General features: G+C 72.5%; 53 protein-coding genes, 2 pseudogenes and 1 riboswitch (2 of these 56 cut by a window edge). Of the genes and pseudogenes, 29 read left to right on the forward strand and 26 right to left on the reverse strand.

Annotated features, from left to right (window positions below):
* The 9 genes from IE225_RS05645 to IE225_RS05685 all read left to right on the forward strand — a co-directional run.
* Positions 1 to 411 carry the 3' portion of an alpha/beta hydrolase family protein gene (locus tag IE225_RS05645; RefSeq protein WP_190056215.1) on the forward strand. It extends 216 nt beyond the left edge of the window, so 411 of the gene's 627 nt are visible here — the last part of the coding sequence; the start codon falls outside the window, past its left edge; the stop codon is at positions 409 to 411.
* Positions 412 to 811: 400 nt separating this feature from the next.
* The gene (gene sigR, locus IE225_RS05650; RefSeq protein ID WP_190056216.1) at positions 812 to 1,507 is read left to right on the forward strand and encodes an RNA polymerase sigma factor SigR; all 696 of its coding nucleotides are present in this window, start codon (positions 812 to 814) and stop codon (positions 1,505 to 1,507) included.
* A complete protein-coding gene (gene rsrA, locus IE225_RS05655; RefSeq protein WP_190056217.1) occupies positions 1,504 to 1,812 on the forward strand; it encodes a mycothiol system anti-sigma-R factor in 309 nt (102 codons plus the stop codon). Before sigR ends, rsrA begins: the two co-directional genes overlap by 4 nt.
* 349 nt (positions 1,813 to 2,161) lie before the next feature.
* Complete coding sequence (locus IE225_RS05660; protein WP_190056218.1) at positions 2,162 to 3,535, forward strand: HD-GYP domain-containing protein; 1,374 nt, start codon at positions 2,162 to 2,164, stop codon at positions 3,533 to 3,535.
* Positions 3,536 to 3,612: 77 nt separating this feature from the next.
* Positions 3,613 to 4,845 (forward strand): HD-GYP domain-containing protein, encoded by a 1,233-nt coding sequence (locus IE225_RS05665; RefSeq protein WP_229879293.1) that lies wholly within the window; start codon positions 3,613 to 3,615, stop codon positions 4,843 to 4,845.
* A 102-nt stretch (positions 4,846 to 4,947) separates the two neighbouring features.
* Positions 4,948 to 5,931, forward strand: coding sequence for a tetratricopeptide repeat protein (locus tag IE225_RS05670; RefSeq protein WP_190056220.1), 984 nt, complete (start codon positions 4,948 to 4,950; stop codon positions 5,929 to 5,931).
* A gap of 130 nt (positions 5,932 to 6,061) precedes the next feature.
* Positions 6,062 to 6,712, forward strand: a complete 651-nt coding sequence (def, locus tag IE225_RS05675) for a peptide deformylase (protein WP_190056221.1) — start codon at positions 6,062 to 6,064, stop codon at positions 6,710 to 6,712.
* 409 nt (positions 6,713 to 7,121) lie between these two features.
* The gene (gene cyc1, locus IE225_RS05680; protein WP_190056222.1) at positions 7,122 to 8,201 is read left to right on the forward strand and encodes an epi-isozizaene synthase; all 1,080 of its coding nucleotides are present in this window, start codon (positions 7,122 to 7,124) and stop codon (positions 8,199 to 8,201) included.
* The gene (locus IE225_RS05685) at positions 8,198 to 9,574 is read left to right on the forward strand and encodes a bifunctional albaflavenone monooxygenase/terpene synthase (RefSeq protein ID WP_190056223.1); all 1,377 of its coding nucleotides are present in this window, start codon (positions 8,198 to 8,200) and stop codon (positions 9,572 to 9,574) included. The genes cyc1 and IE225_RS05685 overlap by 4 nt, the downstream gene beginning before the upstream one ends.
* Before the next feature lie 15 nt (positions 9,575 to 9,589).
* On the opposite strand, the gene IE225_RS05690 is transcribed toward IE225_RS05685, so the two are convergent.
* Positions 9,590 to 10,555: a GlxA family transcriptional regulator gene (locus tag IE225_RS05690; RefSeq protein WP_190056224.1), complete on the reverse strand. Its 966-nt coding sequence runs from the start codon at positions 10,553 to 10,555 to the stop codon at positions 9,590 to 9,592.
* A 92-nt stretch (positions 10,556 to 10,647) separates the two neighbouring features.
* On the opposite strand from IE225_RS05690, the gene IE225_RS05695 reads away from it, so the two are divergent.
* A complete protein-coding gene (locus tag IE225_RS05695; RefSeq protein ID WP_190056225.1) occupies positions 10,648 to 10,875 on the forward strand; it encodes a hypothetical protein in 228 nt (75 codons plus the stop codon).
* On the opposite strand, the gene IE225_RS05700 is transcribed toward IE225_RS05695, so the two are convergent.
* The 6 genes and pseudogenes from IE225_RS05700 to IE225_RS05725 form a co-directional block, all read right to left on the reverse strand.
* Positions 10,788 to 11,744, reverse strand: coding sequence for a ribonucleotide-diphosphate reductase subunit beta (locus IE225_RS05700; RefSeq protein ID WP_229879295.1), 957 nt, complete (start codon positions 11,742 to 11,744; stop codon positions 10,788 to 10,790). The two genes, IE225_RS05695 and IE225_RS05700, sit on opposite strands and share 88 nt — an antisense overlap.
* A 140-nt stretch (positions 11,745 to 11,884) precedes the next feature.
* A pseudogene (locus IE225_RS05705) lies at positions 11,885 to 14,307 on the reverse strand (ribonucleoside-diphosphate reductase subunit alpha).
* A 132-nt stretch (positions 14,308 to 14,439) separates the two neighbouring features.
* A riboswitch (cobalamin riboswitch) is annotated at positions 14,440 to 14,588 on the reverse strand.
* Positions 14,589 to 14,648: 60 nt separating this feature from the next.
* Positions 14,649 to 15,170, reverse strand: a complete 522-nt coding sequence (locus IE225_RS05710; RefSeq protein WP_190056227.1) for a GNAT family N-acetyltransferase — start codon at positions 15,168 to 15,170, stop codon at positions 14,649 to 14,651.
* 73 nt (positions 15,171 to 15,243) lie between these two features.
* The gene (gene mctP / locus IE225_RS05715) at positions 15,244 to 16,872 is read right to left on the reverse strand and encodes a monocarboxylate uptake permease MctP (RefSeq protein ID WP_190056228.1); all 1,629 of its coding nucleotides are present in this window, start codon (positions 16,870 to 16,872) and stop codon (positions 15,244 to 15,246) included.
* A complete protein-coding gene (locus IE225_RS05720; RefSeq protein ID WP_190056229.1) occupies positions 16,869 to 17,150 on the reverse strand; it encodes a DUF3311 domain-containing protein in 282 nt (93 codons plus the stop codon). Before IE225_RS05720 ends, mctP begins: the two co-directional genes overlap by 4 nt.
* A gap of 259 nt (positions 17,151 to 17,409) precedes the next feature.
* On the reverse strand, positions 17,410 to 18,174 hold the full coding sequence (locus IE225_RS05725) for a GntR family transcriptional regulator (protein ID WP_190056230.1): 765 nt from the start codon (positions 18,172 to 18,174) through the stop codon (positions 17,410 to 17,412).
* A 368-nt stretch (positions 18,175 to 18,542) separates the two neighbouring features.
* Here IE225_RS05725 and IE225_RS05730 point away from each other — a divergent pair, with 368 nt between their 5' ends.
* The 4 genes from IE225_RS05730 to IE225_RS05745 all read left to right on the forward strand — a co-directional run bounded on the left by IE225_RS05730 (position 18,543) and on the right by IE225_RS05745 (position 23,354).
* Positions 18,543 to 19,829, forward strand: a complete 1,287-nt coding sequence (locus IE225_RS05730; protein ID WP_190056231.1) for an extracellular solute-binding protein — start codon at positions 18,543 to 18,545, stop codon at positions 19,827 to 19,829.
* A 153-nt stretch (positions 19,830 to 19,982) separates the two neighbouring features.
* Complete coding sequence (locus IE225_RS05735; RefSeq protein ID WP_190056232.1) at positions 19,983 to 20,978, forward strand: carbohydrate ABC transporter permease; 996 nt, start codon at positions 19,983 to 19,985, stop codon at positions 20,976 to 20,978.
* 14 nt (positions 20,979 to 20,992) lie between these two features.
* Positions 20,993 to 21,859, forward strand: coding sequence for a carbohydrate ABC transporter permease (locus tag IE225_RS05740; protein ID WP_190056465.1), 867 nt, complete (start codon positions 20,993 to 20,995; stop codon positions 21,857 to 21,859).
* A 10-nt stretch (positions 21,860 to 21,869) separates the two neighbouring features.
* Entirely contained in the window at positions 21,870 to 23,354 is a 1,485-nt protein-coding gene (locus tag IE225_RS05745) for a glycoside hydrolase family 3 protein (RefSeq protein WP_190056233.1), read from the forward strand.
* Between the two features lie 325 nt (positions 23,355 to 23,679).
* Here IE225_RS05745 and nagB read toward each other — a convergent pair whose 3' ends face one another.
* Both nagB and IE225_RS05755 read right to left on the reverse strand, forming a co-directional pair.
* Positions 23,680 to 24,465 (reverse strand): glucosamine-6-phosphate deaminase, encoded by a 786-nt coding sequence (gene nagB, locus IE225_RS05750; protein WP_190056234.1) that lies wholly within the window; start codon positions 24,463 to 24,465, stop codon positions 23,680 to 23,682.
* A 55-nt stretch (positions 24,466 to 24,520) separates the two neighbouring features.
* Positions 24,521 to 25,378, reverse strand: coding sequence for an SDR family oxidoreductase (locus tag IE225_RS05755; protein WP_190056235.1), 858 nt, complete (start codon positions 25,376 to 25,378; stop codon positions 24,521 to 24,523).
* 181 nt (positions 25,379 to 25,559) lie between these two features.
* Between IE225_RS05755 and IE225_RS05760 the strand changes: the two genes are divergently transcribed.
* Both IE225_RS05760 and IE225_RS05765 read left to right on the forward strand, forming a co-directional pair.
* Positions 25,560 to 26,198 carry a TetR/AcrR family transcriptional regulator gene (locus IE225_RS05760; RefSeq protein WP_190056236.1) on the forward strand — a complete coding sequence of 213 codons (639 nt, stop codon included), beginning with the start codon at positions 25,560 to 25,562 and terminating at the stop codon, positions 26,196 to 26,198.
* A gap of 403 nt (positions 26,199 to 26,601) precedes the next feature.
* Complete coding sequence (locus IE225_RS05765) at positions 26,602 to 28,068, forward strand: sensor histidine kinase (protein WP_190056466.1); 1,467 nt, start codon at positions 26,602 to 26,604, stop codon at positions 28,066 to 28,068.
* A gap of 271 nt (positions 28,069 to 28,339) precedes the next feature.
* On the opposite strand, the gene IE225_RS05770 is transcribed toward IE225_RS05765, so the two are convergent.
* Positions 28,340 to 28,597: a WhiB family transcriptional regulator gene (locus tag IE225_RS05770; protein ID WP_029383210.1), complete on the reverse strand. Its 258-nt coding sequence runs from the start codon at positions 28,595 to 28,597 to the stop codon at positions 28,340 to 28,342.
* A 321-nt stretch (positions 28,598 to 28,918) separates the two neighbouring features.
* On the reverse strand, positions 28,919 to 29,887 hold the full coding sequence (locus tag IE225_RS05775) for a diacylglycerol/lipid kinase family protein (protein WP_190056237.1): 969 nt from the start codon (positions 29,885 to 29,887) through the stop codon (positions 28,919 to 28,921).
* A 175-nt stretch (positions 29,888 to 30,062) separates the two neighbouring features.
* Between IE225_RS05775 and IE225_RS05780 the strand changes: the two genes are divergently transcribed.
* The gene (locus tag IE225_RS05780) at positions 30,063 to 30,509 is read left to right on the forward strand and encodes a hypothetical protein (RefSeq protein ID WP_190056238.1); all 447 of its coding nucleotides are present in this window, start codon (positions 30,063 to 30,065) and stop codon (positions 30,507 to 30,509) included.
* Positions 30,510 to 30,763: 254 nt separating this feature from the next.
* On the opposite strand, the gene IE225_RS05785 is transcribed toward IE225_RS05780, so the two are convergent.
* From IE225_RS05785 to IE225_RS05795, 3 genes are all read right to left on the reverse strand, one after another.
* Positions 30,764 to 31,978, reverse strand: coding sequence for an RNA polymerase sigma factor SigF (locus tag IE225_RS05785; RefSeq protein WP_190056239.1), 1,215 nt, complete (start codon positions 31,976 to 31,978; stop codon positions 30,764 to 30,766).
* On the reverse strand, positions 31,975 to 32,388 hold the full coding sequence (locus IE225_RS05790; protein WP_067300380.1) for an ATP-binding protein: 414 nt from the start codon (positions 32,386 to 32,388) through the stop codon (positions 31,975 to 31,977). Before IE225_RS05790 ends, IE225_RS05785 begins: the two co-directional genes overlap by 4 nt.
* Before the next feature lie 252 nt (positions 32,389 to 32,640).
* Positions 32,641 to 32,901, reverse strand: coding sequence for a UBP-type zinc finger domain-containing protein (locus IE225_RS05795; protein ID WP_190056240.1), 261 nt, complete (start codon positions 32,899 to 32,901; stop codon positions 32,641 to 32,643).
* Between the two features lie 104 nt (positions 32,902 to 33,005).
* Here IE225_RS05795 and IE225_RS05800 point away from each other — a divergent pair, with 104 nt between their 5' ends.
* Entirely contained in the window at positions 33,006 to 34,601 is a 1,596-nt protein-coding gene (locus tag IE225_RS05800) for a Na+/H+ antiporter (protein WP_190056241.1), read from the forward strand.
* On the opposite strand, the gene IE225_RS05805 is transcribed toward IE225_RS05800, so the two are convergent.
* Both IE225_RS05805 and IE225_RS05810 read right to left on the reverse strand, forming a co-directional pair.
* Positions 34,540 to 35,511, reverse strand: a complete 972-nt coding sequence (locus IE225_RS05805; RefSeq protein WP_229879273.1) for a 1-aminocyclopropane-1-carboxylate deaminase/D-cysteine desulfhydrase — start codon at positions 35,509 to 35,511, stop codon at positions 34,540 to 34,542. The two genes, IE225_RS05800 and IE225_RS05805, sit on opposite strands and share 62 nt — an antisense overlap.
* A 29-nt stretch (positions 35,512 to 35,540) precedes the next feature.
* A complete protein-coding gene (locus IE225_RS05810) occupies positions 35,541 to 36,131 on the reverse strand; it encodes an N-acetylmuramoyl-L-alanine amidase (protein WP_190056243.1) in 591 nt (196 codons plus the stop codon).
* 299 nt (positions 36,132 to 36,430) lie between these two features.
* Here IE225_RS05810 and IE225_RS05815 point away from each other — a divergent pair, with 299 nt between their 5' ends.
* The 4 genes from IE225_RS05815 (at position 36,431) to IE225_RS05830 (ending at position 40,346) form a co-directional block, all read left to right on the forward strand.
* Positions 36,431 to 37,837 carry a family 2B encapsulin nanocompartment shell protein gene (locus IE225_RS05815; RefSeq protein WP_190056244.1) on the forward strand — a complete coding sequence of 469 codons (1,407 nt, stop codon included), beginning with the start codon at positions 36,431 to 36,433 and terminating at the stop codon, positions 37,835 to 37,837.
* A gap of 124 nt (positions 37,838 to 37,961) precedes the next feature.
* Positions 37,962 to 39,173 (forward strand): family 2 encapsulin nanocompartment cargo protein polyprenyl transferase, encoded by a 1,212-nt coding sequence (locus tag IE225_RS05820; protein WP_190056245.1) that lies wholly within the window; start codon positions 37,962 to 37,964, stop codon positions 39,171 to 39,173.
* 196 nt (positions 39,174 to 39,369) lie between these two features.
* Positions 39,370 to 40,047 (forward strand): GNAT family N-acetyltransferase, encoded by a 678-nt coding sequence (locus IE225_RS05825; RefSeq protein ID WP_190056246.1) that lies wholly within the window; start codon positions 39,370 to 39,372, stop codon positions 40,045 to 40,047.
* A 74-nt stretch (positions 40,048 to 40,121) separates the two neighbouring features.
* Positions 40,122 to 40,346, forward strand: coding sequence for a hypothetical protein (locus IE225_RS05830; RefSeq protein ID WP_190056247.1), 225 nt, complete (start codon positions 40,122 to 40,124; stop codon positions 40,344 to 40,346).
* An 81-nt stretch (positions 40,347 to 40,427) separates the two neighbouring features.
* Here IE225_RS05830 and IE225_RS05835 read toward each other — a convergent pair whose 3' ends face one another.
* The 3 genes from IE225_RS05835 to sodN all read right to left on the reverse strand — a co-directional run bounded on the left by IE225_RS05835 (position 40,428) and on the right by sodN (position 41,978).
* Entirely contained in the window at positions 40,428 to 40,856 is a 429-nt protein-coding gene (locus IE225_RS05835) for a VOC family protein (protein ID WP_190056248.1), read from the reverse strand.
* A gap of 9 nt (positions 40,857 to 40,865) precedes the next feature.
* On the reverse strand, positions 40,866 to 41,288 hold the full coding sequence (locus IE225_RS05840; protein ID WP_373303135.1) for a helix-turn-helix transcriptional regulator: 423 nt from the start codon (positions 41,286 to 41,288) through the stop codon (positions 40,866 to 40,868).
* A 294-nt stretch (positions 41,289 to 41,582) separates the two neighbouring features.
* Positions 41,583 to 41,978 (reverse strand): superoxide dismutase, Ni, encoded by a 396-nt coding sequence (gene sodN, locus IE225_RS05845; protein ID WP_190056249.1) that lies wholly within the window; start codon positions 41,976 to 41,978, stop codon positions 41,583 to 41,585.
* Positions 41,979 to 42,125: 147 nt separating this feature from the next.
* Here sodN and sodX point away from each other — a divergent pair, with 147 nt between their 5' ends.
* Positions 42,126 to 42,572: a nickel-type superoxide dismutase maturation protease gene (gene sodX, locus IE225_RS05850; RefSeq protein WP_190056250.1), complete on the forward strand. Its 447-nt coding sequence runs from the start codon at positions 42,126 to 42,128 to the stop codon at positions 42,570 to 42,572.
* Here the strand turns inward: sodX and IE225_RS05855 are convergent.
* Entirely contained in the window at positions 42,455 to 43,105 is a 651-nt protein-coding gene (locus IE225_RS05855; RefSeq protein ID WP_190056251.1) for a CGNR zinc finger domain-containing protein, read from the reverse strand. The two genes, sodX and IE225_RS05855, sit on opposite strands and share 118 nt — an antisense overlap.
* Positions 43,106 to 43,296: 191 nt before the next feature.
* On the opposite strand from IE225_RS05855, the pseudogene IE225_RS32860 reads away from it, so the two are divergent.
* Positions 43,297 to 43,715 (forward strand): annotated as a pseudogene (locus IE225_RS32860) (SAM-dependent methyltransferase); the annotation flags it as partial.
* A 96-nt stretch (positions 43,716 to 43,811) separates the two neighbouring features.
* On the opposite strand, the gene IE225_RS05860 reads toward IE225_RS32860, so the two are convergent.
* From IE225_RS05860 to IE225_RS05870, 3 genes are read right to left on the reverse strand one after another with little or no spacing between them, the layout of a single operon-like run.
* The gene (locus tag IE225_RS05860) at positions 43,812 to 44,564 is read right to left on the reverse strand and encodes an amino acid ABC transporter ATP-binding protein (protein WP_190056468.1); all 753 of its coding nucleotides are present in this window, start codon (positions 44,562 to 44,564) and stop codon (positions 43,812 to 43,814) included.
* A 50-nt stretch (positions 44,565 to 44,614) separates the two neighbouring features.
* Positions 44,615 to 45,553, reverse strand: coding sequence for an amino acid ABC transporter permease (locus IE225_RS05865; protein WP_190056252.1), 939 nt, complete (start codon positions 45,551 to 45,553; stop codon positions 44,615 to 44,617).
* A 34-nt stretch (positions 45,554 to 45,587) separates the two neighbouring features.
* Positions 45,588 to 46,547: an ABC transporter substrate-binding protein gene (locus IE225_RS05870; protein ID WP_190056253.1), complete on the reverse strand. Its 960-nt coding sequence runs from the start codon at positions 46,545 to 46,547 to the stop codon at positions 45,588 to 45,590.
* 644 nt (positions 46,548 to 47,191) lie between these two features.
* Between IE225_RS05870 and IE225_RS05875 the strand changes: the two genes are divergently transcribed.
* Together IE225_RS05875 and IE225_RS05880 are read left to right on the forward strand one after the other, a co-directional pair.
* Complete coding sequence (locus IE225_RS05875) at positions 47,192 to 48,415, forward strand: NAD(P)-dependent malic enzyme (protein WP_190056254.1); 1,224 nt, start codon at positions 47,192 to 47,194, stop codon at positions 48,413 to 48,415.
* A 359-nt stretch (positions 48,416 to 48,774) separates the two neighbouring features.
* Positions 48,775 to 49,740, forward strand: coding sequence for a zinc-binding dehydrogenase (locus IE225_RS05880; RefSeq protein ID WP_190056255.1), 966 nt, complete (start codon positions 48,775 to 48,777; stop codon positions 49,738 to 49,740).
* A 138-nt stretch (positions 49,741 to 49,878) separates the two neighbouring features.
* On the opposite strand, the gene IE225_RS05885 is transcribed toward IE225_RS05880, so the two are convergent.
* Complete coding sequence (locus IE225_RS05885) at positions 49,879 to 50,910, reverse strand: PadR family transcriptional regulator (RefSeq protein WP_190056256.1); 1,032 nt, start codon at positions 50,908 to 50,910, stop codon at positions 49,879 to 49,881.
* 1 nt (position 50,911) lies between these two features.
* Positions 50,912 to 51,937, reverse strand: a complete 1,026-nt coding sequence (locus tag IE225_RS05890; RefSeq protein ID WP_190056257.1) for a DUF4097 family beta strand repeat-containing protein — start codon at positions 51,935 to 51,937, stop codon at positions 50,912 to 50,914.
* Positions 51,938 to 52,564: 627 nt separating this feature from the next.
* Here IE225_RS05890 and IE225_RS33875 point away from each other — a divergent pair.
* Entirely contained in the window at positions 52,565 to 52,783 is a 219-nt protein-coding gene (locus IE225_RS33875) for a hypothetical protein (protein WP_190056258.1), read from the forward strand.
* 310 nt (positions 52,784 to 53,093) lie between these two features.
* Here IE225_RS33875 and IE225_RS05900 read toward each other — a convergent pair whose 3' ends face one another.
* Positions 53,094 to 53,273, reverse strand: a complete 180-nt coding sequence (locus IE225_RS05900; protein WP_028420339.1) for a DUF6104 family protein — start codon at positions 53,271 to 53,273, stop codon at positions 53,094 to 53,096.
* Positions 53,274 to 53,560: 287 nt separating this feature from the next.
* Here IE225_RS05900 and IE225_RS05905 point away from each other — a divergent pair, with 287 nt between their 5' ends.
* Entirely contained in the window at positions 53,561 to 54,148 is a 588-nt protein-coding gene (locus IE225_RS05905) for a CU044_2847 family protein (protein WP_190056259.1), read from the forward strand.
* Positions 54,145 to 55,366 carry the 5' portion of a VMAP-C domain-containing protein gene (locus IE225_RS32870; protein WP_229879274.1) on the forward strand. Its footprint extends 1,523 nt past the window's final position, so 1,222 of the gene's 2,745 nt are visible here — the first part of the coding sequence; the start codon lies at positions 54,145 to 54,147; its stop codon lies beyond the right edge, outside the window. Before IE225_RS05905 ends, IE225_RS32870 begins: the two co-directional genes overlap by 4 nt.

Raw genomic sequence — 55,366 nt, forward strand, 5'->3', positions numbered from 1 at the left:
CCGGGGACGCTGGACGCCGGATGGCGCGGGGTGTGGCCGGCGCTCGGCGGGCCCGGGGTGCCCGTGGTGGCCGGCGGGCGCAGCGCCGGGGCCCGCGTGGCCTGCCGCACGGCCCGGGACCTGGGCGCCCGCGCCGTCCTCGCGCTGAGTTTCCCCCTGCACCCGCCCGGCAGGCCGGAGAGGTCGCGGGCGGACGAGCTGCTCGGCGCCGGCGTGCCCACCCTCGTCGTGCAGGGCGGCCGCGACCCGTTCGGCAGGCCGGAGGAGTTCCCGCGGGGGTCGTACGACCTCGTCGAGGTGCCCTGCGGCGACCACGGGTTCGCGGTGCCGAAGCGGGCGCCGCTGACGCAGGAGGAGGCCTTGCGGACTCTCACCGACGCCGTCGTGAGGTGGACCGGGACCCTCGTGTGACCGGGAAACCCGCGTGAAGGGGACCCGTGTGACCGGGGACCCCCATGTGACCGGGGAACCCGTGTGACCAGGGGCCCCATGTGACCGGGGACCCCGTGTGACCGGGGCACTCGTGTGAGGGAACGGGAATGTCGACGGCACGACCACTGTTGAGGCGAACGGACGCGCCGGCCACCGGCACGCAAACGTCTCAGGAGAGGAAGTCCGCCGCATGGGTTCGACCTACTGCCCGAGCCGTGGCAGCAACCGCGCCGGCCTGGACTGGACGGTGCTGCACACGGCCACGACCGTCCCTGCCCGGACGGCGGGCGGAGCGGATCCGCAAGCGCCTTCGAGCGCGGGTCGTCTATTCTCCGATTCTGTTGGGACCGGATTCGGTCCGACGACATCGCTGGAGGAGGTGGGTCCGGTCACCGGTACCGACGCAGGGACCGAGCACGGCCAGGCGGAACTGCCCGAGGGCCGAAGCACCGGGCTGCCCGGGAACGACGAGACGACCGCGGAGCGCAGCGCGCGCTTCGAGCGGGACGCGCTCGAGTATCTCGACCAGATGTACTCGGCGGCGCTGCGCATGACGCGCAACCCCGCCGACGCCGAGGACCTGGTGCAGGAGACCTACGCCAAGGCGTACGCGTCCTTCCACCAGTTCCGCGAGGGCACCAACCTCAAGGCGTGGCTGTACCGGATCCTGACCAACACCTTCATCAACTCGTACCGCAAGAAGCAGCGCGAGCCGCAGCGCAGCGCGGCCGAGGAGATCGAGGACTGGCAGCTCGCGCGTGCCGAGTCGCACATGTCGACGGGTCTGCGCTCCGCCGAGTCGCAGGCGCTGGACCACCTGCCCGACTCGGACGTCAAGGAGGCGCTGCAGGCGATCCCCGAGGAGTTCCGCATCGCCGTCTATCTCGCGGACGTCGAGGGCTTTGCGTACAAGGAGATCGCGGACATCATGGGGACACCCATCGGTACGGTGATGTCCCGGCTCCACCGGGGCCGCCGCCAACTGCGCGGCATGCTGGAGGACTACGCCCGTGAGCGCGGGCTCGTCCCGGCCGGTGCCGGGGAGTCGGACGAAGTGAAAGGCTCGGGATCATGAGCTGCGGACAGCCGCACGAGGTGGATTGCAGCGAGATCCTGGATCATCTCTACGAGTTCCTCGACCGTGAGATGCCGGATGCCGACTGCACCAAGTTCGAGCACCACTTCGAGGAATGCTCGCCCTGCCTGGAGAAGTACGGCCTGGAAAAGGCCGTGAAGAAGCTGGTCAAGCGGTGCTGCGGACGTGACGACGTGCCCAGCGACCTGCGGTCGAAGGTGATGCAGCGCATCGAGCTCATCCGCTCCGGCCAGGTCCCCGACAGCGACGTCCCGGCGACGCCCGTCACGCCGCAGGAGTCCTGAGCCCCGGGCCCTGAGCCCTGAGAGCGCGCCCATCCCGCGCTGGAGCGGGCGCGCCGCGCAACGCGAAAGGTGAGCGCGTCGTACGGCGCGGGCGCACCCGGCGGCCCGCGTGTGTCCGGCGGTACGGGCGCGCCCGGCGGCCCGTGTGCGTCCGACGGCCCGGATGTGTCCGGCGGCCCGGATGTGTCCGACGGCCCGGATGTGTCCGGCGGCCCGGCGGTATCCGGCCGTCATCGTCCGTGATCTCCTGTCATCACCCGAACGTGCTAATCAGCGGCTTATCGGCCCGTTTCCTCCCCCGTCCGGCCTAGGCTCCAGCCGGAACAGGGACACGGTCGGGGAGGACGGCATGGAGGCGGTACCGGCGCGGGCACGCGCGTACGTCGCCGGTGTCGCGTGCCTCGCCGTCCTGTGCGTGCTGCCCCTGCCGGCGGTGCGTCCGCCCTGGTGGGCGCTGCTGTTCCTGGCCGTGCTCCACGCCGGCTGCGAGCATGTCGCCCGGCGCCGCTTCGCCGGCACCGCCCACCCCGCCTTCGCTCCCGCCTTCCACCCCGTGCTGCTCGCCGGGGCGTTCCTGCTGCCGCCCCCCGCCGCCGCGCTCGTCGCGCTGCCGGGGGCGCTGCTGTCCCGCGTCGAGCGGCGGCCCGTGCTGCTGCGCCGGGTCTGGCGGGCCGCGCGGCTCGCCGTCGCCGTCGCCGCCGCCTCCCGGGTGCACGGGGCACTGGGCGGGCGGGACGCCGTGGCCGGCGCCGACTTCCCGTACGTCCTCGCGCCCGCCGGTGCCGCGGTCCTCGCCTTCTGCCTGGTGCTGACCGCGCTCGACGGCGGCCTCGTCGCCCTCGGCGCGGGGGCGCCGCCCCCACCCCTCGGGCCGTGGGGGAGGGCGCCGGTGCGGCGGGCCTGGCGCGGGCTGCTGCCGCGCTCCCTGGCGCCCGTCGCGGTGCACGGACTCGCCGGGCTGATGATGGCCGTGCTGTGGCGCAGCCCCTACGGGCCCCTCGCCGCGCTGCTCGTGCTGCTGCCGATGTGCGTGTCCTGGTGGGCGTCCGCCCAGTACCACCGTGAACGGGCCGCCCACCAGGCCACCATCCGCGCGCTCGTGCAGGCCGTCGACATCAAGGACGGCTACACGCGCGGGCACAGCGAGCGCGTCGGGCAGGCCTCCGTGATGATCGCCCGGGAGCTGGGCATGGACGACGAGCGCGTCGAGGTCCTCCGCTTCGCCGGCATCCTGCACGACGTGGGCAAGCTCGGCGTGCCCACGCGGATCCTGCGCAAGGACGGGCCGCTCACGCCCGAGGAGCGGCGGGTCATCGAACTGCACCCCGAGTACGGGCACGAGATCGTGCGCGGGATCTCCTTCCTCGGCGAGGCCAGGTCGGCGATCCTGCACCACCACGAGCGGCTCGACGGCAGCGGGTACCCGTACGGACTGGCGGGCGGCGAGATTCCCGAGCCGGCGCGGGTGGTCGCCGTGGCCGACGCGTTCGACGCGATGACCTCGACCCGGTCCTACCGGCGGGCGCGGCCGGTCGACGCGGCGCTGGCGGAGCTGGAGCGGTGCGCGGGGGCCCAGTTCGACCCCCGGATGGTCACGGCGCTGGTACGGGCGGTCGCACGCCGCGGGTGGTGCCCCGCGGTGACGGCGGACGAGGCCCTGCCCCCGCGCGGGGTGCCCGCGCCCGACGGCCCCGTCGCCGACCGGACGGAAGCGCACCGGTGACCCCGCGCCGGCGTCCCCACCCCCTCGTCCCCGCTGCCGTCCTCGCCGTCTCCGCCCGCCCCGCCCCGGGTGTCCTCCTGCTCCCGCTCATCCACACCTGCGCCGCCCTCCTCGCGCTCGTCTCCCTCGCCGTCACCCTCCGCCACGGCCTCGACGAGCGCCCCGTCGCCTGCGCCTTCGGGGCGCTCGTCGCCGTGGGGGAGCTGACCCGGTGGACGGGGGCCGGAGTGCGGGAGCCGGCGCCGCTGGGTGCGGCCGGGGCGCTGGCGTACGCGCTGCTCGGGGAGAACGCGGGGCGGCCGGCCGGGCACGGCGCCCTCCAGGTCGTCGCCGTGGTGGGCGCCGCCGGGCTGCTGGGCGGTGTGCCGCACGTCGCGCGCGGGCGGCCCGGCACGGCGGACCACCTGGCGCGGCGGCTGCTGACCGTGGGCTTCACCGCCGTGTGCTTCCAGCCGCTGTCCGACCAGGGGGTGCTGCGCGCCTGGCGGGGGCCCGCCTGGGCCCTGCTGCCGGCCGGGCTGCTGGCGCTGACCGCGCTGTGCGACGCCGTGCTCGCCGCGGCGCTGGCCCACGCGCGCACCCGGTGGCCGTTCGGGCCGCTGCTGCGCGAGGAGCTGCGCGCGCTGCCCGGGATCGGTTCGGCGGTGTGCGCGACCGGCGCGGTGATGGCGCCGGCGGTGGCCGTGGCCGGGCTGTGGGCGCTGCCGGTGTTCAGCCTGCCGCTGCTGCTCACCCAGGTCGCCTTCCGCCGGTACGCGGCGGTGCGCGCCACCTACCGGCAGACCATCGCCTGCCTCGCCCGCGCCACCGAGATCGCCGGGTACACCCCGCCCGGGCACGCCCGGCGGGTGGCCGCGCTGAGCCGGGCCGTGGGACGCGACCTGGGACTGGGGGAGCCCGACCTGACCGTGCTGGAGTACGCGGCGCTCATGCACGACATCGGGCAGCTCAGCCTCGTCGACCCGGTGCCCGCCGGCGCCACCGCCGGCCTGCCCGCCGCGGAGCAGCGGCGCATCGCCCTGCTCGGCGGTGCCGTCGTCCGGCAGACCGGGGCGGCCGCCGCGGTCGCCGAGGTGGTGGAGCGGCAGGCCGACCCCTATCGTGAGCAGCCGCTGCCCGCGCGGATCGTGCGGGTGGTGAACGCGTACGACGAGAAGGTGCGCCACGCGGGGCCCGGCGCCCCCCTGGAGGCGCTGGAGGAACTGCGGCTGGCGACCGCGGGGGAGTACGCCCCCGAGGTGGTGGAAGCGCTGGCCAGGGTGCTCGCGCGGGAGGGCCGGGACGGTCTGATCCCGCTCACGAGTGGGTAACCCATGGGTAATGAGCGCCCCTGAGGCCGTACGTGGTTGGATGCGGGAGAGGGTGTCCGGGGGCACGCCGGCCCACTCCGTGAGAACTGGCAGGCGGGAATCGTGAGGATCTTCGGCAAGGGACGGCACCGGCCCTGCGCCTCCTGGCGGCAGGCCACCGACCGCGCGTTCAGCCTGATCGGCGACGGGCGGTACGAGGACGCGGGTGCTCTGCTCACCCGCGCCGCCGACCTGGAGCCGTGGCGGTCGGAGTCCTGGTTCAACCTCGCCCTGCTGCACAAGTTCCGGCACGACTGGGAGCAGGCCCGGGCCGCCGGCCTCAGGGCCGTCGCGCTGCTCGACCGGGACACCGGGGCACCCGACTGGTGGAACGTCGGCATCGCCGCCACCGCCCTGCAGGACTGGCCGCTGGCCCGCCGCGCCTGGCAGGCGTATGGGCTGCGCGTGCCCGGAGGGGCCAGTGCCCCCGGTGAGCCGCTGGGCATGGAGCTGGGCAGCGGGGCCGTCCGGCTGTCGCCCGAGGGCGAGGCCGAGGTGGTGTGGGGGCGGCGGCTGGATCCGGCGCGGATCGAGGTGCTGTCCATCCCGCTGCCGTCCTCCGGGCGGCGCTGGGGCGAGGTCGTGCTGCACGACGGCGTGCCCCACGGGGAGCGGGTCACGGCCACCGGGCACGCCTACCCGGTGTTCGACGAGATCGAGCTGTGGGCGCCCTCGCCGGTGCCGACGTGGGTGGTGCTGCTGGAGGCGGCGACCGAGGCCGACCGGGACGCGCTGGAACAGCTCGCGGCCGACGCCGGGTTCGCCGCCGAGGACTGGTCGTCCTCCGTGCGGCTGCTGTGCCGGCTGTGCTCGGAGTCGCGGATGCCCTCCGACGAGGGCGACGGCGTCCCCCGGCCCGACCCGCACGACCACAGCGAGCCCGGCCACCCCGGCCCGCTCGGCCACCGCACCGACGGGCAGCTGTGGGTGCCGGAGCGCGAGTGCGGGCTGGCCGCGCCGGCCTCGCTGGTGCGGGGCCTGCTGGACGGGTGGGTCGCGGACAGCCCGGACACCCGGGACTGGCGGGACCTGGAAGAGGTCTGCTGAGCGGTCGCCGTACCCTGTATCCGCACCCTGTGCATCTTCGCAGGCACATCCCTTCGCGGGTGGCTCTCCGCGGCAGCCGGAGACCCGCGGTTTCCACACTCCTGGTCACTGAGGAAGGCGTACGTCGGTCATGGCGCAGCAGGACACCGATCAGCAGCACGCGGGCGTGCTCCCCGTCGACGACGAGGGATACGTCATCGACACGGAGGACTGCGAGGAGCGCGAGCGGGCCTGGCGCGAGCGCGGCACCTCGCGGCCGATCACCGTCGTCGGCAACCCCGTGCTGCACAAGGAGTGCCGGGACGTCACCGACTTCGGCGAGGAACTCCAGCAGTTGGTCGCGGACATGTTCGCCAGCCAGCGCACCGCCGAGGGCGTGGGCCTGGCCGCCAACCAGATCGGCGTCGATCTGAAGGTCTTCGTCTACGACTGCCCGGACGACGAGGGCGTGCGGCACGTCGGCGTGGTCTGCAACCCCAGGCTGGTCGACCTGCCCGCCGAGAAGCGCCGGCTGGACGACAGCAACGAGGGCTGCCTGTCGGTGCCGACCGCGTACGCGCCGCTCGCGCGGCCCGACTACGCGGAGGTGACCGGGCAGGACGAGCGGGGCAACCCGATCAGGGTGCGCGGCACCGGCTACTTCGCGCGCTGCCTGCAGCACGAGACCGACCACCTCTACGGCCGCCTCTACATCGACCGTCTCTCCAAGCGCGAACGCAAGGACGTGCTGCGGCAGATGGCGGAGAACGAGCCGCGCTACCCCGTCGTCGCGAACGACTGAATCCGGCTGCGCCCGGCTGGACACGACTGAATCCGGCTGCACCCGGCTGGGCATGCCTGCACCCGGCCGGGCCCGACCGGGCACGACTGGGTACGACCGGGTACGACCGGGACGGGAAAAGACCGGTGGGGCTTTTGCGCCCCGTGCCGCCGATGCGCCCGACGGGAACGTTCCCGTCGGGCGTCGTTCGTCCGTCCGTCGCACAGGTGATCCCCGTCCGGGCGTCGGATGAACCGTCAACAGCCGCACAAGGGGAGAATTCCGGCGCCCGGGGGTGGTGAGTGGTGCAAATCCGTTCCCAGAACGGTCAGTTGTGGTGCTGAATGGGGAGAGCGGGGATACGCAACGGCGCACGCCCGGCACGGAGGGGGGGAGCGTGCGCGCCCTGACGGCTGAGAGGGGTTTGCTCGTGCCTGCATTACCACACAGCGCCACACCGACAGCTCCCGCGGTCCCGCCGTCACTGGCCCTGCCGGTGATCGAGACCGCCTTTCCCCGGCAACTGCACCCGTATTGGCCGAGGCTTCAGGTGAACACCCGCACCTGGCTGCTGGAAAAACGCCTGATGCCCGCGGACAAGGTGGCCGAGTACGCCGACGGCCTGTGCTACACCGACCTGATGGCGGGCTACTACCTGGGCGCCCCCGACGCGGTGCTCCAGGCGATCGCGGACTACAGCGCCTGGTTCTTCGTCTGGGACGACCGTCACGACCGCGACATCGTGCACGGCCGGCCGGCGGCCTGGCGGCGGCTGCGGCTGGCGCTGCACACGGCCCTCGAAGCACCCCGGGCGCACCTGCACCACCACGACCCCCTGGTCGCCGGGTTCGCGGACAGCGTGCTGCGGCTGTTCTCCTTCCTGCCGCAGACGTGGAACGCGCGTTTCGCCCGCCACTTCCACGCGGTGATCGAGGCCTACGACCGGGAGTTCCGCAACCGCACCGAGGGAATCGTCCCCGGCGTCGAGGAATACCTCGCGCTGCGCCGGCTCACCTTCGCCCACTGGATCTGGACGGATCTGCTGGAACCGAGCGCGGGATGCGAACTCCCGGACGCCGTGCGCAAAAACCCGGCCTATCGGCGCGCGGCCCTGCTGAGTCAGGAATTCGCCGCCTGGTACAACGATCTCTGCTCACTGCCGAAGGAAATAGCGGGCGACGAGGTCCACAACCTCGGAATAAGTCTCATCGTGCACCGGGGAATGACGCTGGAGGAAGCGGTCGAGGAGCTCCGGCGCCGCATCGGGGAATGCGTCACGGAATTCGTCGTCGCCGAGCGGGAGGCGCTGCGTTTCGCCGACGGCCTCGAGGACGGCACGGTCCGCGGGAAGGAACTCGCCGTCGCGGTGCGGTCCTGCGTCACCAACATGCGGAACTGGTTCAGCTCCGTCTACTGGTTCCACCACGAGTCCGGGCGGTACAGGGTGGACAGCTGGGACGACCGGTCCACACCCCCGTACGTCGACAACGAAACGGCAGGTGAGAAATGACCGTCGAGTCGGCGAAGCCCGCATCCGCCGCGTCCGCGGTCCGGGAGCTGCGTGAACCGCCCCTGGCGGGCGGCGCGATGCCGCTTCTCGGCCACGGCCTGCGGCTGGCGCGCGACCCGCTGGACTTCTTCTCCCGGCTGCGCGACCACGGCGACGTCGTACGCCTGCAACTGGGCCCGAAGCCGGTGTACGCGGTCACCACGCCCGAACTGACCGGCGCGGTCGCGCTCAGCCCCGACTACATCATCGCCGGACCGCTGTGGGAGTCCCTGGAGAGCCTGCTCGGCAGGCAGGGCGTGGCCACGGCCAACGGCGCCCTGCACCGGCGGCAGCGGCGCACCATCCAGCCCGCGTTCCGGCTGGACGCGATACCCGGCTACGGGCCGGTCATGGAGGAGGAGGCGCACGCGCTCGTGGAGCGCTGGCGGTCCCTCGACGTCATCGACGCCACCCGGGAGTCGTTCCGGGTGGCCGTGCGCATCGCCGCCCGCTGCCTGATGGGCGGCACCTACACCGACGACCGCGCCGAGCGGATCTGCGCCGCGCTCGCCACCCTGTTCAGCGGCATGTACCAGCGCATGGTCATTCCGCTCGGGCCGCTCTACCGCCTGCCGTTCCCGGCCAACCGCGCCTTCAATCGGGCGCTGGCGGACCTGCACCTGCTGGTCGACGAGATCATCGCCGACCGGCGTGCCTCCGGCCGGAAACCGGACGACCTGCTGACGGCCCTGCTAAAGGCCGAGGACGACAACGGCGACCCCATCGGGGAACAGGAGATCCACGACCAGGTCATCGCGATTGTCACCCCGGGCAGCGAAACGGTCGGCTCCACCCTCATGTCGCTGCTGCAGGTATTGGCGGACCACCCGGATCACGCGGACCGCATCCGGGACGAGGTGGCAAAGGTCGTGGGCGACCGGCCCGTCGCCTTCGCGGACATCGAGAAGCTGCGGCACACCCGGAATGTGGTGATCGAGACATTACGTTTGCGTCCGGCCGTATGGATTCTTACCCGGCGGGCAGTGGCCGATACCGAGCTGGGCGGGTATCGCATTCCGGCCGGGGCCGACATCGTCTACAGCCCGTACGCGATCCAGCGTGATCCGCGGTCGTTCGACGCACACGCGGAGTTCGACCCCGACCGCTGGCTTCCGGAGCGCGCCAAGGAGGTGCCGAAATACGCCATGAGCCCGTTCAGCGTGGGAAATCGGAAGTGCCCGAGCGACCACTTCTCGATGGCCGAACTCACCCTGCTGACGGCGGCGATGGCCTCCGCCTACCGCTTCGAGCAGGCCCCCGGGTCCGATGACGCGCCGCGCATCGGCATCACGCTGCGGCCGCGCCGGCTGCTGGTGAGGGCCCTGCCGCGGTGATGGCCGGGCGCGCCCTCAGGCGGCCCGCGGTCCCCTGAAGGTGCGCCGGTAGTCGTTCGGGGTGGTGCCCAGCACCCGGTCGAACTGGTAGCGCAGCGCCGCCGCCGTGCCGAACCCGGCCCGCGCGGCGATCGCGTCCACCGTCTCGTCCGTCGCTTCCAGCAACTGCTGCGCCAGCAGCACCCGTTGGCGCAGCAGCCAGCGGTACGGCGTGGTGCCGGTCTCCTGCTGGAAGCGGCGGGCGAAGGTGCGCGGCGACATGTGGGCGCGCGCGGCGAGCTGCTCGACGGTGATCTCCCGGTCGAGGTTGCGCTCCATCCACGCCAGCACCCCGCCCACCGTGTCGCACCGCGACCTGGGCAGCGGGCGCTCGACGAACTGCGCCTGGCCGCCGTCGCGGTGCGGCGGCACCACCATCCGCCGGGCGATCTTGTTGGCGACCTCCGGTCCCTGCTCCTTGCGCACCAGGTGCAGGCAGGCGTCGATGCCGGCGGCGGTGCCGGCGGAGGTGATCACCGGGTCCTCGTCGACGTAGAGCACATCGGGTTCCACGATCGCCCGCGGGTGGCGGCGGGCCAGCTCCTTGGCCTGCTGCCAGTGCGCGGCGCACCGCCGCCCGTCCAGCAGCCCGGCCGCGCCCAGCACGAACACTCCGGAGCAGACGCTGAGCACCCGGGCGCCCCGCGCGCAGGCGTCGACCAGGGCGTCCAGCAGCTCGGGCGGATAGGTGCGGGAGGTGAAGTCGCTCCCGGCCGGCACCGCGATCAGGTCCGCCTCCCGCAGCCGGTCCAGGCCGTGGGGCGTGGAGACGGTGAAGCCGGGGACGTGGGTGCGCAGCTCGGGTCCCTCCGCGGAGACCACCGCGAAGTCGTACACCGGCAGCCCCTCGTCGCTGCGGTCGAGGCCGAACACCTCGCACAGGACGCCCAGTTCGAAGGGGTGCACGCCGTCGAGCAGGACGGCGGCGACGTTCTTCAGCATGCTGCCAGTGTGCACCGGTGGTGGCAGGAATTTGAAGGGGTACGGCAGTCCTGCCACTGTCAGGAGTGTCCTGGTCGTACGACGATTACCTCATGAACGCATTCATCGGATTCGTGACCGTCGTGATCCTGTTCCTCCTCCTCGCCGGCCCGGCGCTCGTGGGCCTGCGCCACGAGCGCCGGATCGACCGCCAGCTGCATGCGGCCCGGCAGTCCCACCGGGCCCGGCCGCCTCAGAAGTCCTCGTCCAGGTCGACGGTGCCCTCCACCGCCACCTGGTACGCCGACGGGCGCCGCTCGAAGAAGTTGGTCAGCTCCTGAACTCCCTGCAGCTCCATGAACGCGAAGGGGTTCTCCGAGCCGTACACCGGGGGGAAGCCGAGCCGCGTCAGACGCTGGTCGGCGACGCACTCGAGGTACTGCCGCATCGAGTCGGTGTTCATGCCCGGGAGGCCGTCACCGCACAGGTCGCGCGCGAACTGCAGCTCCGCCTCGACGGCCTCCCGCAGCATGTCGGTGACCTGCGCCCGCAGCGCGTCGTCGAAGAGCTCCGGCTCCTCCTTCCGCACGGTGTCCACGACGTCGAACGCGAAGCCCATGTGCATCGTCTCGTCGCGGAACACCCAGTTGGTGCCGGTCGCCAGGCCGTGCAGCAGGCCCCGGCTGCGGAACCAGTAGACGTACGCGAAGGCGCCGTAGAAGAACAGGCCCTCGATGCACGCGGCGAAGCAGATCAGGTTCAGCAGGAAGCGGCGGCGGTCGGCCCTGCTCTCCAGCCGCTCGATCCGCTCCACCGAGTCCATCCACGTGAAGCAGAACCGCGCCTTGTCGCGGATGGACGGGATGTTCTCGATCGCCGCGAAGGCCGCGGCGCGCTCCCGCGGGTCGGGGAGGTAGGTGTCCAGCAGCGTCAGATAGAACTGGACGTGCACGGCCTCCTCGAACAGCTGGCGGCTCAGGTACAGCCGCGCCTCGGGGGAGTTGACGTGCTTGTACAGCGTCAGGACGAGGTTGTTGGCGACGATCGAGTCGCCCGTCGCGAAGAACGCCACCAGCCGTCCGATCAGGTGCCGCTCGGCGGGGGTGAGCCGGGCCAGGTCGGGGACGTCGGAGTGGAGGTCGACCTCCTCCACGGTCCAGGTGTTCTTGATGGCGTCCCGGTAGCGCTCGTAGAAGGCCGGGTAGCGCATGGGGCGCAGGGTGAGCTCGAAGCCGGGGTCGAGAAGGCTTTGGGGTCGTGTCGTGTCCGTCGGCACGGAGCGCCGTCCTTCGGGGGTGGTGTTTTCAGGGGTGGTGTCTTCGGGGGTGGTGGCCGGGTGACGGGTGGGCATCACTGGCAGGCCTCGCAGGACTCGGGGTTCTCCAGGGAGCAGGCGGCCGCTTCGGCGTCCGGGGCCGGCTGCCGGCCGGGGACGGCGGCCCAGGTGGCGCGGGCGGCGCGGGCGATGCGGGTCGCCGGGCGGGAACGCAGGTAGTACGTCGTCTTCAGCCCCGACTTCCAGGCGTAGGCGTACATCGAGGAGAGCTTGCCGGTGGTCGGCGTCTCCAGGAACAGGTTCAGCGACTGGGACTGGTCCAGGAACGGGGTGCGGGCGGCGGCCAGGTCGATCAGGGCCCGCTGCGGCAGCTCCCACGCCGTGCGGTAGAGCCGCCGTACCTCCGGCGGGATCCAGGTGAGGCCCTGCACCGAGCCGTTCGCCTCGCGCAGCGCCTCGCGGGTGCGGGCGTCCCAGCGGCCGAGCCGCTTGAGGTCCTCCACCAGGTAGGAGTTGATCTGCAGGAACTCGCCGGAGAGCGTCTCGCGTTTGAACAGGTTGGACACCTGCGGCTCGATGCACTCGTGGACGCCGGCGAGGGAGGCGAGGGTGGCGGTGGGCGCGACGGCCAGCAGCAGCGCGTTGCGCAGGCCCGTCCGTGCGATCCGCGCGCGCAGCGCCGCCCAGCGCTCGGGCCAGGCGAGCTCGACGTCGTAGTGGTCGGGGTGCAGGACCCCGCGGGCGGTGCGGGTCTCCTCCCAGGCCGGCAGCGGGCCGACGGGGGTCCCGGGGATCCCGGGGGTCCCCCCTGCACCGGAGCCTGCCGAAGGTGCTGGGGGGCGTTCGGCGAGGTCGGCGGAGGTCTCGTAGGCGGCGAGCATGATCCGCTCGGCGATCCGGGTGGACAACTCCCGGGCCTCGGGGGAGTCGAAGGGCAGGCGCAGCTTGAAGAAGACGTCCTGCAGGCCCATCACGCCCAGGCCCACCGGGCGCCAGCGGGCGTTGGAGCGGGCGGCCTGCTCGGTCGGGTAGAAGTTGAGGTCGACGACACGGTCGAGGAAGGTGACGGCCGTGCGGACGGTGGCGTCCAGCCGCTCCCAGTCGACGCCGTCCTCGGTGACGAAGGCGGCGAGGTTCACCGACCCCAGGTTGCACACCGCCGTCTCCCCGTCGTCGGTGACCTCCAGGATCTCCGTGCAGAGGTTGGAGGAGTGGATGACGCGGCCCGGCACGGCCGTCTGGTTGGCGGTGCGGTTGGCGGTGTCCTTAAGGTCATCCAGCCGTTGCCGGTCTGCGCGAGCATGCGCATCATCCGGCCGTACAGGTCGCGGGCCGGGAGCGTTCTGCGCGCGAGCCCCCCGCGCTCGGCCTCCCGGTAGGCGGCGTCGAACTCCTCGCCCCACAGGTCGACCAGCTCCGGCACGTCCGACGGCGAGAACAGCGACCACTCGTCGTCGGCCTCGACCCGGCGCATGAACTCGTCCGGGACCCAGTGCGCGAGGTTGAGGTGATGGGTGCGGCGGGCGTCCTCGCCGGTGCTGTCCCGCAGCTCCAGGAACTCCTCGACGTCGGCGTGCCAGGTCTCCAGGTAGACGGCGGCCGCGCCCTTGCGCCGGCCGCCCTGGTTCACGGCGGCGACCGAGGCGTCGAGGGTCTTCAGGAACGGCACGATGCCGCCCGAGTGCCCGTTGGTGCCGCGGATCAGCGTTCCCCGGGAGCGGACGCGGGAGTAGGCGATGCCGATGCCGCCGGCGTGCTGGGAGAGGCGGGCGATGTGGTGGTAGCGCTCGTAGATCGAGTCCAGCTCGTCCCGGGGGGAGTCCAGCAGGTAGCAGGACGACATCTGCGGGTGCCGGGTGCCGGAGTTGAAGAGGGTGGGGGAGGAGGGGAGGTAGTCCAGGCGGCTCATCAGGCCGTAGAGCGCGGCCACCTCGTCCGCCGACCGGGGCGTGTCGTCCTCGGCGAGCCCGGCGGCGACCCGCAGCAGGAAGTGCTGGGGTGTTTCGATCACCTTGCGGGTGAGCGGGTGGCGCAGCAGGTAGCGGCTGTGCAGGGTGCGCAGGCCGAAGTAGCCGAAGCGGTCGTCGGCCCGGGGGTCGATCAGCGCGTCGAGCCGCCGCGCGTGCCGCCGCACGAACGCCGCCGTCCGGTCGGCGATCAGGCCCTCGCGGTGCCCCACGGCCACCGACCCGGTGAACGACGTGACGCCCTGCGAGGCCGCCTCGGCGCGGATGCCCAGGGTGAGCAGGCGGGCGGCCAGCCGCGAGTAGGCGGGGTCCTCGGGGATCAGGCCGGCGGCCGCCTCCGTGGCCAGCTCCCGCAGCTCCGTCTCGTCCGCCCGCGCGGACCGGCCGCGCAGGGCCGCCGCGGCCACCCGACCGGGGTCGGCGTCGGGAAGGTCGGCGGTCAGTTCCGTCAGGGTCCGCAGCAGCACGGCACCGGGGCCGTCGGTGTCCTGCTGCGCGGCTGCGGCCGGATCGGCCGGCACCATGGTCACGGGGGCTGTCACGGGGGCTCTCCCTCGCTCGGCACGGGGCCTCGGCGAGGGCGGGGGACGGTTCACGGGCGCACGCGGCACCGTGTCCGCCGGCCCAATCCACGAGGCCCGGACGTCGGCGCCCGGACCGGTCGGCCGGGCGCACTGTCGGCAGGTCCTCGGACTGACGCGGATGCGTGTCCGCGGACACGGACATGGGCATGGACACGCACGCGTACACCGTTGCGGGACAGTTCCGGATTCGCACCGGATTCCCCTGCGGCGACAGCGAGACGAGCATACATGTTGTGCCGGTAGCGGAAAGAGGCCCCCAGATGTTGTGTTGCGTGGTGGCGGGGTCGTCAGTCCGGCCGCTGCCGGAGCGGCAGTTCGTAGACGAGCAGCGTGACGTCGTCCAGCTCCGGTATCGGGTTCCAGTCGCGCTCGGGGGCGCGGGTGAAGCCCAGGCGGGCGTAGAGGCGATGGGCGGTGCGCATGGTGCGCTGGGTGGACAGCACGACACGGACACAGCCGTCGCTCGCGCGGGCCCGGTCGAGGCAGGCGCGCACCAATGCCTCCCCGGCACCCCGGCCGCGGGCCTCGTGCGCGACCGCCAGCATCCGTATCTCGGCCTCGCCGGGGCGGGCGATCTCGGCCATGCGGCTGCCGGCCGGGGCGAAGGTCACGCCGCCGGCGACACGGCCGTCCACCTCCGCCACCAGCACCTCGGCGGCCGCCGCCCGCGCGGCGACGTCCCGCAGGTGCTCCAGGTAGCCGTCGCTCTCCCCGAAATCGAGCAGACCGTCCTGGAGGTAGGCCCGGGCGGTGATCTCGCCCAGGACGTCGTACTCGCCGGGGCGCACCGGCCGGATCACGATGTCCATGCGGCCGAGTGTGCCGCAGGGGTACGACAACGGGCCGCCGGATTTCCTCCGGCGGCCCGTCGGTGAGGACGCGTCAGTGCGAGGCGCCCGCCGTGGCGGGCGGCAGCTCCACCTGCACGCCCGGGTCGCCCGCGTCGGCCGTGTAGTCCTCCGGCTTGGTCTCGTCGACGCCGTCCGGGGCCTTCACGGCGCGCAGGACCAGCGTCAGAACCACGGCCACCAGCACGTTCAGCACGAACGCCGTCAGGCCGATGTAGCCGATCTCGCCGATGCCGGGGATCTCCTTCGCGGAGCCGCCGAAGTGCTTCTGGGTCGGCGAGGCCACGCCGTACGCGGCCATCGTGCCGTAGACCATGCCGACCGCCCAGCCGGCCAGCAGCGCCCAGCGGTGGAACCACCGGGTGAACAGGCCGGCGACCATCGTCGGGAAGGTCTGCAGGATCCAGATGCCGCCCAGGAGCTGGAAGTTGATCGCCACCGTCTTGTCCATGGTCAGGACGAAGACGAGCGCGCCCACCTTCACCAGCAGCGACACGATCTTGGAGACGGCGGTCTCCTGCTTCGCCGTCGCGTCGGGCTTGATGAAGTCCTTGTAGATGTTGCGGGTGAAGAGATTCGCGGCCGCGATCGACATGATGGCCGCCGGGACCAGCGCGCCGATGCCGATGGCGGCGAAGGCCACGCCCGCGAACCAGTCCGGGAAGACGTTCTCGAACAGCTGCGGGATCGCCAGCTGGCCGTTGGTGACCTTGATGCCGTCCGCGATCGCCATGAAGCCCAGCAGCGCCAGCAGACCCAGCATCAGCGAGTACAGCGGCAGGATCGTGGTGTTGCGGCGGATCACCTCACGGCTGCGCGAGGACAGCGTCGCGGTGATCGAGTGCGGGTACATGAACAGCGCGAGCGCCGAGCCCAGCGCCAGCGTGGCGTACGTCCACTGCCCGGCCTCGGGCGGCACCACGGCGCCGCGCGGCTTGCCGGTCGCCGGGTTGGTCTGGCCGAGTGCCTGGGTCGCCTTGGCGAAGATGTCGTCGAACCCGCCGAGCTTGATCGGGATGTAGATGATCGCCACCGCGATCACGAGGTAGATCAGCGCGTCCTTCACGAACGCGATCAGCGCCGGCGCCCGCAGACCCGAGGAGTACGTGTACGCCGCGAGCACACCGAAGGCGATCAGCAGCGGCAGGTCCTTGACGAACCAGTGGGTGCTCGCGCCGCCGCCGACGCCCATCACGTCCAGCACCGCCTGGATGCCGACCAGCTGCAGCGCGATGTACGGCATCGTGGCGAGGATGCCGGTCAGCGCCACCGCCAGCGACAGCGCCTTGGAGCCGTAGCGGCCGCGCACGAAGTCGGAGGTGGTGACGTAGCCGTGGCGGTGCGAGACCGACCACAGCCGGGGCAGGAAGGTGAAGATCAGCGGGTAGACCAGGATGGTGTACGGCACCGCGAAGAAGCCCGCCGCGCCGCCCGCGTAGATCGCCGCCGGCACGGCGACGAAGGTGTACGCGGTGTACAGGTCGCCGCCGAGCAGGAACCACGTGATCCAGGTGCCGAACGAGCGTCCGCCCAGGCCCCACTCGTCGAGACTGTGCTCGTTCTCCGCCCGGCGCCAGCGCGCGGCGAGGAAGCCCATGACGGTGACGAGCAGGAAGAAGAAGACGCAGACGCCGAGCGCCACGCCGTTGACGCCGTCCTTCACTTCGACGCACCCCCGTTCCCGGACCGGGTGGCGCGCGCCTGCTGGTCACGCCGCCACAGGTGGTAGGCGATCATCGTCAGCCCCGTGGAGACGATCACCCACAGCATCTGGTACCAGTAGAAGAACGGGATGCCGATGAAGACCGGGGTGGCCTTCGCGTACGATCCGACCCACAGCAGCGCCACGAACGGTGCGGCGAGACAGAGGGCGATGACGACCCGTACCGGTGTCACCACCGTTCCGCGGGCCTCTGGGGTGACTTCTGGGGCATTCGACATGGGGCGCCTCCGTCCCCTCGTTGATCACCTGTGCAATGCGCAGGCAATTTAGGTCACGGTGCGCCCGCTGCGGAACCCCTTGTTCGTATAACGGTTCGCATACGACGGCACCGGGCCGCGCCGCACCGCGCCCGGTCGCCTCTGACCAGCGCGTTCTTCCCGGTGATGCCCTACCGTTCCGGCCGCTTCAGCCGGGCCACGCCGCATTTCCCGGGGGGCGACCCCCGGACCCCCGGCCGGGGCAGGCCCGGCGCGGGTCCTACCGCTCCGGCCGCTTCAGCCGGGCCACGAACTTGTACCTGTCCCCGCGGTACACCGACCGCACCCACTCCACCGGCTTGCCCTCCCGGTCGAAGGAGTGGCGGGAAAGCATCAGCATGGGCAGGCCGACGTCGGTGCCGAGCAGGCCGGCCTCGCGCGGGGTGGCCAGCGAGGTCTCGATGGTCTCCTCGGCCTCGGCGAGGTGGACGTCGTACACCTCGGCCAGCGCGGTGTAGAGGGAGGTGTACTTCGCCAGGCTGCGCCTGAGGGCGGGGAAGCGCTTCGCGCTCAGGTGGGTAGTCTCGATGGCCATGGGCTCGCCGTTGGCCATGCGCAGCCGCTCGATGCGCAGCACCCGGCCGCCGGCGGCGATGTCGAGCAGGCCGGCGAGGCGGTCGTCGGCGGTGACGTAGCCGATGTCGAGGAGCTGCGAGGTGGGCTCCAGGCCCTGGGCGCGCATGTCCTCCGTGTAGGAGGTCAGTTGCAGCGCCTGCGACACCTTCGGCTTGGCGACGAAGGTGCCCTTGCCCTGGATGCGCTCCAGGCGGCCCTCGACGACGAGTTCCTGCAGGGCCTGGCGGACGGTCGTGCGGGAGGTGTCGAACTCCGCGGCCAGCGTGCGCTCGGGCGGCACGGGCGTGCCCGGGGGCAGCGTCTCCGTCATGTCGAGCAGGTGCCGCTTCAAGCGGTAGTACTTGGGCACGCGCGCGGTACGGACGCTGGTCCCGTTCTCGTTCTCCGCACTGCTGACGTCGGTGCTCATGCTCTGCCTTCCCGGCTCCGGGTGCCGAAGCGACCGACATACCCATCGGCCACGGCTCACATCGTGGCACGGCCGTGTCCGGCGGGGGCCGCCCGCACGCTCCGTGATCTCCTCTGTATACCGCCGTGACCGCTGTTGGTCTAGTCCAGCTCGGCGGTGGCTGCCCGAATCGAAACATTCCTGCATATCGCGGTCGCGTAACGGACCTCCCGGGCCGTCCTGAACACCCTTGACAGCCCTATTGGTCTGGGCCAAGCTCCCCCGTACTGGTCTACACCATTGGTCCAGGTCCCGGCCCCACGGGCGGTACGCGCCGGCGAACACCGCGGGGAGGCAGGGGGGTTCGAGGCATCCCTGAGGAGGATGGCGTGAAGCGCAAGCTGGCAGCCGCGATCGGCATCGCGGGCATGATGGTCTCCATCGCGGCGTGCGGGGACGGCGACGGCAAGGGCGGGGCCGCGGGCGGCGGGGCCGACGCCAAGGAACTGACCGTCTGGCTCACCGTCGACGCACAGAACAACTGGCCGCAACTGGTGAAGGCCGCCGACGCGGCCGTGCAGAAGAAGCACCCGGGCCTGAAGATCACTCACGAGTACTACGGCTGGCCGGACAAGAACGCCAAGCTCGACGCCGTCCTCGCCACCGACAAGGCCCCCGACGTGGTCGAGATGGGCAACAGCGAGATGCTCGGCTACATGGTCAAGGGCGCCTTCGCCCCCGTCGACCCGGCGAAGTTCACCAACTCCGGCGCCTGGCTGGACGGTCTGAAGACCTCCGTCACCTACCAGGGCAAGACCTACGGCGTGCCGTACTACGCCGGCGGCCGCATCGCCACCTGGCGCAAGGACGTCTTCGCCGCGGCCGGCGTGAAGTCCACACCGAAGACGTACCAGGAGCTCACCGCCGACCTGGACAAGGTGCAGAAGAAGCAGGGGAGCGGCTTCAGCGCCTGGTACCAGCCCACCCGCGACTGGTACGCCGCCATGTCCTTCGTCTACGACGCCGGCGGCGCCATCGCCAAGGAGGAGGGCGGCCGGTGGAAGGCCTCCCTGTCCTCCCCCGAGTCCCTCAAGGGGCTGAAGGAGTTCAAGAACGTCGTCGACAGATACATGCACGGCGACAAGACCAAGGACGAGTCCGACCGCTACATCGTCTTCGGCCAGGGCAAGTCCGGCATGATCTTCGGCGCGGCCTGGGAGGGCGCCACCTCCGCCGACCCGAAGAACGACAAGACCGGCAAGCTCAAGGACAACCTCGAGAACTTCGTGATGCCCGGCCCGTCCGGCAAGAACATGCCCGTCTTCCTCGGCGGCTCCGACCTCGCCATCCCGGTGAGGTCCGACGCGCAGGCCCTGGCCGCCGAGTGGATCAACGCCTTCACCGGGCCGTCCGGGCAGAAGGGCCTGATGGCCAAGGGCAACCTGCCCAACAACAAGACCGACCTCGCCACCCTGAAGAACGACCCGGCGACCGCGGTCCCGGCCACCGCGGCCGAGTCCAACTGGTTCGTTCCCATGGCGCCCGGCTGGGGCCGGGTGGAGAAGCAGCAGATCCTGCAGACCATGCTCCAGGACATCGGCACCGGCAAGAAGTCGGTCGAGGCCGCCGCGAAGGACGCGGACGCCGCGATCGACAAGGTCATCAACACCAAGTGACCCGGGCCCCGGGGTCCCGCCACCGGCGGCGGGACCCCGCCCGCCCCCTTCCCGGCCGCCGTCGCGGCCCGTCCCCTCCTTCCCCCGAGCCGTCCCCGCGGCCCCGCCGCCCGAGCCACCCGAGCCACCCGAGGGACCCTTGAGGAGCGCGCCATGAGTGCCGCAGACACCACCACCCCCGCCAAGGTGCCGCTGCCGCGGCAGGCGCCGCCGCCACCCGGCGCGGCGGCCACCGCCCGCACGCGCCCGCGCCCGTCCCGCCGCGGTGCCGCGGTCCCCTGGCTGCTGCTGGCGCCCTGCCTGGTGACCCTCGTCCTGGTCATGGGCTATCCGCTGGTCCGCCTGGTCACCCTGTCCTTCCAGACGTTCGGCCAGTCCCAGCTGTGGGGCTTCCAGCCGGCCGAGTGGGTGGGGCTGCGCAACTTCCGCACGGTGCTGGGCGACGGCGAGTTCTGGGCGGTCGTGCTGCGCACGGTCGTTTTCGCGGCCGGCTGCGTGGTGGCCACCATGGTCCTCGGCATGGCGGTGGCGCTGCTGCAGCAGCGCGTCTCCCGCTGGCTGCGCACGCTCGTCAATATCGTCCTGGTGGCCAGTTGGGGCATGCCCGTCATCGTCGCCACCACCGTCTTCAAATGGCTCTTCGACTCCGACTACGGCGTGCTGAACGCCCTGTTGAGCAAGGTGCCCGGGGTGCACATGAGCGGCCACAACTGGTTCGCGAGCGGCCCGCAGGGCCTTGCCGTGATCATGCTGCTGGTGGTGTGGGGCGCCGTCCCGTTCGTCGTCATCACCCTCAGCGCGGGCCTGACACAGGTGCCGAAGGAACTGGAGGAGGCCGCGCGGCTGGACGGAGCCGGCTCCTGGGGCGTCTTCCGGCACGTCACCCTGCCCATCCTCAAGCCCGTCGTGGTGATGCTCACGACCCTGTCGGTGATCTGGGACATGGGCGTCTTTCCGCAGGTGTTCGTGATGCGCGGTGGCCACCCCGAACCCGAGTTCCAGGTGCTCAACACCTACTCCTACGACCGCGCTTTCGTCGTCAACGACTACGCGCAGGGCTCGGCGATCGCCCTGATCACCGTGCTGCTGCTGCTCGGCGTGGTCGCCGTCTACATGCGTCAGATGCTCAGGATCGGAGAGGTGGAGTGAGCGGCGTGAGCAGTGTGAGCGGTGTGAGCGGTGCGGGGGCCGCGGCCGGCGCCGTCCGGCGGCGACGCAGGTCCCGGCTCGGCTGGAACCTCCTCGGCCTGCTCGTCCTCGTCACGGCGGGCTTCCCCCTCTACTGGATGCTGAACACGGCGTTCAAACCGGCCGAGGACGCCATCGACCCCGACCCGAGCCTGCTGCCGACCGGGGTGACGCTCGCCAACTTCCGCCGCGCGCTGGACATCGCCGACTTCTGGGGGCCGGTGGGCCGCAGCCTGGTGGTGTCCCTGGCGGTGGTCGTGATCGGCGTCGTCGTCGGCATGCTCGCCGCGCTCGCCATCTCCCGGTTCGCCTTCCGCGGCCGCAAGGTGGTGATCGTGGGCATCCTGGCGGTGCAGATGGTCCCGCTCGTCGCCATGATCATCCCGGTGTTCCTGCTGCTGAACGACCTGGGGCAGTACGACAAGCTCACCGGCCTCGTCATCACCTACCTGACCTTCATCCTCCCCTTCACGGTGTGGACGCTGCGCGGCTTCATCGTCAACATCCCGCGGGAGCTGGAGGAGGCCGCCATGGTCGACGGCTGCTCCCGCACCACCGCCTTCCTGCGGGTGGTCTTCCCGCTGCTCGCCCCCGGCCTGGTCGCCACCTCGGTGTACGGCTTCATCCAGGCCTGGAACGAGTACCTGTACGCCCTGATGCTGCTCAGCCAGAAGCACCAGACCGCCACCGTGTGGCTGGGCAACTTCACCACCAAGCACGGCACCGAGTACGCCCCGATGATGGCCGGAGCCACCATGATGGCGGTGCCGATCGTCGTGCTGTTCCTGCTCGTCCAGCGCAAGATGGCCGCGGGACTGACCGCGGGCGCCGTGAAGGGATGACACCCACCCGATGACGACACTCGCCGGCACCGACACCCTCACGCGTGACGCGCTCACCGTCCTCCAGCCGGGCTTCACCGGCACCACCGCCCCCGACTGGCTGCTGCGCCGCCTCGGCGAGGGCCTGGCCTCCGTCGGCCTGTTCGGCCGCAACATCACCTCCCCCGGACAACTCGCCGCTCTCACCGCCCAGTTGCGCGCCGAACGCGACGACGTGCTCGTCGCCGTCGACGAGGAGGGCGGCGACGTGACCCGCCTGGAGGTGCACACCGGCTCCTCCTACCCCGGCAACCACGCCCTCGGCGCCGTCGACGACGTGGAGCTCACCCGCAAGGTCGCCCGCGAACTCGGCCGCCGCCTCGCCGCGTGCGGCGTCAACCTCGACTGGGCGCCCTCCGCCGACGTCAACTCCGACCCGGCCAACCCGGTCATCGGCGTCCGCTCCTTCGGCGCCGACCCCGCCCTGGTCGCCCGGCACACCGCCGCCTACGTCACCGGCCTGCAGTCGGCCGGCGTCGCCGCCTGCACCAAGCACTTCCCCGGCCACGGCGACACCGCCGTCGACTCCCACCTCGCCCTGCCCCGCATCGACGTGCCGGCGCCGGTGCTGCGGGAGCGCGAACTCGCCCCGTTCCGCGCGGCCGTCGCCGCCGGCACCAAGGCCGTGATGAGCGCCCACATCCTGGTCCCCGCCCTCGACCCGGACCGCCCGGCCACCCTGTCCCGCACGGTCCTGACCGACCTGCTGCGCGGCGAACTCGGCTACGACGGCCTCATCGTCACCGACGGCATGGAGATGCGCGCCGTCGCCGCCACCTACGGCATCGAACGCGGCAGCATGCTGGCCATCGCCGCCGGCGCCGACGCCATCTGCGTGGGCGGCGGCCTCGCCGACGACGACACCGTCCGCCGCCTGCGCGACGCCCTGGTCGCCGCCGTCCGCTCCGGCGACCTGCCCGAGGAACGCCTGGCCGACGCGGCGGAACGCGTCCGGGCACTCGCGCGCTGGACGGCCCGGGCCCGGCGGACCGGCCCGCCCGCCGCCGCGGACAGCGGCATCGGCCTGCGCGCGGCCCGCCGCGCCCTGCGGGTCACCGGCGCCGACGCCTTCACCCCGCTCACCGCGCCGCCGTACGTCGCCGTCCTCACCCCGGTCGCCAACATCGCCGTCGGCACCGAGACCCCGTGGGGCGTGGCCGCCGAACTCGCCCGCCTCCTGCCGGGCACCGAGACCGGCAGCTTCACCGGGGACGACGCCGGAGCGGCGGCCCTGCGCGCGGCGGGGGAGCGGCGCATCGTGGCCGTCGTCCGCGACGAGCACCGTCACCCCTGGATGGCGGCCGCCCTCGACACCCTGCTCGCCGCCCGTCCCGACACCGTCGTCGTCGAGATGGGCGTCCCCCAGGCCCCGCCCCGCGGCGCCCTCCACATCGCCACCCACGGCGCGGCCCGGGTCTGCGGCCGTGCGGCGGCGGAGGCGATCGCGGGGGTGTAGGTCCGGGCGGCGGGGGCCCGGATACCTCGGACAGGGTGGGGGCTCGGACGCGCCGGGGGCCCGGATACCTCGGACAGGGTGGGGGCTCGGACGCGCCGGGGGCCCGGGCACGGTGGGGCTCGGACGCGCCGGGGGCCCGGACGCGGTGGGGCCACGGGGGCGGGAACGCCCTGCGCGGCGGGACACGTCCCGGCCCACCACACCCGCGCCGGGCCTCCCGCCGGGGCCCGCCGGGAACCGCGGGCGCCGGTCACCGGCCCCGCAGGGCGCTCTGCGCCCTGCGCCGGGCTCCGGGCCCTGCCTCGGACGTCTCGGACGCCTTGCCTCAGATGCCCTGCCAGTCGGGCTTGTTGGCGTACGTGTGGCGGAAGTAGTCGGCGAGCTTCAGCTTGGACGCGGCGGCCTCGTCGACGACGACCGTGGCGTGCGGGTGGAGCTGCAGGGCCGAGGCCGGGCAGACCGCGGCGACCGGGCCCTCGACGCTCGCGGCGACCGCGTCCGCCTTGCCCTCGCCGGTGGCGAGCAGCACCACGTGCCGCGCCTCCAGGATCGTACCGATGCCCTGGGTGATGACGTGATGCGGCACCTGCTCGATGTCACCGTCGAAGAAGCGCGCGTTGTCGATGCGGGTCCGCTCGGTCAGCGTCTTGATCCGCGTGCGGGAGGCCAGCGACGAGCACGGCTCGTTGAACCCGATGTGCCCGTCCGTGCCGATCCCGAGCAGCTGCAGGTCCACCCCGCCCGCCTCGGCCAGCGCCCGGTCGTAGGCGTCGCAGGCGGCCCGCAGGTCCCGCGCGGTGCCGTCCGGCCCGAGGAACCGCTCCATGCCGATGCCGAGCGGCTCCAGCACCTCCCGGCGCAGCACCGAGCGGTACGACTCGGGATGGTCCGCGGGCAGCCCCACGTACTCGTCGAGCTGGGCGATCCGTGCTCGCGAGACGTCCACGGCACCGGCGCGGACCTTGGCCGCCAGCGCCTCGTACACGGGCAGTGGTGTGGAACCGGTGGCCACGCCGAGCAGGGCGTCGGGCTTGCGTCGCAGCAGCTGTGCCATGGCCTCGGCGACGAGCTCGCCGCCGGCCTGGGCGTCCGGAACGATGACAACTTCCACGCGGGGCCTGCCGATCGAGGAGAGGGGACGTGAACCGGAGAGACGGCCATGTGGTTTAGACCAATAAGGTCAATCTAACAGAGGTCGTTCGGGTCTCCCAGGCGGGACCGCCGCATCGCCGTGTGCGTCTCCTGCGGGCCGTGTGCCGTTCCTGTCGCTCCTGTCGCAGGGAACCTCCCGTCGCGTCCACCCAGCTTCCGGTCACCCACCGTCCGCCGTCCGAGGCCAGGAACGCCACCACGTCGGCGACGTCGGCCGGCTCGCCCACCCGCCCCAGGGCGGAGAGCGCGGCGGCCTCGGCCCGGCCGTCCTCGGTGCCGTGCAGGAGGTCGTGGGTGTTGTCGGTGTCGATGACGCCGGGCGCCACCGAGTTCACCGTGATGCCGCGGGGGCCCAGCACCTTGGACAGGTCGCGGGAGAAGACGTCCAGCGCACCCTTGGTCATGGCGTAGGCCATCAGGTGCGGGAACACGGCGGTCCGGGCCAGGCCGGACGATATGTTGATGACGCGGCCGCCGTCGCGCAGCCGTTCCAGACCGTGCTGGACGATGAAGAACGGCGCCCTCACGTTCACCGCGAAGACGCGGTCGTACTCCTTCTCGTCGATCTCCTCCAGCGGCGGCGAGACGCCGATCCCCGCGTTGTTCACCAGGATGTCCACCCCGTCGGCGTGCCGGTCGAACTGCTCCCACAGCTCCTCGGCGTCGCCCGGCCGTCCCAGCTCCACTCCGAGGGTGAACGCCGATCCGCCGGCCGCCTCGATCGCGGTCACCGTCTCCTTCGCCGCCGCCTCGTTGCGCCCGTAGTGCACCGCCACCCGTGCGCCGTCCCGCGCCAGCCGCTCGGCGATGCCCCGCCCGATGCCCCTGCTCGCGCCCGTCACCAGCGCCGTCCTGCCCGTCAGTGCGCCCATGGCGTTCCTTCCTCCTCGCGTCCTGTTCGCCGCTTGCGCGCCGCCCCGGCGGCTCCTGTGCGCCGCCTCCACGGCAGCCGTGGCCGGTCCGGCCGGCCCATAATTTTCTAGCGGTCGCTACAAAAATGACCGTACAACACTCCGCCGACATTTCTCTAGTGCCCCCTATAGAATTCACCCCATGGCGAGCAGCGAGGACACCCGGCCCACCCGGTCCGCCCGGCCGTCGCCGTCCCGGCGTGGCCGCCCCCGGTCCTTCGACCGCGCGACCGCTCTGGAGAAGGCGCTGCTGGCCTTCTGGGAGCACGGCTACGAGGCCACCTCCGTCGCGGACCTCACCCGCGCCATGGGCATAGGCGCCCCGAGCCTGTACGCGGCCTTCGGCGACAAGCAGGCGCTCTTCACGGAGGTCGTGCACGAGTACCGCGCGCGGTACGGCTCCTTCGGCGACCGCGCCCTGGCCGAGGAGCCCACCGCCCGGGCCGCCGTCGAGCGGGTGCTGCGCGAGGCGGCCGCCGAGTACACCGCGCCGGACCGCCCGCACGGCTGCCTGGTCGTCCACGCGGCGACCAACTGCTCGACCCCCGAGGTGGAGGCGTTGCTGCGGGAACGGCGCAACGCGAACATCGCCGCGTTCGAGAGTCGTATACGGGCGGGCATCGCCGCGGGGGAGCTGCCCGCGGACACCGACGCCGGCGCGCTCGCCCGCTGCGTCGGCGCGGTGCTGCAGGGCATGTCGCAGCAGGCGCGCGACGGCGCGAGCCGCGCGGAACTGGAGGCGCTGGTCGACGTGGCCCTGGCCGGCTGGCCCCGCGGCTGAGCCGCCGCGCCGCCGGCCCGCGCCGGAAACCGGGGCGTCCCGGCAGTTGTGGGAACCCGCCCTCGTCGGCCAAGCTGTTCGGTGGCAGAACGACAAGGGCGCGGTGCGCGCACAACAAGTGAACGCATCAGGTTTCCGCCTTCCCCCGCACAGGAAGGCGGACGGAGGAACCGGAGCTCTCTGCCCTGACTGCCCCGGCTCCTCCTCTTCGGCCGAGTGGGACCGCACACCCCCCGGTCGATGATGCTCCGGGCTGCGGTGCCGGGAGGGTTGAGGGTCCCTCTCAGGCGCCGCGGCCCGCGGGTGTTTCCGGGGCGGTTCACCGGGCGGCCGGCTCCCGTTCACCGGGTCGTCCGTTTCGGAGCGGCACAAACCGCCGGGTACGCTCGCAGACGTGCCCTCCATGAACGAACTCGTCCGCCAGCACACCGCCCTCGACGACTCCGACCTCGAGTGGCTCCACCTGCTGGTCTCGGAGTGGCAGCTGCTCTCCGACCTCTCCTTCGCCGACCTGGTGCTGTGGGTGCCCACGCGGGACGGCACCCGCTACGTCTCGATCGCCCAGATGCGGCCCAACACCGGCCCCACCTCCTACCAGGACGACATGGTCGGCCACCTGGTGCCGCGCGGCCGCCGGCCCATGCTGGACGCGGCGCTCGACGAGGGCCGGATCGTGCGCGAGGGCGACCCCGAGTGGCGGGAGGAGGTCCCGGTCCGCGTCGAGTCCATCCCCGTACGGCGCGAGGGCCGCGTGCTCGGCGTGATCGCCCGCAACACCAACCTGCTGACCGTGCGCACCCCGAGCCGCCTGGAGCTGACGTACCTGCAGAGCGCCTCCGACCTGGCGCAGATGATCGCGGCCGGCGCGTTCCCGTTCGCCGAGCAGCAGGTCGACATGGACGCCTCGCCCCGCGTCGGCGACGGTCTGATCCGGCTGGACGCCGACGGCGTCGTCCAGTACGCCTCCCCGAACGCGCTCTCCGCCTACCACCGTCTCGGCCTCGCCGCCGACCTCGTCGGCCACCACCTGGGCAAGACCACCGCCGAACTCGCCCCGTCCCGGGCGCCGGTGGACGAGGGGCTGGAGAAGCTCGCCAGCGGCTGGGCGCCGCGCGAGTTCGAGATCGAGGCCAACGAGGGCGTGATCCAGTTCCGTACGATCCCGCTCAAACCCAAGGGTACGCGCATCGGTTCGCTGGTGCTGCTGCGGGACGTCACGGAACTGCGCCGCCGCGAGCGGGAGTTGATCACCAAGGACGCGACGATCCGGGAGATCCACCACCGCGTCAAGAACAACCTCCAGACGGTGGCCGCCCTGCTGCGCCTGCAGGCCCGGCGCATCGACTCCGTGCGCGGCCGCGAGGCCCTGGAGGAGGCCGTGCGGCGGGTGGGGTCCATCGCGATCGTGCACGAGACGCTGTCCCAGAACCTGGACGAGCGCGTGGAGTTCGACGAGATCGCCGACCGGGTGCTCGCCATGGTCGCCGAGATCTCGCCGGGCAAGGTCACCGGCCGGCGCACCGGGCGCTTCGGCATCCTCGACGCCGAGGTCGCCACCCCGCTGTCCATGGTCCTCACCGAGATCCTGCAGAACGCCCTCGAACACGCCTTCCGCGAGGGCGACACCGGGACCGTCGAGGTCTCCGCCGTGCGCGGCGGCACCACCCGCGACGCCCGCCTCCTCGTCACCGTCCAGGACGACGGCGTCGGCCTCCCCGAGGGCTTCGACCCGCACCGCTCCGGCAACCTCGGCCTGCAGATCGTGCGCACGCTCGTCGAGGGCGAGCTGGGCGGCACCTTCGACATGGTCCCCGCCCCGGAGCGCGGCACCCGCGTGATCCTGGACATCCCCGTGCGGACACCCAAGTAGCCACAGCAGCCCGAGCAGTCCCTGCAGCCCCAGTGGGCCGTCCTTTCAAGTGGGCGGTACGGCAAGGGAGTCCGGCATCGGCCGGCGTACGGCGGTCGGCGCCGGGGCAGCAAAAAGCCCCGGACCGGCGGGTCCGAGGCTAGTGCTCGCTGCTGTGGGCGTACCCCCTGCTCCAAGAGCCCGGAGTACTGTGCGCTGCTGCTCGGGGGCGGGAGATGCGTACTTCAGGGGTACGCGCCGCCAAGCTCAGGCTGTTAGCGGGGCGGGTCGATCAGGCGGAGGCCTGACGGGCCCGGTTGCGGGCGGCACGGCGCTTCATGGCGCGGCGCTCGTCCTCGCTGAGGCCACCCCAGACGCCGGAGTCCTGGCCGGACTCGAGCGCCCACTGCAGACACTGCTCGATCACCGGGCAGCGACGGCAGACGGCCTTGGCTTCCTCGATCTGCAGCAGCGCAGGACCGGTGTTGCCGATGGGGAAGAAGAGCTCGGGGTCTTCCTCGCGGCAAACGGCGCGGTGACGCCAGTCCATGGCTGCTACCTCTCCTCGGGTATGACGTGCAGGTTGCTTGTGAATGTGAACGCTTTCACGAATCCCTCAACAAGTGAAGGGCCGACCACCAGGTTCCCTGGTGTGGTCCTGAAGGTTGATGAGGGGTTCTGGTGATCGCTGGGAGGCCGCTATGGCGGTCCGTCCCGATCGCCACGTAGAGACTCGCAAACCTCAGCGGCGGATACAACCCCTTCCGGAAAGTTTTTTTTGATTCCTCGGTGTCGACTAGGTCACAGCCGTACTTCCATGGGGTGGATCCTGGCCTAAACGTTCGACTGAAAGGACTTTGGGCCCTTCTGCTCACACAATCACACGCAGTGCACGCCGTACGCCTGTGAACGTCACGCTGGTACGGAGCCCCAGGTGGTCACCGTCCATCTGGAGAGGCAGCGGCACCTTCGAATGCAAGGTGAACTCACTCAGATCGTGCAGCGAGGTCGCGTGCCTGCCGTGCGGCCCGCGCTCGGGGGAGGAGGCGAGCAGCTGGGTGCCGTACCGGAGGACCGCGGCCGTGGACAGGCGGCTGAGCGCGAACACGTCCAGACCGGTGTCGAACGAGGCCTTCGGGGAGGCGTACACCGGGCGATTGCCCAGGTAGGTCCAGGGAGCGGTGTTGCAGACTATGGACAGCACCAGCCCCGTCACCGGCTCCTCGCCGGCCCGCTCCAGGGTGATCGTGCCGTGCCGGCGGTGCGGCTCGCCCAGCAGTTGGCGCACCACCTGGCGCACGTAGAGGGCGTGCGTCGACTTCTTGCCGCGCTCCCGGTGCTGCTCCACGCGCCCCACGACGCCCGCGTCGAAGCCGAGGCCGGCGTTGAAGGTGAACCAGCGGGCCGGCACCGCCTCGTCCTCCGTGCCCGGCGTGCCGGAGGCCAGCCCCAGGCCGACCGTGCGCTCACTGCCGTCGCGCAGCGCGTTCAACAGGGCGCCGGTCGCCTCGACGGCGTCGTTGGGCAGGCCCAGGGCGCGGGCGAAGACGTTGGTCGAACCGCCGGGGACCACCGCGAGGCGGGGCAGGCGGTCCGGGTTCGGGCCGGCGTGCAGCAGGCCGTTGACCACCTCGTTGACGGTGCCGTCGCCGCCGAGGGCCACGACCAGGTCGACGTCCGCGCTGTCGGCCGCCTGCCGGGCCAGGTCGCGTGCGTGGCCGCGGTACTCGGTGGTGACCGCCTCCAGCTTCATCTCGCTCGCCAGCGCGTGGATGAGGACGTCGCGCGTACGTGCGCTTGTGGTGGTTGCCGCCGGGTTGACCACGAGAAGTGCACGCATGACGTGCAGCGTACCTACTGGGCGGTACTCGGGGCAGAGGAGGTAGGGAACCGGTAAGAGAAACCGACAAGAGGAAGAGGTGTGGCCGCGCGCCGCGGTGCTCGCACGCGCCGAAAAGCCGGGTGCGGGGCGCCCGTGTCGAGGCCGTCCCCGGTGCGCGGGCTACCCTGCAGGGGTGAGCAGTGAGCAGACCCCCACCCCGGACGCCGGACCCCGCCCGCGACGGCTGACCTGGGCAGCCGCGCTGGCCGCCCTGGAGGGCGCCGTGCTCGTGGCCGGCGGGGTGTGGATGCTCGTGCTGGGCTTCACCGGGAACCCCGACGACCGGCAGCAGGCCGTCACCGGCGGCGTGACCGTGATCGTACTGGCGCTGCTGCCGCTGCTGGCGGCGCGCGGACTGCTGATGCGGCGCAGCTGGAGCCGGGGCCCCGCGGTGATCACACAACTGCTGGCGCTGCCGATCGCCTACAACCTGCTGCGCGCCGACGGGGTGGCGATCCCGGCGGGCATCGTGCTCGCGGTCGTCGCCGTGACGGCCCTAGTGCTGCTGGTCAACCCGGCCACGACCCAGGCCCTCGGCATTCGCGGCCCGGGCCGCCCGCAGGAGCCCGGACGGAAGTGACGGCGGGCCTTTCCTCCTGCGGTCCGGGCCCCGGTTCTGCAGGCGGGAGTGCCCGTCGGTTCGCGTCGGACACGGCGCCCGGCCCGGGCCGGGGGACCGGCACGGGACGCCCGGCGGCGGGCCGCCGCCGAACGCGGCGCCCGGCACGAAACGTCCGGTGCCCGGCACGAAACGTCCGGTGCCCGGGCCGCCGCCGGACGAGACACCCGGCGGCGGACCGGGCACCGGCCCCGGCCGCTTCGACTGCGGCCCCGCTACTCCTCCACCAGCAGCTTCTCCCGCAACTGCGCCAGCGTGCGCGCCAGCAGCCGGGAGACGTGCATCTGGGAGATGCCGACCTCCTGCGCGATCTGCGACTGGGTCATGTTGCCGAAGAACCGCAGCAGCAGGATCTTCTTCTCGCGCGGCGGCAGGTCCTCCAGCAGCGGCTTGAGGGACTCCCGGTACTCGACGCCCTCCAGCGCCTCGTCCTCGGCGCCGAGAGTGTCGGCGACGGCCGGGGTCTCGTCGTCGGTGTCGGGCACGTCCAGGGAGAGCGTCGAGTAGGCGTTGGCGGACTCCAGGCCCTCCAGGACCTCCTCCTCCGAGATCGCCAGCTTCTCGGCGAGCTCGTGCACGGTGGGGGAGCGGCCGTGCTGCTGGGACAGCTCGGCCGTCGCCGTGGTCAGTGCGATCCGCAGCTCCTGCAGCCGGCGCGGCACGCGCACCGCCCAGCCCTTGTCGCGGAAGTGGCGCTTGATCTCGCCGACGATCGTCGGGGTCGCGTACGTGGAGAACTCCACGCCGCGGTCCGGGTCGAAGCGGTCGACCGACTTGATCAGACCGATGGTGGCGACCTGGGTGAGGTCGTCCAGCGGCTCGCCGCGGTTGCGGAAGCGGCGTGCGAGGTGCTCGACGAGGGGCAGGTGCATACGGACCAGCCGGTTGCGCAGCTCCGCGTACTCCGGGCTGCCCGGATCCCGCTTGCGCAGTTCGGCGAACAACGCACGTGCGCCGTTGCGGTCCCGCAGTTCGTGCGGCGCACCCTGCGGCGCGCTCTGCGCCCCCGGTGCGCCCTCTTCGGCGTGTCGCTCGTGCTCGCTCATCGTCCCGCCCGTTGCCCTTCCCCTGGCCCTCGCCTCCTCCCCCACTCGCGACGGCTTCCGAGTGGGGCGGCCCCCGCCTGCCGGCGTGCCCGCGCCCTGCCCCGCGGGGGGCGCGGCCGGTGCGGTGCCCGCCTGGCCGGGGCCGTCGTCCAGGAGGCCGGCTGCCGGGGAGCCGTCGTCCTCCGGATGCGGCCTGGCCTGCTCGGGAATGCCGTCGATGCCGCCCGTGCCGCGCCACGACCCCGCGGGGTCGCCGCTGTTCGCCCGCGCGTCGGTCCGCGCCGGGGCGTTGCCGTCCCCGGCCGGCAGCCGCCGAGGCTCCCGCCGCTCCCGCGCCCGTGTGCCGCTGTCTTCGTCCCGCACCGGCCCGTCCCCTGTTCTCATGCCGGGCCTGGGCCCGCGCCACGCTGTTTGTAGAGGCTGATCGACACGGTCTTGTCCTCGTCCACGGCGGAGGAGACCTTGCCCGCGAGGGCGGACAGCACGGTCCAGGCGAAGGTGTCCCGTGACGGTGCGTGACCGTCCGTGGTCGGGGCCGAGACCGTGACCTCGAGCGAATCGTCGACGAGCCGGAAGACGCAACTGAGGACGGAGCCCTCCACGGCCTGCTGGAGCAGGATCGCGCAGGCCTCGTCCACCGCGATGCGCAGGTCCTCGATCTCGTCGAGGGTGAAGTCCAAACGGGCCGCGAGCCCGGCCGTGGCCGTACGCAGCACCGACAGGTAGGCACCCGCAGCCGGCAGCCGGACTTCCACGAAGTCCTGGGTCGCGGGCTCGCCTGCGATCTGGGACACCCTCACCTCCAAGGTGGTACAAGCTTTCTCGGGGCCGAGGGTCGCCCCCCGGGTCAGTACGACGCGATACTGGTCAGCGGTGACGCTATCGCGCCCTCAGCTTTTCTGTCTCAGGACCCCATCCCCGTACTGTCACTCACAGTAAACCTCTGTATACGCACAGTGGCTAGGGGTCTGCGGGCCCAATTGGGAAGAGGACGCGCCGGATTGACGTACCCGGACGTCAGACGGTCGAACCGTACGGCACCACCGTCACACGAGTACGTGATCGACGAAACACCAGCGCCAGTCCTCACCGGGCTCGAAGGTCCGCATCACCGGATGACCGGTCTCCTTGTGGTGCCGTGTCGCGTGCTGCCTCGGCGAGGAGTCGCAGCAGCCGACGTGGCCGCAGGTCAGGCACAGCCGCAGCTGCACCGGATCGGTGCCGTCGGCCAGACACTCCAGGCAGGTCTCGCTCAGGGCTGCGGGCTCCGGGTGCGGCAGCGCGTCGGCGTGCGTGCACTGTTTCATGATGGCCAGGTTACGACGGGCGCAAGACGGTCGGCGCGGGAAAAGCCGCGTGGACCGGCCGGCGGAGAACGCCGGCGGCGCCGCGGAGAGGGCGGGCGAGTGCCATGGACGTGATGCCGCTGCTGTTGCTGGTGGCGGGCAGTGCCGCGGTGGCCGCGGCGGCCCGTCGCACCCCGGTGCCGGCCCCCCTGCTGCTCGTCGCGGCCGGCCTGGCGGTCTCCTACGTCCCCGGGGTGCCCGGCTACACCCTCGCCCCGGACGTCGTGCTGCCCCTGGTGCTGCCCCCGCTGCTGTACACGTCGTCGATGGAGAGCTCCTACCTCGACCTGCGTGCCTACAAGCGACCGGTGGCGCTGCTGTCCGTCGGGTACGTGCTGTTCGCCACCGTCGTCGTCGGCTGGGCCGCCTATCTCGTCGTGCCGGGGCTGCCGCTGCCGGCGGCGCTGGTGCTCGGCGCGGTGGTGGCGCCGCCGGACGCGGTGGCGGCGACGGCGGTCGCGCGCCGGGTGGGGCTGCCGTCGCGGATCACCACGATCCTGCAGGGGGAGTCGCTGCTGAACGACGCCACCGCGATCACCGCCTACAAGGTCGCCCTGGCCGCGGCGATCGGCGAGAGCACCACCTGGGGGGAGGGCATCGGCGAGTTCCTGCGCGCGGCGGTCGGCGGCGTCGGCGTCGGCCTGGTGCTCATGGCGCCCATCCACTGGCTGCGCACGCACGTGAAGGAGGCGCTGCTGCAGAACACCCTCTCCCTGCTGATCCCGTTCGTCGCCTACAGCGTCGCCGAGCAGATGCACGCCTCCGGTGTCCTGGCGGTCGTGGTCGTCGCCCTGCACCTCGGCCACCGCGCGTGGGAGGTCGACTTCGCCACCCGCCTCCAGGAGGAGGCGGTGTGGAAGATGGTCGCCTTCGTCCTGGAGTCCGCGGTGTTCGCCCTCATCGGCCTGCAACTGCCCGTCGTCCTGAAGGGACTGGGCGCCTACGACCCCGGCGAGGCCGCCTGGTACGCCTTCGTCGTCTTCCTGGTGGTCGTCGCGGCCCGGTTCGTGTGGGTCTACCCCAGCACCTTCGTGCCGCGGTTGGTGTCGCGGCACATCCGGGAACGCGAGGACAACCCCACCTGGCGGGGGCCGATCGTGACCTCCTGGGCGGGCATGCGGGGCGTGGTCTCACTCGCCATCGCCTTCTCCATCCCGCACACCGTGCACGGCGGCGGTCCCTTCCCGCAGCGCGACCTGATCCTCTTCCTGACCTTCACCACGGTCATCGGCACGCTCGTCGTGCAGGGCCTGACCCTGCCCCCGCTGATCCGCCTCCTGCGGTTCCCGGGCCGCGACCAGCAGGCGGCCACGCTCGCCGAGGCCAACGCCCAGGCACAGGCCTCCCTCGCCGCCCAGCAGCGCCTGGAGGAGCTCCTCGCCGACGAGCGCAACACCCTGCCGCCGCCGCTCGCCGACCGCCTCCGCGCCGTCGTGGAGTACCGCCGCAACGCCGTGTGGGAACGGCTCGGCCAGTCCAACCCGCGCACCGGGGAGAGCGTCGACGACACCTACCGCCGCCTGTCCCGCCAGGTGATCGCCACCGAACGCGACGTCTTCGTCCGGCTGCGCGACCGCCGCTACATCGACGACGAGATGCTCAGGACCCTGCTGCGCCGCCTCGACTTCGAGGAGGCGGCGGCGTACCGGGAGGCGACGTGACGTCGTCCCGCGCGGCCGCCTCCGGGAACGGGCGGCCGGTGACGACGGCCGCGACCGTGCTGCCGCGCGCGAAGGCGCCCTCGTCGGCGAGGACGGTCAGGGCGTACAGCAGCTTGGCGACGTAGAGCCGCTCCACCGGCAGGCCGTGGCGCTGCTCGAAGTCGTCGGCGAAGGCGTGCAGCGCGGGGGTGGTGCGCGCGTATCCGCCGAAGTGGAAGCGTTCGTCGAGCCACCAGTGCCCGCGCGGGCCGCCGAACGCCCGCTGCTGCAGGGCCCCGACCTCGGCGGCCAGGAAACCGCCCCGGAGCACCGGCACGCCCAGCGCCCGCTGCCCCGGGCCGAGCCCCGCGGCCAGGCCCGCGAGGGTGCCGCCCGTGCCGCATGCCACGGCGACCACGTCGGCCCGCCCGCGCAGCTCCTCGCCCAGGCCCCGGCAGCCGCGCACGGCGAGCGCGTTGCTGCCGCCCTCCGGGACGACGTACGCCTCCTGCGCGTCCGCCGCCCGCAGCAGGGCCGCCAGCGTCTCCGGCTCCGTCTTGCGGCGGTAGACCGCCCGCTCGACGAAATGCAGCCGCATGCCGTCGGCCGCGCACCGGGCCAGCGACGGATTGAGCGGCCGTCGTGCCAGCTCCTGCCCGCGCACCACGCCGATCGTGGGCACGCCGAGAATGCGGCCCGCGGCGGCCGTGGCGCGCAGGTGGTGGGAGTACGCGCCGCCGAACGTCACGATCGGCCGCCCGTTCGCCGCCCGCAGGTTCGGCACCAGCTTGCGCCACTTGTTCCCGACCAGTTCCGGATGGATCACATCGTCCCGCTTCAGCAGCAGCCGCAGGCCCCGGCGGGCGAAGCGGTCGTCCGCGACCTCCTGCAGGGGCGAGGGGAGACGGGGGCGGAGGGCGGGATGGGTCACCCTGGCATTGTCGCCGGTGACGGCGGGCGTCACTTCAGGCGGTCGCGGATCCGCGCGCGCAGCCACGCCATCGTGAAGCCGCGCGGGTCGACCTTGCCCGGCTGCCACTCCAGGTGGCCGATGACCGACCGTTCCGTCCACCCGTGGTGGCGGCAGATCGCGGCGGAGACCTTCTCGACGGCCGCCAGCTGGGCCTCGGGCCAGGGATCGTGGCCGTCGCCGAGGTTCTCGCACTCGAAGCCATAGAAGTGGCGGTTGCCGTCGGTGCTCGCCTCGTTGTCGTGCGGCAGCGTCTTCTCCGCGATCACCGCGCGCAGGACGTCGTCGTCGCCGAGGCCGGCGTGGTTGGCGCGGCCGTAGCCGACCAGGTGCACCCGGCCGTCCTTGGTGATCACTCCGTGGCACAGGGGACCGGGCAGGTCCGGGTGGCCGGTGCGGCACAGCTCCACCGTCCGCTCCTCGCCCCGGGTCGCCGTGTGGTGGATCATCACGCCGTGCACCGGACCCCAGGGCCCCTTGTGGTTGCGGTTGTGGTGCCGCCAGTCGCCGACCTCGACGACCGTGACACCCGCGGCTCTCAGACTCGACAGGAACGCGCCCGCGGACATGGGTGGGGCCATGGCCGCCTCCTTCGGGATGTGGCCGGGACGGCCGCCCGGACGCGGCCGACTCCGGAAGGTGTGCTTGTACCGGGAGCGGACGGTGCGGGACCAGTCGTTCGGACCGTGTGCGAGCCGATCCGGTCATCCGGCGCACGGCGGGCGGCCGTTGCCGGAGTCCACGACTGCCCGGCCGAGCGAAGATCCAATCCCGCTCTTTTGTGTAATAGCACCGGCACACAGCGTGATGGAAGGCTGATTCCCGCACACCGGTGCGCGAAGCGGACGCGCCGGTGCACGTATGGGAGGGCGATTTCCTGATGTCGGTGGGCGAAGAGATCCGCACGGAACAGCAGCGGTCACAGCAGAGCCTCGGCACCGCGGCCGCGCGCAACCTGGCCACCACGACCAAGTCCGTGCCGCAGATGCAGGAGATCAGCTCCCGCTGGCTGCTGCGCATGCTGCCGTGGGTGAACGTCCAGGGCGGCACGTACCGGGTGAACCGCCGGCTGACCTACGCGGTCGGCGACGGCCGGATCACCTTCGTCAAGACGGGCGACCGGGTCGAGGTCATCCCCGCGGAGCTGGGCGAACTGCCGGCCCTGCGGTCGTACGAGGACGAGGAGGCGCTTTCCGAGCTCGCCCGGCGCTGCCGCCGGCGGGAGTTCGGCCCCGGCCAGGTCATCGCCTCCTCCGGCAGCCGGGCCGACGAGGTCTACCTGCTGGCGCACGGCAGGGTCGAGAAGCTCGGCACCGGCCCCTACGGCGACGACCAGGTCCTCGGCGTCCTGGCCGACGGCGCCTACTTCGGCGACCAGGCGCTCCTGGACGAGAACCCCGTCTGGGAGTACACGGTCCGCACGGACACCGCCTGCACCGTGCTGGTGCTGTCCCGGCAGGACGTGGAGCAGGTCGCCGAACGCACCGACTCGCTGCGCGAGCACCTGCAGCGGCGGCGCTCCGATCCGGGGGAGCGCACCAACAGGTACGGCGAGAAGGAGATCGACCTGCTGTCCGGCCACAGCGGCGAACCGGACATCCCGCACACGTTCGTCGACTACGAGGCCCGGCCACGCGAGTACGAACTCGGCGTCGCCCAGACCGTCCTGCGCGTCCACACGCGCGTGGCCGACCTGTACAACCAGCCGATGAACCAGACGGAGCAGCAGCTCAGGCTCACCGTCGAGGCCCTGAAGGAGCGCCAGGAACACGAACTGATCAACAACCGCGACTTCGGCCTGCTGCACAACTGCGAGTACGACCAGCGCCTCCAGCCCCACGACGGCGTGCCCGGCCCCGACGACATGGACGAGCTGCTCAGCCGGCGCCGCGGCACCAGGCTGTTCCTCGCCCACCCGCGCGCGATCGCCGCGTTCGGCCGGGAGCTCAACCGGCGCGGACTGGTCCCGGAGACCGTCGACATCGCCGGCAACCGCATCCCCACCTGGCGGGGAGTGCCCCTCTTCCCCTGCAACAAGATCCCGATCAGTGAGGCCCGGACCAGCTCCATCATCGCCCTGCGCACCGGGGAGGAGGACCAGGGCGTGATCGGCCTGCGGGCCGCCGGAATCCCCGACGAGATCGAGCCGAGTATCTCGGTGCGGTTCATGGGGATCAACGAGCAGGCGGTCATCGGCTACCTGGTGACGGCGTACTTCTCCGCCGCGGTCCTCGTGCCCGACGCGCTCGGCGTGCTGGAGAACGTCGAGATCGGCCGCCGGCGATGACACCGAACGCCCGCCTCCGGTGTCCGCGCCCGCGGCAGTGGGTAGACCACCTGGGCGAACGAGCCGTCACCACAGAGCGAACGCCACCGTCCGCGGACGTTTCGAAGGGGACGAGGGGGATTCCATGGCCGAGTCCATGACGGGCACCACGCAGCGCACCGCCGCGCCCCACAGCCTCCCGCGGACCCGCCGGACCGCTGCCCCGGCACCGGCGAGCGGCACCGGAGCCCCGCCCGCCGGGACACCCGGACGCCCGCCGGGACCCGGGGGCGAGCAGTCGGCTTCGGGAGACGGCGGCGGGCGGGAGGCGGAACAGGTGCTGCGACAGGCCCGAGCGGTGGTCGACCCCGAACTGCGGGCGGCCCTGGGCACCCTGCCCGGACCGGTGCGCCGCACCGCGCTCTACCACTTCGGGTGGGAGGAGGCGGACGGCACGCCCGCCGCGGGCAACGCCGGCAAGGCGATCCGCCCGGCGCTCGTCCTGGCCGCGGCCGACGCCCTCGGCGGGGCCCGGGCCCGCACCGGCGCCGTCCGGGCCGCCGCGGCGGTCGAACTGGTCCACAACTTCACCCTGCTCCACGACGACGTGATGGACCGGGACACCACCCGCCGACACCGGCCCACCGCCTGGACGGTGTTCGGGGAGAACGCCGCCATCCTCGCCGGGGACGCCCTGCAGGCGCTGGCCCTGCGGCTGCTCGCCGAGGACCCCCGCCCGGCGTCGGCGGCGGCCGCGGCCCGCCTCGCCGACTGCGTGGTGGAGCTGTGCGCCGGCCAGCAGGCGGACACGGCCCTGGAGCGGCGCGACCCCACCGGGGTCGCCCTGGACGAGGTGCTCGCCATGGCCGAGGCCAAGACCGGCGCACTGCTGGGCTGCGCCTGCGCCCTGGGCGCGCTGTGCGCCGGGGCGTCCGCCGACCAGGTCGCGGCACTGGACGCGTTCGGCCGTCAGGCCGGGCTCGCCTTCCAGCTCATCGACGACGTGATCGGCATATGGGGCGACCCCGGCCGCACCGGCAAGCCGGCCGGTGCCGACCTCGCCGCCCGCAAGAAGTCGCTGCCCGTGGTCGCCGCGCTCACCTCCGGCACCCCGGCCGCCGCCGACCTCGCCGAGCTGTACGCGGCCCCGCCCGCCGCGGGGCGGGCCGAGGACCCGGACACGGTGGCCCGGATGGCGCTGGCCGTGGAGCGGGCGGGCGGCCGGGACTGGGCCCAGACGCAGGCGGCCGACCGGATGGCCCGCGCGGTGGACGCCCTGGCCGGTGCCGTCCCGGATGCCGACGCGGCGGGCGGTCTGCTCGCCCTCGCCGAGTTCGTCACCCGCCGCACCGGGTGACCCCGGCCGGCCCATGACCCCGGAACCCCCGGGACCGGGCGGCTCCTGACCCCGCCCGGTCACCAGGGTTCCGGCTCGCGGGTCCCGCACTTCCCCACGGTGTGCGGGGCCCGCGCCCTTCCCTTCGCTGCCCGAAGCCCCACCGATAGGCTCAACTCCCGTACCGCACAAGCTGTTTGAGGGGAAGGGCAGAAGGATGGGCGTGGGGATCCGGACGGCGGGGGAGAGCGACCGGGAGCTGGTCGTGCGGCTGCTGGACGAGGCGTTCCAGGACGACCCGGTGAGCAACTGGGTGTTCCCGGGGGCGGAGTACCGGCGCCGGGTGCACCACCGGCTGATGGCCGCGTTCACCGACGCGGTGCTCGCCGACGGGTGGATCGACGTCACGGAGGACGGCTCGGCCTGCGCCCTGTGGCTGCCGTACCCGGCCGCGGACCACTCCGCCGGCCCGCGGGAGGACACCGAGGGCAACCAGGCCGACGGGCACGGCGGACACGGTGGGAACGACGGGAACGACGGGAACGACGGGAACGACGAGGCCGTGCAGTTGCGGAAGGCCGTCGACCCGGAGAACGAGCGCGTGGAGTGGATCGCCCGGCTGATGGCGAAGGAGCATCCCACCGACCGGGCCCACGCGTACCTGTGGATGATCGCCGTGGCGCCGGACCGGCAGAGCGAGGGCCTGGGCACCGCGCTCATCCGGCGCGTCCTGGACCGCTGCGACCGGGAGGGCCTGCCCGCGTACCTGGAGGCGAGCAGCGCCCGCAGCACGAAGCTGTACGAGCGTCTCGGCTTCGCCTTCACCGGCCGCACCCTCGACCTGCCGGACGGCCCCCGGATGTGGCCCATGTGGCGCGAGCCGCGGACCCGTTAGCCGCCTCGGCGCCCACGCGCCGGCACCCCGGCGCATCCCGCGCGCCCGGCCGGCGCCCGCCCTACCCTGGGGGCATGGACGGCGAAGAACACGCCTGCCCCGTCTGCGGGCGGCCCGTCGCCACGGTCGTCCGGCGGCACAAGACCCTGGGCGTCTGGGTGCCGGTGTGGGGGCCGGGCCCGTGCCGGAACCCCGAGTGCGCGGCGTTCGCCGAGGAGGACGCCGGAACCGCGCCGGCGGACCGGACCGGCGGGACACGGGCGGAGGAAATCGACGGCACGCGGGCGGAGGGGACCTGAGCCGGGCGGCGGCCGTACCGCCGTCCGGCACCGCCGCGCGACCGTGAGCGGGGGCGCGTGCCTCCCGCCTCCCGCCCGCCGTCAGCCGCGCGGCCGCTCCACGAACCGCAGCAGGTTGCCCGCCGGGTCCCGGAACGCGCAGTCCCGCACCCCGTACGGCTGGTCCATCGGCTCCTGCACCACCTCGCCCCCGGCCTCCCGCACCCGCGCGTACAGGGCGTCGCAGTCGGCGGTGGCGAAGATCACTCCGCGCAGCATGCCCTTGGCCAGCAGCCGCGCCATCGCCTGCCGGTCGGCGGGGGAGGCGTCCGGACTGGCGCCGGGCGGCTCCAGCACGATCTCCACGTCCGGCTGCAGGGGCGAGGCGACGGTCACCCACCGCATCCCCTCGAACGCGACGTCGTTGCGCACCTCCAGGCCCAGGGTGTCGCGGTAGAACGCGAGCGCCTTGTCGTGGTCGTCGACGGCGACGAAGCACTGGGCGAGTCTCAGATCCGTCTGTGGTTCCATGGCCCCAACCTATGTCCGCCGCAACCGTTTCGGCCGGGTGTACGTCCGTGCCACGCACGGCGGGATCGCCGTGCCGGCCTCGTGCGAGCGGGCCCGGTAGGCGCTCGGGGTCTCACCGACCAGCTCGGTGAACCGGGAGCTGAACGAGCCCAGCGAGGTGAAGCCGACGGCCAGGCACACCTCCGTCACGGTCAGGTCGCCGCGCCGCAGCAGCGCCTTGGCCCGCTCGATGCGGCGGGTCATGAGGTAGGCGTAGGGCGTCTCGCCGTAGACGGCGCGGAAGGTGCGCTGGAAGTGGCCCGGTGACATGAGTGCGGTACGGGCGAGCGCGGCGATGTCCAGCGGTTCGGCGTACTCGCGGTCGATCCGGTCACGGGCCCGCCGCAGCCGGACGAGGTCGGCCACGGGCACTCGGTCCCCAGATGTCGTCATCCGCACAGCATCACACGGCCGGGGGCGCGGACGCGACGGGTCCCGGCGCACGCGCCGACGCACGCGCCGGCGTCCGTCCCGACGCCCGGACACCGCGGACGACACAGGGACCCCGCGAACGATGACGGGACCCCGTGAGCGACGAAGGGGCCCCGCGGACGACGAAGGGGCCCGGGCGGAGATCACGAGGATCACCGCCCGGACCCCTGCGCAGGTCCCCACGGCCCGCCGGCCGGCCGGTCCGCGATGATGCACCGATCGCCGAGGGCCGGTCAGCGGGTCACGACCACGGGCTCAGGCCTTCTTCGTCTCCCAGAAGATCTTGTCGATCTGGGCGATGTAGTCCAGGGCCTTCTGGCCGGTGGCCGGGTCGGTGGAGGCCTTGGCGGCCGACAGCGCCTTGAGGGTGTCGTTCACCAGCTGGTGCAGCTCCGGGTACTTCTCGAAGTGCGGGGCCTTGAAGTAGTCGCTCCACAGCACGGAGACGTGGTGCTTCGCGAGCTCCGCACGCTGCTCCTTGATGACGGCGGCACGCGCCTGGAAGTGCGGGTCGTCGTTGGCGCCCATCTTCTCCTGGATCGCCTTCACCGACTCGGCCTCGATGCGGGCCTGGGCCGGGTCGTAGACGCCGCAGGGCAGGTCGCAGTGGGCGCTGACCTTCACCGTGGGGGCAAACAGGCGGGAAAGCATGGAGCATTCCTTCCTCGTGATCGTCTTCTCAGGTGGGACATTACTCCCTGGGAGACCTGTTTTGGCGGGTGCCCCCCGGGGCTTAGGACAAAAGTCCGGGGTGAGACTGGGACTGTGGCGGAACGAACACCGGGGAGGTGCCGGGTGATGCCGGAGCTGTCGCAGGGGCTGCCGCGGGAGGGGGAGCGCGGGGGAGCGCTGCTGCCCTTCGGACTGGCCGAGGTGTCCGGGCCCTCCATGGTGCCCACGCTGTACCACGGGGACCGGCTGGTGGTGCAGTACGGCGCCCGGCTGCGGCCCGGTGACGTGGTCGTCCTGCGCCATCCGTTCCAGCAGGACCTGCTGGTCGTCAAGCGCGCGGTGGAGCGGCGCGAGGGCGGCTGGTGGGTGCTGGGCGACAACGCGTTCGCCGGCGGCGACAGCACCGACTACGGCACCGTGCCCGAGGACCTGGTCCTGGGCAAGGTGTGGTTCCGCTACCGGCCGCGCCGGGCCGGCCGGCGCTCGCCGCTGGCGCTGCTGCGCTGGGCGCTGTCGGCCGCGCGGCCCGTCCTGCCGGACCGGTCGGCCTCCAGGCGCTTGCGGGCGCGGTAGGCGGCGACGTTGGCGCGGGTCGCGCAGCGGTCGGAGCAGTAGCGGCGGCTGCGGTTGGTCGAGGTGTCGAGGTAGGCGTTGCGGCAGGGCGCGGCCTGGCACAGGCCGAGGCGGTCGACACCGTACTCGGTGAGGTGGAAGGCCAGGCCCATCGCGGCGATGGCGGCGTAGCCGGCGGTCGCGTTGGACGGGTGGTCGGCCAGGTGCAGGTGCCACAGCGGGCGGCCGTCCTCGTCGCGGTGGTCGTGCCCGGAGATCTGCGGGCTGACCGGGAACTCCAGGAGCAGGGAGTTCAGCAGGTCGACGGCGAGGGTCTCCTCGCCTCGGTCGGCGGCCTCGAAGACCGCGCGCAGCCGGGCCCGCACCGAGCGGAAACGGGTGACGTCGGCCTCGGTGGCGCGGCGGGCCGCGGACCGGTTGGGGCCGAAGAGTTCGCGGACGGCCTCGACCGAGGTGAGCGAGTCCGTGCCGCGGACCGGTTCCTCGCTGTTGACGAGCCGCACCGCATAGTCCGAGTAATAGGCCAGTTCCACTTGTAGTCCTTACGGAGGCGCTCTGTCGTCATGCGCACGGTCGGGTAACACCCGGTCGTGCATCCAGGCTATTACCTGGCGGCTGTGGGCGACACGCGTGACGGAGGACTGCGACGGCGGAGACGGGGACCGCCGCCTCGGGCGCCGACCAGCGGGCGAAGCCGCCGTACGACTCCTGCGACTCCTCCTGCGACTCCTACGGCGCCGTCCTGACCGCCACGGCCCTGCAGCGGCTGCACCGCGAACCCCTCGCCGTCCTCCACGGTCAGGTCGCGGAGCCGGTCCGCGACGGCGGTGTCTTCTCCTGAACGCGGACCACATGACCGACGAGACCACCCCGCGGATCAACGCCGCCGAGCGCGCGCTGCGGCACGCGCGCGGGGAGACCGCCCGGCAGGCCGGCGTCCTCGACTGGAGCGACCGGTGGCAGCCGGCCGCCCAGGACCCGTCCTGGCCGGGCCCACCGCCCGCCGCTTCGAGAGCCACGGCGGGCACGCCGACGGCGACAAGCCGTCCCCGGCCCGGCACGCGCGTGCTGCGCGAGAAGGGCTTCGGCGAGGTGCGGCCGGTGCGGTGCCCGCCGGCGGACACGCCGCCGCCGGCGCTGAAGCAGCGCGGCGGCGGCGCAACGGCCGACGGGCGGTACGGAGTCTCCGTACCGCCCGTCGGCCAGGGGATCAGCGCGGCCCGGACACCGGCCGCGGGATCACAGCACCTTGGACAGGAACGACTTGGTCCGTTCGTGCTGCGGGTTGGTCAGCACCTCGCGCGGGTGGCCGGACTCGACGACCACACCGCCGTCCATGAAGACCAGGCTGTCGCCGACCTCGCGGGCGAAGCCCATCTCGTGGGTGACGACGATCATGGTCATGCCGGACTCGGCGAGATCGCGCATGACGTCCAGGACGTCGCCGACCAGCTCGGGGTCGAGGGCCGAGGTCGGCTCGTCGAAGAGCATCAGCTTCGGGTCCATCGCCAAGGCTCGGGCGATGGCCACGCGCTGCTGCTGACCGCCGGAGAGCTGCGAGGGGTAGTGCCCGGCCCGGTCGGCCAGCCCCACGCGCTCCAGCAACTGCATCGCCCGCTCCTTGGCCTCGGCCTTGTTCATGCCCTTGACCTGGACCGGCGCCTCGATGACGTTCTCCAGCGCGGTCATGTGCGGGAAGAGGTTGAAGCGCTGGAAGACCATGCCGATGTCCCGGCGCTTCATCGCGACCTCGCGGTCGCGCAGCTCGTAGAGCTTGTCGCCCTGCTGCCGGTAGCCGACCAGCTCGCCGTCGACGTACAGCCGCCCGGCGTTGATCTTCTCCAGGTGGTTGATGCAGCGCAGGAAGGTCGACTTGCCGGAACCGGAGGGACCGATGAGGCAGAACACCTCGCCGGCCCTCACCTCCAGGTCGATGCCCTTGAGGACCTCCACCTGGCCGAAGGACTTGTGCACTCCCTCGGCGCGGACCATGGGGACGGCGGGGTCCCGCGGGGCGCTCGTCGACTTCGTGAACGTGTCGGTCATGCCATGCCCCCCTTCGGGCGGCCGAGGGAGAGGACGTTCGCCTTGACCTTCTGCCACGGCGTCGGCGGCAGCTGGCGGCTGGAGCCGCGCGCGTAGTACCGCTCGATGTAGAACTGCCCGATGCTCAGGACCGAGGTCATGATCAGGTACCAGGCGGCGGCGAGGAAGTACATCTCCACCGGGGCACCGGAGTTCTGGCCGATGTCCTGGGCGTAGCGGAACAGCTCCGGATACTGGACGGCCGCCACGAGCGAGGTCGTCTTCAGCATGTTGATGACTTCGTTGCCGGTCGGCGGCACGATCACCCGCATCGCCTGCGGGATGATGATCCGCCGCAGCGTCTTGCCGTGGCTCATGCCCAGCGCCTGCGCGGCCTCCGTCTGGCCCTCGTCGACGGCGAGCAGGCCGGCGCGGCAGATCTCGGCCATGTACGCGGCCTCGTTCAGGCCCAGGCCGAGCAGCGCCGTCAGCAGCGGCGTCATGAAGTCCGACCAGTAGTTCTTGTAGATCGGGCCGAGGTCGATGTACTCGAAGACCAGGCCCAGGTTGAACCACAGGAACAGCTGGACCAGGACCGGGGTGCCGCGGAAGAACCAGATGTAGAACCACGCGATGGACGAGGTCACCGGGTTCCTCGACAGCCGCATCACCGCCAGGACGATGCCGCCGACGATGCCGATCAGCATCGACAGGACCGTCAGCAGCAGGGTCTTGCCGACGCCGGTCATGATCCGGTGGTCGAAGAAGTAGTCGGGAACCGCGTGCCAGTTGATCTTGCCCTGGCCGAACGCGTAGACGATCGCGACCAGGATGGCGATCGCGATGACGGCGGAGACCCACCGCCCGTAGTGCCTCACGGGAATGGCCCGGATGGCCTCGGCGCCGGCCGGGGGAGTGTCCCTGGGCCCCGCCGTCTTGTCGATGTCAGCAGTCACGGGTGTTGCCTCTCAGTGCCCGCACGCGGCGCGGTCACTTGCCGCCGTTGATCACGGACTCCTTGACGGCGCCGTCCTCGGCGCCCCACTTCTCGAGGATCTTCTGGTACTCCCCGCTCTTGATGATCGCGTTCAGCGCGGCCTGCAGGGCGTCCCGCAGCTGGGTGTTCTTCTTGCCGACCGCGATGCCGTACGGCGCCGCCTCGACCTGGTCGCCGACGAGCTGGAAGTCCTTGCCGCCGCCGGAGGTCTTCACCGCGTAGGCGGCGACCGGGAAGTCGGAGGAGGCCGCGTCCGCGCCGCCCGAACGCAGGCGGGTCTGGGCCTGCTGGTCGTCGTCGAAGGCCTCGATGGTGAGCTTCTTGCCGCTCGGACACTTCTTCGCCTCGGCCTTGGCCAGGTCCTCGGAGACCGTGCCGCGCTCCACGGCGAGCTTCTTGCCGCACAGGTCGGACCACGTGGTGATGCCCCCGGTGTCGCCCTTGCGGGTGTAGATCGACACACCGGCGGTCAGGTAGTCCACGAAGTCGACGCCCTCACCGACCTTCTTGCCGGTGTCGGGGTCTATGCCCTCCTGGCGGTTCTTGTTGTCCGTCATCGCCGACATCGCGATGTCGTAGCGGTTGGAGCGGATGCCGGTGAGCAGGGCGTCGAAGGTGCCGTTCTCGAAGTCGAACCGCACGCCGAGCTGCTTGCCCATGGCGGCCGCGAGGTCGGGGTCGAGACCGACGACCTTGCCCGAGTTGTCCTTGAACTCCACCGGGGCGTACGCGATGTCCGAGCCGACCCGGATGACGCCCTTGTCGCGGATCTCCTTGGGGAGCTTGTCGGCGAGCGGGGCGGAGGCGTTGGGCGCGCTGCCGGAGCCGTTGTTCTTGTCCTTGGTCTGGTCACCGCAGCCGGTGAGCAGCAGGGTGCCTGCGACCGCGAGCGCACCGACCGCTGCTAGCCGGGTGCGAGCGGCGGTCGGGCGACGGGTGGAGCGTGCGGTCATGGTGGTTCCTCCGGCGGATGGTGGCGTCGCCGACGGGTGTCGGCCGCCGAATCGGTATCGACAGGTCTGTCAGGTGTCGACAGGTCGACGAGAACACACACCTTCGGGTGTCGCGACCTTGCGTGATTGACGGCATCTTGCCATTCGGATTCGCGGATTCAGGCTCCCGGCTATGTCAAAATCGGATAACGGGTGACCCCCGAATCGCGCGAAGCCGGTCCATCCGGGCCGGATCATCTGCGGGTATCCCTCCTTTCGGCCGGAAGATCTTCGGTGCGCCCCAGGATGTGGGCGGCGGTGGACGGGTCCGGCGGCATTTGGGTGCTTGTCACGCTTTGGTCAAGGCTTGTCCCCATATTTGGGGAATTTGGGGATCAGTCATGTCATCGTCATGTGACCTTCGCGTTATGGACTCGTCGTCGGTGCCGCCCGTCCGGTAAGAAGGTTCTTTACACCCCTCATCCGGGGCTCGGGGCGCGTGTGCGGCGCGCCCGTCGCGTATGTGCCCGTACGTATCCCCGTACGCGTCACCGACCCGCGCGTATCCCGTGCGCGTCACCGGCCAGGGCCGTACGCGGTGCCCGCCCACCCCTCACCGGGAGTGGTTCACCCTCAACGATTGAAGACTTAAGGGGTAAAACGAAGTGGCAGCGGAGATCGTCAACTCGCGCAGCGGGGACAATACGGACCACGAGGGCGGTGCGGAGCCCCTCGATTCCTTCGACCCGGCGTTCGCGCTGCACCGCGGCGGCAAGATGGCCGTGCAGGCCACCGTGCCCGTCCGCGACAAGGACGACCTGTCCCTGGCCTACACGCCCGGCGTCGCGCGGGTGTGCACCGCCATCGCCGAGCAGCCCGAACTGGTCCACGACTACACGTGGACCTCGTCCGTGGTCGCCGTCGTCACCGACGGCACGGCCGTGCTGGGACTCGGGGACATCGGCCCGCAGGCCTCCCTTCCGGTGATGGAGGGGAAGGCGATCCTGTTCAAGCAGTTCGGCGGCGTGGACGCGGTGCCGATCGCCCTCGGCTGCACCGACGTGGACGACATCGTGGAGACCGTCGTCCGCCTCGCGCCCTCGTTCGGCGGCATCAACCTGGAGGACATCTCGGCGCCCCGGTGCTTCGAGATCGAGCGCCGGCTGCAGGAGCGGCTGGACATCCCCGTCTTCCACGACGACCAGCACGGCACGGCGGTCGTCACGCTGGCGGCGCTGCGCAACGCCGCACGGCTGAGCGGGCGCGCCATCGGCGAACTGCGGGCGGTCGTCTCGGGCGCCGGCGCGGCCGGGGTGGCGATCGCGAAGATGCTGGTCGAGGCCGGCATCGGGGACGTCGCGGTCGCCGACCGCAAGGGAGTCGTCTCGCGGGAGCGGCAGGACCTCACGCCGGTCAAGCGGGAACTCGCCGAGTTCACCAACAAGGCGGGAGTGACCGGCTCCCTGGAGGACGCGCTGGCCGGCGCCGACGTGTTCATCGGCGTCTCCGGCGGCACGGTCGCGGAGGAAGCGGTGGCCTCCATGGCCGAGGGCGCGTTCGTCTTCGCCATGGCCAACCCCGACCCCGAGGTGCACCCCGAGGTGGCGCACAAGTACGCGGCCGTGGTCGCCACCGGGCGTTCCGACTTCCCCAACCAGATCAACAACGTGCTCGCCTTCCCCGGCATCTTCGCCGGGGCGCTGCAGGTGCGGGCCTCCCGGATCACCGAGGGCATGAAGATCGCCGCGGCGGAGGCGCTGGCGGGTGTCGTCGGCGACGACCTCGCCGCGGACTACGTCATCCCGTCGCCGTTCGACGAGCGGGTCGCCCCCGCCGTGACGGCCGCGGTCGCGGCGGCGGCGCGCGCGGAGGGGGTGGCCCGGCGGTGACGCCGGGACCGCTGTGACACCGGCCGCCTGAGCGTGCGCCGGACGGCTCCGCCCTGCTGGGCGGGGCCGTCGTTTTCCTGTGCCGGCCACCTGTCCGGGCGAGGCGGGGCGGGGGCGCTTCGGCGGCGAGGCGGCGAGGCGGCGAGGTGGTGAGGCGGCGAGGCGCGGAGGCGGGACGGGGCGGAGGCGGCTCGGGTCGACGGCCGTCTCGTCGGGACAGGTGGCCCGGGTACGGCGGCGGCGCGCGGGTGCGCGGGCGGGTGGCGTGCTCTGCCCGGCCGCGCGCCCGCTGACAAGAGGGCATGTGTCACAGAGCCGCCTGGTTCCGCCCGCCGCGGCCCGCCCCTATCGTCAAGGTCATGTTCGCTGTCTACGCCGCCCGCATCGACCGTGACCAGCCCCTCAACGGCCTGGAGTCGGGGGAGCGCCCGGCCCCCGAGGCCCGTCCCGGCTGGAGCGTGGTCAACGTCAGAGCCGCCTCCCTCAACCACCACGACCTCTGGTCGCTCCGCGGTGTCGGCCTCGCCGAGGACAAGCTGCCGATGATCCTCGGCTGCGACGCCGCCGGCGTCGACGAGGACGGCAACGAGGTCGTCCTGCACTCCGTCATCGGCCAGAGCGGCCACGGCGTCGGCCCGCGCGAGCCCCGCTCGATCCTGACCGAGCGCTACCAGGGCACGTTCGCCGAGCAGGTCGCCGTGCCGACGTGGAACCTGCTGCCCAAGCCGAAGGAGCTGTCCTTCGAGGAGGCGGCCTGTCTGCCCACGGCGTGGCTGACGGCGTACCGGATGCTGTTCACCAACGCCGGTGTCCGGCCCGGCGACTCGGTGCTGGTGCAGGGCGCCGGCGGCGGGGTCGCCACGGCCGCGATCGTCCTGGGCAAGGCGGCCGGCCTGCGGGTCTTCGCCACCAGCCGGGACGAGGCCAAGCGCAAGCGGGCGGTGGAACTGGGCGCGGTGGAGGCCCTGGAGCCGGGGGCGCGGCTGCCGCAGCGCGTGGACGCGGTCATCGAGACCGTGGGCGCGGCGACCTGGTCGCACTCGGTGAAGGCGCTGCGGCCCGGCGGCACGCTGGTCATCTCCGGCGCCACCAGCGGCGACCGGCCCTCGCACGCCGAGTTGACCCGCATCTTCTTCCTGGAGCTGAAAGTCGTCGGCTCCACCATGGGCACCAAGGACGAGCTGGAGGACCTGCTCTCCTTCTGCGCCGCCACCGGTGTCCGCCCCGTCATCGACGAGGTGCTGCCGATGGACCGGGCCCGCGAGGGCTTCGAGCGCCTCGCCGCGGGTGACCAGTTCGGCAAGATCGTCCTGGTGAACCCGTGACCGGCGCCCGGCTGCGGCCGCGGCTGCTTGTTCCCGTCCCGGCAGGTGCGCCCGCGCTCGAGCCGTGACCGACCTGACCGGCGGGCCCGCCGACGCCGGGCCCGCCGGCCGCGGGAGCGGTGGTCGAGGTCGTACGGCTCACACGCGCGGGAGGCGCAGCACCGCCCCGATGTGTGCCGCGGCCGTGGACAGGTGACGGCGCACGTCCTTGAGCTGCTCGTCGGTGACGCCGTGGTCGCGGGCCGCGTCGCGCACATCGTCCCGGAAGCGGTCGAGCAGCCGCTCGAGGTCGCGGGCCGGGTCGCCGGTGAACGTCTCGTGCGCCCAGGACGGCTCGTACCCGGCCGGGAAGTCCTCCGGGGTGCGGGAGTACTCGGGTTCCGGCACGTCCCGGCCCCTGCCGTCGGCGCGGCCGAAACCGAGGTCCTTGCCGAAGTCCTTGCCGAACTCGCCGAACTCCTTGGCGAGTTCAGCAAGGCTCTCGCGCACGCCCGTGGGCCAGTCGCCGCGCGCGAAGTGGTCCTGCACCCGCTCCTGCACCCGGCGGGCGATGCGCTGCAGTTCCTCCTGGGCCTGGGCGCGGGCCCGCTCCTGCGCCTCCTTGGCCTGGCGCCGTGCCCGCTGGGCCTCCTCGCGGGCCCGCCGGCTCTCGTCCTTGGCGCGGCGGGCCTGCTCCTTGAGTTCCTGCCGGACGCGCCGCACCTCCTCCTTGGCGACGCGCCACGCCTCCCGGTCGTCAAGGCCGCCGTGCTCCCAGCCGCCGGCGGTCGCGGTGCCGCGGCGCCGGGCCTCGGAGGCGGCCGCCCGCATCTCGCGCCGCAGATCGCCCGCCACGTCCCGTACGTCGGCCCGGATCTCGGCGGCGAGCTCGGCCACGGACTCGCGGATCTCCAGCTCCAGGTCGGCCAGTTCACCGCTGCGGTCGGCGAGTTCGGCGCGGCCGGCGTCCGTGATGGAGTACACCTTGCGGCCGCCCTCGGTGGTGTGGGTGACCAGGCCCTCCGCCTCCAGCTTGGCCAGGCGGGGGTAGACGGTGCCCGCCGACGGTGCGTACAGCCCCTGGAAGCGCTCCTCCAGGAGCCGGATCACCTCGTAGCCGTGGCGGGGGGCCTCGTCGAGGAGCTTCAGCAGGTAGAGCCGCAGGCGGCCGTGGGCGAAGACGGGGGGCATGTCAGAGCACCTTCTTGTCGGTCGTGCCGTCGGCCGGGGCGTCGACGGGGCCCCCGGGATCCGAGGGTCCCTCGCCCGGGCCGGAAACGGAATTGTCCCCCGAGGCCGGTTCCGGCCGGTCGGCCGGGCGGGCGGTGGCCGATCCGGAAGCGGATGCGGAATCCGGCTCGCCGCCGGCGGGACCGGTGCCGTGTGCCTCCTGCTCCCACGGTTCGTCCTCCTGGGCCGGCCGCCGCAGCAGGGCGATGGAGCCGGAGACCGTCGTGGCCTTGAGCCGGCCGTTGCCCGCTCCCAGCCGGCCGGTGATGCGCTTGGCGCCCCACTGCCCGCCGACCCGGAGGTCCTCGAAGGCGTTGGAGACCGAGCCGCTCGTGGTGTTGGCCTCCACTTGTGCGTCCGCCGGATGCGGGAGCCGAATGGCGATCTCGCCCGAGACGCTGGTCAGGGCGATGTCGGTGGGATGGCCCGTGGAGCTGACGTCGATGATCATGGAGCCGCTGACCGAGTCGGCGCGCACGGAGGAGCCCGCGCAGTCGACCACGGTGAGGTCGCCGGAGACGGAGTTGAACCGCAGGTCGCCCCCGAGGCCCTGGGCCTCGACGTTCCCCGACACGGTCTCCGCCCGCACCGGGCCGGTCAGGCCCACCAGGGTGGTGTCCCCGGAGACCCCCCTGACCTCGGTACGCCCGTCGATGCCGGTGACCATCGCGGCGGCACCGACCACACCGACCTCGACGCGCGTGCCCGTGGGGACGGCCAGGGAGACGACGGCGTTGCGCCGCCAGCCCTTGCGGTCGAGCCACTTCAGGAAGCCCTTCCAGGGCAGGTCCTCGTAGGCCACCGTCAGCGTGCCGTGCCGCTGGGTGACCACCAGGGGCGGGCCTTCGATCTCGGTGACCTCGAGACGGGCGGAACCTTCGTCCGTGCCCACGACGTTCACCGTTCCGTTGACGATGCGTACGTGCAGCTCGCGGACGGGCTCGTCGAGCGTGAGCTTGCGGGGCTCGGCGACGGACCACTCGGGCATGGTGCGGACCTCCTGGATCGGGCCGGACGGCCGGCCGGTCGGTGACGGTCGGTGACGGGCCGCGACCGGGCCGGATGGCCGGATGCGTGGTGGGCGGAGCGGGGAAGGGCGGAAGACAAGGACGGAAAAGCCGGCGGAAGGCGGACACGGGCCGGCGGAGGCGCTGATGCGGGCCACGGACCCGCACGCGGACCCGGCACGAGCCATATCGCGTCTTCCGTAAACACGATATATCGCGCTCCCGGGAAGTCAAGACACCCATTTGAGGGGTCAGCCGTCGCCCGCCCCGCTCCTCCTCCTGCTCAGCGTGTGACCATGTCCGCGCGGCATCTTCCGGCCGACTGCCGACTGCCGACTGCCGACTGCCGACTGCCGACTGCCGACTGCCGACCGTCGGGCGCCCCCGCTCCCGGTGCACCGCCGCTGTGCCGGGCGGAACCGGGCGCCGTGGCCGAGGTCGCCTCCTTGTCCTTGGTGCGTCCTTGGTGCGTCCTTGGTGTGCGAACCGATGCTGCTGACCGGGGCGGACCGGGAAGGGAACGTGCTCGCCCCGAGGGCACCCCTGGCCAAACGGCCGCGAACCCGTCGACCGCGTCGCGACCGGCTGGATCCCCGCCCTCGCCGTGGGTGCCCCGGCCCGTCCTGGCCCTGTGGTGGGACCCCGGCCGCGTGGGTTCCTCCCTGGGACCGCGCGGGTTCTCCTCCCTGGCCTCCGGCTCCGACCGCCCCATGAACCGGGTCTGGCTCGCCGACGGCGTCCCGGCCGGCGAGGAGGAGGCCACGCGCACCTTCGGCGCGCGGCTCGGCCTGGACCCCGTCCTCGGCGGCAGCTCCTCGACGCGCTGATCCGCCCCGGTCCCGAGGCCGACGCCCCGCCCGCCCGCGCGGCCTGCTCGCTGCCCCCCCACGCGCGCGAGCGTGTCGAGCTCCCGTGCGGCGCCCGTGCCCCGGACGGCTCGACGCCCTCACGCGTGCGAGCGTGTCCCTCCCCGTCGCATCATCCCACCGCACTGCCCTCGGGCAGCCCGCCCACCGCCCGGTCGAGGCCGTCGGCACCCTCTCGCGGGACTTGCCCATGGCCCCCTGTTCGCAGTCCCTGCTCGCGGTTCCTGCTCGTGTTTCCTGCCCGTCGGCCCTGCTGCCCTGCTCGTCTGCCCTACTCGTCGTCCTCGTCGTCCAGCCGTGCCAGCCAGGTCGCCAGCCGCTCGACCGGCACCTCGAAGTCCGGGTTCAGGTCGACGAACGTGCGCAGTTGCTCGGCGAGCCACTCGAAGGTGATCTCCTCCTCGCCGCGCCGCTTCTCCAGTTCCTCGATGCCGCGGTCGGTGAAGTACATGGCTGTGCTCCGTCGGTCACATGAGCGGGTCGCTCGGGCGGTGTGCGGGTGGAGTTCGCCCGGAGCGGGAAGAACTCCTCCCTCACGGGAACACACGCGCCTTCCGCGGGAAGCGCGGAGCGCGGTCTTCCGGCGATGAAGGGCACGAGGTCTTCCGGTGACGGAAGACAAGGAAAAGGATAGGCCGGGAAACGCGGCGCCCCCGGGGCACCGGGAGGGCCCCGAAGAGGGCCCGGGATGCGCCGGGAGCGGCCGGCCGACGGGGAGTGCGGGGGAACGGGGACGCGATGGACAACGAGGTGACCCGCGTAGCGCGGATCGCGATGCCGGACGGGACGCCCGTGTGGGCGCGGATATCGGGTGCCGAGGAGCTGGAGACGCCCGCCGGGGAGCTGTCGTACACGGACACCGGCTTCACCGACCGGGTCCAGGCCCAGGTGGAGAGCCTGCACGCGCTCATCGGCAGTGTGGCGCGTTCGCTGGCCGAGCCCGTGCGCGCGGTACGGCCGGACGAGGTGAGCGTCGAGTTCGGCATCGAGCTGACCGCCAAGGCCGGCAAGGTCGTCGGTCTGCTGGCGGACGGCGAGGGCAAGGCCGGCATCACGGTCACGCTCACCTGGAAGCACGAGCCGCCGCAGCCGGCCCCGCCCACCGCCGGCTCGCCGGGTACCGGTGTCCCCGACGCCCTCACCCCCGTTCCTCCGCCGCGCGCGGCGGAGCCCGGGCGCGGCGCACCCGGGGGCGCGCAGGACCCCGCCGCGGGCCCCCCGCATGCGACCGCGCCCCCCGAAGCGGGCGACCGGCGGCCGGAGGCACGCCCCGGCGCCGCGGCGCACGGGGGCGGGGAGGCGGCCGGCACCGGGGGCGGGTCATGACGCTCGGACACGACCGGGGCGCACCGGGCGGCTCCGACGGCGCCCGCCGTGCGTTGCGTGAACTCGTCGTGGCCGCGACCGTGCGCATCCATCGCCCGGGCGTCGGGTATGCCTGGGAGGAGCCCGGCACGTTCCTGGGCAGCGGCTTCTTCGTCGCGCCGAACTGGGTGCTGACCTGTGCGCACGTGGCACTGAGCGGGGAGGGGGGAGAGGTCACCGTGGTCCACGAGACCGGTCCCGGCCGGGGTTCGGCCGCCGTGCCCGGCCGGGTGGCCGCCGCCCTCCCGGAGCGGCCCGCCCACCCGGACCCGCGGGGCGCCGGACGCGGCACCTGGCCCGCCCCGGACCTGGCCCTGGTGCAGCTCGGCGAGCCCGTCGACCACGCGTGCGCGTACCTCTCCGAGCGCCCGGCGGCGTACTACGGCGAGGGCACGGTGCTGTACGCCGGCTGGACGGTCGTGGACGGGCGGCTGGAGCTGCTGGACGGGCCGCTGTCGGTGCAGGGCACCCTGGGCGGCTGGTCGGCGGGCGTGCAGATGCGGCTCGGCCACAACGACCTGCCGCGCGGCGTCTCCGGCGGACCCGTGATCGACCCGGCGCACGGCGAGGTGATCGGCGTGCTCAAGTCGCGCTCGGACCGGGGGACGGGCGGCACGTCCACCGGGATCGAGCAGTTACGGACCCTGCCCGTGCCGCCGGTTCCGGCGCGCGCGGAGCACGACGACCTCTACCAGGCCGTCTTCCACGCCCACGACCGCTACCACCGCGACCGGCAGCGCGCCACCGAGTCCACCTCGCCGACCTGGGTCGACGTGCAGACCCGCCTGGGCGCCCGGCCCGGACGCACGCTCAGCCCCGACGAGCGCATCCACCTGCTCGGCCGGCTCGCCGACCTGCCGCCGCCCGCCAGCACCCCGGCCCTGCTGGAACTCCTGAAGTCCCTGCCGGACGACCCGTCGGACATGGCGCGGCCGGCCCCGCGCGGCTGGCGCGACGGGCTGGGCGTGCTGTACGAGTGCGCGCGCCAGGACGGCGCGCTGGAACTCATCCTGAGGTACGCGATGGGCGTCCTGGCGGCCGCGCGGCCGTTCACCACGCCCGGCACCCGGGAGGCCGAGCAGGCCCTGTGGGAGTGGGTGCGGCAGGCCGCGCAGCGCGTCGGGCCGCGGCTGCGGGCGGAGCTGACCCGGCAGTGGATGGCCCTGCTGCCGGGCCGCC

Source organism: Streptomyces echinoruber (genome assembly GCF_014651135.1).
Classification (GTDB): Bacteria; Actinomycetota; Actinomycetes; order Streptomycetales; family Streptomycetaceae; genus Streptomyces; species Streptomyces echinoruber.

Bases quoted from the DNA above. Each gene is read 5' to 3' on its own strand.
- rsrA (WP_190056217.1), top strand. From the start codon at position 1,504: ATGAGCTGCGGACAGCCGCACGAGGTGGATTGCAGCGAGATCCTGGAT.
- IE225_RS05660 (WP_190056218.1), top strand. From the start codon at position 2,162: ATGGAGGCGGTACCGGCGCGGGCACGCGCGTACGTCGCCGGTGTCGCG.
- def (WP_190056221.1), top strand. From the start codon at position 6,062: ATGGCGCAGCAGGACACCGATCAGCAGCACGCGGGCGTGCTCCCCGTC.
- IE225_RS05685 (WP_190056223.1), top strand. From the start codon at position 8,198: ATGACCGTCGAGTCGGCGAAGCCCGCATCCGCCGCGTCCGCGGTCCGG.
- IE225_RS05690 (WP_190056224.1), bottom strand. From the start codon at position 10,555: ATGCTGAAGAACGTCGCCGCCGTCCTGCTCGACGGCGTGCACCCCTTC.
- IE225_RS05695 (WP_190056225.1), top strand. From the start codon at position 10,648: ATGAACGCATTCATCGGATTCGTGACCGTCGTGATCCTGTTCCTCCTC.
- IE225_RS05700 (WP_229879295.1), bottom strand. From the start codon at position 11,744: ATGCGCTACCCGGCCTTCTACGAGCGCTACCGGGACGCCATCAAGAAC.
- IE225_RS05710 (WP_190056227.1), bottom strand. From the start codon at position 15,170: ATGGACATCGTGATCCGGCCGGTGCGCCCCGGCGAGTACGACGTCCTG.
- IE225_RS05720 (WP_190056229.1), bottom strand. From the start codon at position 17,150: ATGTCGAATGCCCCAGAAGTCACCCCAGAGGCCCGCGGAACGGTGGTG.
- IE225_RS05725 (WP_190056230.1), bottom strand. From the start codon at position 18,174: ATGAGCACCGACGTCAGCAGTGCGGAGAACGAGAACGGGACCAGCGTC.
- IE225_RS05735 (WP_190056232.1), top strand. From the start codon at position 19,983: ATGAGTGCCGCAGACACCACCACCCCCGCCAAGGTGCCGCTGCCGCGG.
- IE225_RS05745 (WP_190056233.1), top strand. From the start codon at position 21,870: ATGACGACACTCGCCGGCACCGACACCCTCACGCGTGACGCGCTCACC.
- IE225_RS05755 (WP_190056235.1), bottom strand. From the start codon at position 25,378: ATGGGCGCACTGACGGGCAGGACGGCGCTGGTGACGGGCGCGAGCAGG.
- IE225_RS05760 (WP_190056236.1), top strand. From the start codon at position 25,560: ATGGCGAGCAGCGAGGACACCCGGCCCACCCGGTCCGCCCGGCCGTCG.
- IE225_RS05765 (WP_190056466.1), top strand. From the start codon at position 26,602: ATGAACGAACTCGTCCGCCAGCACACCGCCCTCGACGACTCCGACCTC.
- IE225_RS05770 (WP_029383210.1), bottom strand. From the start codon at position 28,597: ATGGACTGGCGTCACCGCGCCGTTTGCCGCGAGGAAGACCCCGAGCTC.
- IE225_RS05775 (WP_190056237.1), bottom strand. From the start codon at position 29,887: ATGCGTGCACTTCTCGTGGTCAACCCGGCGGCAACCACCACAAGCGCA.
- IE225_RS05785 (WP_190056239.1), bottom strand. From the start codon at position 31,978: ATGAGAACAGGGGACGGGCCGGTGCGGGACGAAGACAGCGGCACACGG.
- IE225_RS05795 (WP_190056240.1), bottom strand. From the start codon at position 32,901: ATGAAACAGTGCACGCACGCCGACGCGCTGCCGCACCCGGAGCCCGCA.
- IE225_RS05800 (WP_190056241.1), top strand. From the start codon at position 33,006: ATGGACGTGATGCCGCTGCTGTTGCTGGTGGCGGGCAGTGCCGCGGTG.
- IE225_RS05810 (WP_190056243.1), bottom strand. From the start codon at position 36,131: ATGGCCCCACCCATGTCCGCGGGCGCGTTCCTGTCGAGTCTGAGAGCC.
- IE225_RS05815 (WP_190056244.1), top strand. From the start codon at position 36,431: ATGTCGGTGGGCGAAGAGATCCGCACGGAACAGCAGCGGTCACAGCAG.
- IE225_RS05820 (WP_190056245.1), top strand. From the start codon at position 37,962: ATGGCCGAGTCCATGACGGGCACCACGCAGCGCACCGCCGCGCCCCAC.
- IE225_RS05825 (WP_190056246.1), top strand. From the start codon at position 39,370: ATGGGCGTGGGGATCCGGACGGCGGGGGAGAGCGACCGGGAGCTGGTC.
- IE225_RS05830 (WP_190056247.1), top strand. From the start codon at position 40,122: ATGGACGGCGAAGAACACGCCTGCCCCGTCTGCGGGCGGCCCGTCGCC.
- IE225_RS05835 (WP_190056248.1), bottom strand. From the start codon at position 40,856: ATGGAACCACAGACGGATCTGAGACTCGCCCAGTGCTTCGTCGCCGTC.
- IE225_RS05840 (WP_373303135.1), bottom strand. From the start codon at position 41,288: ATGACGACATCTGGGGACCGAGTGCCCGTGGCCGACCTCGTCCGGCTG.
- sodN (WP_190056249.1), bottom strand. From the start codon at position 41,978: ATGCTTTCCCGCCTGTTTGCCCCCACGGTGAAGGTCAGCGCCCACTGC.
- sodX (WP_190056250.1), top strand. From the start codon at position 42,126: ATGCCGGAGCTGTCGCAGGGGCTGCCGCGGGAGGGGGAGCGCGGGGGA.
- IE225_RS05860 (WP_190056468.1), bottom strand. From the start codon at position 44,564: ATGGTCCGCGCCGAGGGAGTGCACAAGTCCTTCGGCCAGGTGGAGGTC.
- IE225_RS05870 (WP_190056253.1), bottom strand. From the start codon at position 46,547: ATGACCGCACGCTCCACCCGTCGCCCGACCGCCGCTCGCACCCGGCTA.
- IE225_RS05880 (WP_190056255.1), top strand. From the start codon at position 48,775: ATGTTCGCTGTCTACGCCGCCCGCATCGACCGTGACCAGCCCCTCAAC.
- IE225_RS05885 (WP_190056256.1), bottom strand. From the start codon at position 50,910: ATGCCCCCCGTCTTCGCCCACGGCCGCCTGCGGCTCTACCTGCTGAAG.
- IE225_RS05890 (WP_190056257.1), bottom strand. From the start codon at position 51,937: ATGCCCGAGTGGTCCGTCGCCGAGCCCCGCAAGCTCACGCTCGACGAG.
- IE225_RS05900 (WP_028420339.1), bottom strand. From the start codon at position 53,273: ATGTACTTCACCGACCGCGGCATCGAGGAACTGGAGAAGCGGCGCGGC.
- IE225_RS05905 (WP_190056259.1), top strand. From the start codon at position 53,561: ATGGACAACGAGGTGACCCGCGTAGCGCGGATCGCGATGCCGGACGGG.